We start from the raw sequence: 57,671 nt of genomic DNA on the forward strand, positions 1-57,671 counted from the left end.
ACAAGTACGTATAGTAAGGAATGAAGTAGCTTTCTCATGGGATGAACTTGTTGATTGAGAATTTGCGAACAATACCTAATACAATCAGGTTACTCCATACATGCTGGCGCAGGTTATTGACCTTTGCCTGCTGGTAATCGCCAAGATAGCCGATGCGGAGCGTGGTATGGCGGAGCGTGAAGTCGAGCGTCAGCAGCTGTCGGAGTGATGGAGCGGATGCTGGTGTTGTAACGACAAGGTTATGGTCGTAGTTCCCTCGGGTGAATATCTCGTAGTAACTCTGTCCGTAGTTTGGTGAGAACATCAGTCCGAGGAGTGGCAATTGCACTTCGTAACGCAGCTGGAAAGGATGGTTGTGAAGACGGAAACGGTAGGCAGCAACGGCATTCGGGGCGATGTTCAGTTGTCCGTAAGCCTGTGCAGGGTTGTTGGAATTGCGCATGTTATAGAGGAAACCGAACCGTGCATCAACTCCTCCGCCAGCCTTGAGGAGCAGTTCTCCCTGTCCGACATTCCATTTTCCAAGGGCATATTGCCAGTTATACTGGAAGTTGTAAAAGCCACCGAGCTCATTGTTATTGTCCTTTCGGTTATGAACAGAGAGCAGTTGGGCATGATGGACCAGCTCACGTGACAGCTTACTTCCGTTTTCACGTACGGAATGAGAGGTGTAACGAAGTTCCGTTCCACTGTATTCTTCGGGTGTAAGGTAGGTGTCGAGCGCATTCACAGCACCGATGCCGAGCATCTGTGTATTGGTGATTACCTTGTTGTTGCGCAGGGTGTCCTGTGCAACAACAGGCGTCGGTGCCAAGAAAAGGGTAATCGCTGAGAGCGAAACATAGGTAAGTAAGGATTTCTTTAGGTTCATAGGCGTATTTGGGAAGTGACCATAAAAGCGCAAGTCAAATCGTTGTTTGTGCCAATCAGCAGGGGATGTGCGGTTCAAGTATCTGTAACCAGTTCCTTGAAATGGGAACGTAAAGGGTGTACGTCCCCATTTTCAATTAGCCGGTTGTTGGATTTCTTAATCGTTGTTGAAGAGGTTTAGCTGTCCTGTTATCTCATCAATGACCTGCTGCTGTGACTTTCCTGCATCCGGGTCGAGATTCTCTTCCTTTGCAGCAGCTGCAGACTTCTCCTGCTGTGATTCGTCATCACTGTTCTCTTCATCCGCTTTCTTCTCCTCTGGGAAGCGTGTCGGCTCCAGTTCTTCAATCTTGTCAACCGTCCATGTTGTCAGTCGTTTGCCCTTTGCCTTAAATCCCTTCACGCCGACAAACTGCTCAGCATCAATCTCCTCAGTGCCACGTGACGCATCTGGACCACCGTATGTCAGCTGTATGCGAGGGAAGGTAACATCCGTCAGAAGTACCATCTGCGACTCTGGATTGTCTCCGATGAAGTTCTGATGACGCTTGCTTGCTTCCATCTGGAAACGTTTCAAGTAAGGATAACCTTGGTTGTCAGCATCGAAGATGACAGCTGTCCATGGCTTGTCAGCATCAAACTTCTCTATGCGCAGGATGTTGTCCTCATAATGATTGGATGCATCAAAGTTGGTGATATAGAACTCTCCGTTCTTAAGTATCACAAGGATGCTGTCCTGGTCAGAGAACTCTCCAAGGTAGCGACCGTGGTCTTCGTAGTTGATACGGTTGACATCCGGGTCGAACCACACCTTACGTCCACCCAATGTGGAATGTCCGTGGCTCTTCAATGAGATTCGGTGAATACTCTCCTTGGTCAGCAGATTACCCTTTGCAGCACGTCCCTTGATGAGGATGCTGGCAAAGTCACGTTCCATAAAGATATTCTGTTTCTTCTTGTCGGGGTTCGGGTCAAGTGTAATCTTTATCAACTCCGCCTCACCGTTTGGGTTAGCAGTGAAGTAATTGATTCTTGAGCCCGCCGTGCCGAGGGTTACGTCGTATTCTTTGTCACGTGTGATAGAAGTCACGTTGAAGCGTTTAATATAGTAAGGACCTGTCTTTCCGTCACGATAAACCACGTTATAAATCGTACGCTTGTCGTTCTTCTTGAACACCTGTACGTGCAGTACGCCCTTGCCCACAAACACCTTGTCGGCAATTCGGATGACCTTGTACTTTCCGTCACGGTAGAAGATAATCACATCATCGAGGTCAGAACAGTTCTGAACGAACTCTGCCTTCTTGAGACCCGTACCGATGAATCCCTCCTGACGGTCGATATACAGCTTCTCGTTGGCATCAACCACCTTGGCAGCCACAATCGTGTCAAAGCTCTTGATCTCTGTACGGCGTGGATGGTCGCTTCCGTATTTCTCTTTAAGGTGTGTGAACCATTCGATGGTGACACGAACCATCTCGCTGAGGTCCTTGTCGATCTCGGCAATCTCAGCCTTTATCTTCTGGATAAGTTCATCAGCCTTGTCCTTGTTGAACTTCAGGATGCGCTGCATCTTGATTTCCAAAAGTCGGATGATGTCGTCACGTGTCACCTCACGGATAAAGGTCTTCTTGTAAGGTTCAAGTTTAGAGTCGACGAAAACAACAACCTCATCAATATCCTTAGCCGTCTCGAATTTGCGCTCCTTATAGATGCGGTCCTCGATGAAGATACGTTCAAGGGAGTTATAGAACAGCTGTTCCTCCAGTTCATGCTTGCGAATCTCCAGCTCTAACTTCAATAATGCCTTCGTATGTTCGGCAGAATTGCGCAATACATCTGACACTGTGAGGAACTCCGGCTTGTTATCTCGGATGACACAGCAGTTCGGTGAAATGTTTATTTCGCAGTCAGTGAAAGCGTAGAGGGCGTCAATAGTCTTGTCGCTTGACGTGCCCGGTGCAAGATGAAGTTGAATCTCCACCTCTGAAGCGGTCATGTCCTCCACCTTTCGAATCTTCAGCTTTCCTTTCTCTACCGCCTTGGTGATAGACTCCTGGAGTGTGTTGGCAGTCTTGGTGAAGGGAACCTCACGGATGACGAGGGTCTTGTTGTCGAGCTTCTCAACCTTTGCACGCACCTTCAGAACGCCTCCACGCTGACCGTCGTTATATTTTGATGCGTCAATGCTGCCGCCTGTCGGGAAGTCAGGGTATAGATGGAACTCCTCGTCACGCAGATAGCTGATAGCCGCATCGCAGATGTCGTTGAGGTTATGAGGAAGAATCTTGGATGACAAGCCTACGGCGATACCCTCAGCACCCTGTGCCAGAAGCAGTGGGAACTTTACGGGAAGCGTAATCGGCTCTTTGTTTCTGCCGTCGTAGGAAAGCTGCCATTCTGTGGTTTTGGGATTGAAAACCGTCTCCAAGGCAAACTTCGACAGGCGCGCCTCGATGTATCGTGGTGCGGCTGCACGGTCGCCGGTAAGGATGTTTCCCCAGTTACCCTGCGTGTCAATGAGCAGGTCTTTCTGTCCCAGCTGCACCAGTGCATCGCCGATAGAGGCGTCACCATGCGGATGGAACTGCATCGTATGACCCACGATGTTCGCAACCTTGTTGTATCGTCCGTCGTCCATTCGTTTCATGGAATGGAGGATGCGACGTTGCACGGGCTTCAGTCCGTCCTCAATATGCGGTACGGCACGTTCAAGGATTACGTAGCTGGCGTAATCCAGGAACCAGTTTTTGTACATACCAGAGAGGTGATGCACGGCAGAGGCATCAAACCTGTCGGCAGGTTTGTAATCTGAATGGGAGTTCTGTTCCTGAGTTTCTTTCTCTGAAACAGACCCGTCCAAGTCTTTTATCTCGTCATCCATATAATTCTTGTTTTATCACTTAAAGAAGTGAACTTCATAAGACTGCAAATGTACGAAAAAAAATGTAAACAGGCAAATTATAGTTTATTCAAGTGTAGGATTTGGTTATCTGCCTGCAGTCTGCTATTTTTTAACTTACCCCATAGCACTTTTAAAATCCAAGGTGGTCGTTAGAGATTGAACATCTTTTAATTTATTCCAATGTATTTACTTCTCAGTGTCATTGGTGTTCAGCCTTAGCACGAGTGGTGCTTGCCAACAGCACTACTCGTGCTGGGCATCAACACATTCGTAAAAAAGGGTGGAAAAGTTGATGATTGTCAGCATAATAATATTATAGTACGACGTTGTTTGCGAGAGAACATAACGTCAGGCAAATCAAAAGTCAGGCTTGTGAATAATCGTTTTAGGCGAAAGTTTCGCAGTAATCCTGTTTTTATTCGGCTAAAAAAGCGTAACTTTGCGACAAAAATCAAGGTATAAATAGATAATTATGGCACAAGAGGATGTTTTCAAGAAGATTGTGAGTCACTGCAAAGAGTATGGTTTCGTCTTCCCAAGTAGTGATATTTATGATGGTCTGGCAGCTGTTTATGACTACGGTCAGAACGGTGTTGAGCTGAAAAACAACATCAAACAGTACTGGTGGCAGTCAATGGTATTGCTGCATAACAATATTGTCGGTATCGACGCATCTATCTTTATGCACCCGACGGTATGGAAAGCCAGCGGCCACGTTGATGCTTTCAATGACCCATTGATTGACAACCGTGACTCAAAGAAGCGTTATCGTGCAGACAATCTCATAGAGGACCAGATTGGCAAATACGAGGAGAAGATTGAGAAGGAAGTAGCCAAGGCTGCCAAGAAGTTCGGTGACGCCTTCGATGAGACTAAGTTCCGTGAAACCAACCCACGTGTTCTTGAGAATCAGAAGAAGCGTGACGACCTCCATGCACGCTATACAGAGGCTATGCAGGGACCTGACTTGGAGGCTTTGAAACAGATTATCCTTGACGAGGGAATCGTTGACCCAATCAGCGGTACAACCAACTGGACTGACGTTCGTCAGTTCAATCTTATGTTCTCTACCGAGATGGGTGCTTCAGCTGAGGCTGCAAGCAAGATTTATCTCCGCCCGGAGACAGCGCAGGGTATCTTCGTAAACTTCCTCAATGTTCAGAAGACTGGTCGTATGAAGTTGCCATTTGGTATCTGTCAGATTGGTAAGGCTTTCCGCAATGAGATAGTAGCTCGCCAGTTCGTCTTCCGTATGCGTGAGTTTGAACAGATGGAGATGCAGTTCTTCTGTCAGCCCGGAACCGAGATGAAGTGGTTTGAATACTGGAAGAAGCATCGTCTGGCTTGGCACGAGGGGCTTGGAATGGGCGACGAGAACTATCGTTACCACGACCACGAGAAGCTGGCTCACTATGCCAATGCAGCAACCGACATCGAGTTCCACATGCCGTTCGGTTTCAAGGAGGTAGAGGGCATTCACTCTCGTACCGACTTCGACCTCTCTCAGCATGAGAAGTTCTCTGGCCGTCAGGTGAAGTACTTTGATCCTGAGCGCAACGAGAACTATACTCCATACGTTGTGGAGACATCTATCGGTGTTGACCGTATGTTCCTCTCTGTTATGTGCCACAGCTATACGGAGGAGGCATTGGAGAATGGTTCAAGCCGTGTCGTTCTGAAGTTGCCGGAGCCGTTGGCACCAGTCAAGTGTGCGGTTCTTCCTTTGGTTAACAAGGATGGTCTGCCAGAGAAGGCACAGGAGATTGTGAACAATCTGAAGTTCCATTTCAACACACACATGGAGGCTAAGGACTCTATCGGTAAGCGTTACCGTCGTCAGGATGCCATCGGCACTCCTTTCTGTGTGACCGTTGATGGCGATACGTTGAAGGACAACACCGTTACTCTGCGTTATCGTGACTCAATGAAGCAGGAGCGTGTGCCGGTAGAAAAGCTGCGCGAGATTATTGAGGACCGTGTGTCTATCACCGCCCTGTTGAAGAAGATTGACATTGACTAATTAAAGGAAGGGTAGCAGAACTGGTGTTTATGGTTACCTATAGCCCTCTTTCTTAGCATAGGAAGTGTAGGGCTCCTGGTGCTGCAATCCCCTCCAACCAATTAAAAAGACTATGACAAAGAAAATAAAAACCCTCATCCGCCGTGCGGCAGGTATCTTCTGTCTGGGCGGAATCATGCTCTCTGCGGGTCTCTTCACCTCGTGTTCTGAGAGTGACAGTACTGTAGAAGAATATTCTGATTGGCAGTCAAAGAATGAAAGCTATTGGAATAAGCTCTATACCACTACGCAGCAGAAGATCAAGAGTGGTGATAAATCCTGGAAGATAATCCTTAACTATACTTTCCAAAATCAGAAGCCAGCCTCTGGAACATCACTGACATATAGTCCTGAGAATTATATCATCGCACATGTCGAGCAGAGCGGAACAGGTACGACGAACCCATTGTATTCCGACTCGGTATCCGTTCATTATATGGGCCGCATGATTCCATCTGCGACTTACACGTCGGGGCTTATCTTTGATAAGTCATGGTCAAGCGAGACTTTCAATGCTTCAACGTCACGCCCTTCGCATCTTGCCTTACAAGGTGTGGTTGATGGTTTTTCTACAGCTATGCAGCAGATGCACAGGGGCGACCATTGGGTAGTCTATATTCCTTATCAGTTGGGTTATGGTAAGGCTGGTAAAGGATTGATACCAGCATACTCAACACTTATCTTTGACTTACGCTTGGTTGACTTCGCTCGCCCGGGCAAGAAGTTGAAGGATGCGTAGTTGAAGTATACGTCGTAGCTTTTCCGGAAAGGTCTGAATGACCTTTAGTCTTATATGTAGGGACACAAGTTCCCGTGTGTTCGTCTCAATAGCTGCAGCGGACAAACGGGAATGTCGTCCCTATTTTGTTTTCAATAATCCAGTCTTTCATTTTCTTCAAATCATTTAATAGTCTTCGTGCGTATATCCTTCAGTAAATCCGTTACAGAAAGTCTTCTTGCCAAGATTCGCAGTGGTGAGATGATGAGCAGGAATGAGAAGTTCAACCTCATAATCCAGCTCAGCATCCCGTCTATATTGGCACAGGTGACAACGGTTCTGATGTTTTATATTGATGCGGGAATGGTGGGTTCTCTCGGTGCTGCACCGTCGGCTGCCATCGGACTTGTCGAGCCGGCCACATGGCTCTTCTTCTCTTTAGTGAGTGCTGTAACGATGGGCTTCTCCGTCCAGGTAGCCCACTTCATTGGTGCCAACGACTTCCAGAAGGCACGTGCGGTTATGCGGCATGGTTATGCCTTCGGACTTTGCTTCTCGTTGTTCCTGCTGCTTATCACCTTTCTAATTGCTCCTCATCTTCCTTCATGGCTGGGTGGAGGGACTGACATACAGCATGATGCTACGGTTTATTTCCTAATTTTCTCCCTTATCATCCCGTTCCATCTCGTTGAGTATATGTCGGCTGCCATGCTGAAGGTGTCAGGCGATATGCGCCGTCCCAGTTTCATGGCAATATTGATGTGCGTACTGGATGTTATCTTCAACTACTTCTTTATCTTCCCTACACGCACCATATCCCTCTTGGGAATGGAGATGGCGATGCCGGGATTAGGTGCCGGGGTAGCCGGTGCAGCCCTCGGAAGTCTTCTTGCTTTCATCTGTGTGGCGGTTCCTTTGGCATATTATGCCATCTTCCGCAGTCCTATCCTGTCTTGGAAGCAGGATGTGGAACGCTTCGTCTGGCGTTGGCAGTATATCTGGAATGCAATGAAGATTGGTGCACCGATGGCACTGCAATATCTTCTGATGAATGGTGCACAGCTGGTTTCTACTATGATTGTAGCCCCTTTGGGCAATATTGCAATCGCTGCCCATTCGTTTGCTATTACGGCAGAGAGCCTTTGTTATATGCCGGGCTACGGTATCAGCGAGGCAGCCACAACGCTGGTAGGGCAGAGCGTCGGTGCTGACAGGCGTGACCTTCATCGCAGTTTTGCCTGGATGACCGTCTCTCTCGGTATGGTTGTCATGGCATTCATGGGTGTTGTCATGTATATCTTTGCCCCCGAGATGATTGGTCTGCTGTCGCCTGTTGCTGAGATCCAGCATCTTGGTACATCAGTTCTTCGCATCGAAGCCTTTGCCGAGCCGTTCTTCGCAGCAGCCATCGTTGCCTACAGTGTCTGCATCGGAGCTGGTGACACGTTGAAGCCTTCGATGATTAACTTGGGTAGCATGTGGCTCATCCGTCTCACATTGGCTTACGCCCTTGCATCCCAGTATGGTCTTTGTGGCGTGTGGTTTGCCATGGCGGTTGAGCTTTCTCTTCGTGGATTGATGTTCATTTTCTATCTTTTCAGGCGTCTTCGGAAAGGGTAGCTACTGCTGAAACATGTGTCCGAAGGGTTATGGAGAGCCCTTTGGCGAAGTTTTTTCTCCATATAGAAATCGTTTGCAGCGAATTCTTTTCATGAAAATAATTATTTCTTTTCGCGAAGAAAAATATTTCTTTTCATGAAAATAAATAATTATCCTCATGATGATAATTCAAAGCTGATACACAGCTCGTTCTGGACATGGCAATGATGCGTTCTTGGTTTCTTATATATATAATAAGGTGAAAGCCAAAGTTCAATTACAACGGTAAAACAGTTGTGGGGCGCAGGGATGTAAAAATCATGTCTTTTTATGCTCTGAAAGCTGTTTTTTGTGAATCACTTTTTAGGTGCTTATTTATCTTTTTCGGGTCATTTTATTGTATATAAAGGTAATAAAAGTGTAGAAATTGCTGTATTTTACTAAAAAAACAGATTTTTTCTATGAAATAATGTAGTCTATTCAAAAAAAATACTATCTTTGCATATCGAATTTAATTAAGTCGCTAAAATTAACAGAATTAATATTAAGTTTTTATGAAAAAAATTTTGATTGCACTTTCGATGCTCTCTATGGGTATCACAAGTACGCAGGCTCAGGTAGCTTATGAGAAGGCTAAACCATTTGACAATGTTTACCTCGGCGTTGAGGCTGGTGCTATGGGTCCTCTTAACCTTAGTCACTTCGCACCGCTTAACGCAACTGCTGGTGTGAAGGTTGGCAAGCAGTTCAGCCCTGTTTACGGCGCAAACCTCGAAGGTATCGCATTCTTTGGTGACAACCGTTGGCAGACTGGTTCTTTAGGTTTCTCTAACAGCCATACTGTTGTTCGTGGTCTTAACCTCGGTTTGAACGGTACAGTTAACTTCACAAACCTCTTCTGCGAGTACAACCCTGATCGTCGTTTTGAGGTAGGTGCTGAGGCTGGTATCGGTTACTGGATTACTTACGGTGACAAGAATCTTATCCGCACTGACAATGGTGGTGATGACACTGAGTTGACAGCTAAGACTGGTCTTACTTTCGCTTACAACCTCGGTGAGAAGAGAGCTTGGCAGATTTACGCTGAGCCAGCAGTTCTCTGGAACCTTACACATGGTCCTGGCGATGCTGTTCAGTTCGGTAAGCAGGCAGCTCAGCTCGGTCTTTTCGTAGGTGTTAACTACAAGTTCAAGACTTCTAACGGTACTCACAACTTCAAGGTTTGGAATGTTGGTGAGCTGAACGATGAGATTAACTCTCTCCGTGATCAGCTTAACGCTAAGCCAAAGGAGGTTGTTAAGGAGGTTATCAAGGAAGTTATCAAGGAAGTTCCTACAACTACAACTCAGACTGTTCGTATTGAGAACATGGTATTCGTAACCTTCCAGCAGGGTAAGTACATCCTCACAAAGGAGGCTAAGAAGGCTCTTGACGTTGTTAAGTCTGGTTGCCATGTACAGATTATCGGTACAGCTTCTCCAGAAGGACCGAAGGATCTCAACGATCGTCTCTCTCAGAACCGTGCAAACATTGTTGCTAAGTACCTTGAGGGTCGTGGCGTTATCGTTGACGAGGCTTTAGGTAAGGGTGTACAGGGTGTTACATCTAACCGTCTTGCAATTGTTTACGTAAAGTAAATTAAAGACAGAACTTGACCGGTCTTCTCTTGGCTGGTTAAAATGAAAAAGAATAAGCGGGGATGAATCTTCAAAGGTTCATCCCTGCTTCATTTTTATACATAGAATTGTGATAAGAACACATGGTAAATGTTTAAGGCATAGCAACATCGCTCTGAGAGTGACATGTTTTAGATGATTTCAGGGCGATATCCTTAGGTAATTGAGACTGAAAACAACACTGTTACTTCTTTGGTTTGGTGTATTGGCTTGATAATTCGTTGCTTTGTCTCTGGATTAAGAATCACAATTGCGAATTCGGTATTAAATAATTGAATCCCTCTCTGTTTTATTTTGCCCTTTAAGCTATTTAGCGTATCTTTGCATTGTTTTTCATGTTATCAGATAATGTCAAACGAGAAAAGATACGACCTTTTAAATAAGATACAGTCGCCTGCCGACTTGCGGAAGCTGAATTTGGACGAGTTGCCCAAACTCTGCCAGCAATTGCGGGAGGACATCATTGAGGAAGTTGCTGTTAATCCGGGACATCTTGCGTCCAGCTTAGGAGCGACCGAGATAACGGTGGCATGTCACTATGTTTTTAATACGCCGGAAGACCGTATTGTGTGGGATGTTGGTCATCAGGCTTATGGGCATAAGATTTTGACGGGTCGGCGTGAAAACTTCTGTAATAACCGCAAGCTGAACGGTCTTATGCCATTCCCTTCTCCTTTCGAGAGCGAGTATGATACGTTTACTTGTGGGCATGCCTCTAATTCTATCTCTGCTGCCTTGGGTATGGCTGTTGCTGCCAAACTGACCAAGCAGCAACGTCATGTCGTTGCCATCATTGGTGATGGTGCTATGAGTGGAGGTCTGGCTTTTGAAGGTCTTAACAATGTTTCAAGTCAGCCTAATGACCTGTTGATTATTCTGAACGACAATGATATGTCGATTGACAGGGCTGTGGGAGGTATGGAGCAGTACTTGTTGAACCTTGATACGAATGAGACTTACAACCGTTTGCGCTTCAAGGCGTCACAGTGGTTGCGTGAAAAGGGATTGCTGAATGAAGAACGTCGTAAGGGATTGCTGCGTTTTAATAATGCTTTGAAGTCGGCGTTGTCCCATCAGCAGAATATGTTTGAGGGTATGAATATCCGTTACTTCGGACCATTCGACGGTAATAATGTAGGCGAGTTGGTTCGCATACTTCGTCAGTTGAAGAATATGACGGGACCGAAACTCCTCCATCTCCACACAAAGAAAGGTAAGGGATATGAGCCTGCAGAGAAGAGTGCAACGGTCTGGCATGCACCGGGTAAGTTTGATCCGGATACTGGTGAGCGTATTGTGCAGGACTGCAGCAATGAGCCACCGAAGTTCCAGGATGTGTTTGGGAAGACATTGTTGGAACTTGCCAAGAAGAATCCTCGCATTGTTGGTGTGACACCTGCTATGCCGACAGGCTGTTCAATGAATATAATGATGGCGGATATGCCTGACCGTACCTTTGATGTTGGTATTGCGGAGGCGCATGCTGTGACCTTCTCTGCTGGTATGGCAAAGGACGGTCTGCAGCCTTTCTGCAACATTTATAGTGCTTTCTCGCAGCGTGCATACGACAGTATCATCCACGATACGGCAATACTCAATCTCCCAGTTGTCCTCTGTCTGGATCGTGCTGGGCTGGTTGGCGAAGATGGTGCGACGCATCATGGAGCTTTTGATATGGCTTTCCTGCGTCCGATTCCTAATCTTACGATAGCCTCTCCGATGGATGAGAGTGAGCTCCGACGGCTGATGTACACGGCGCAGTTACCTGATAAGGGAACTTTTGTTATCCGTTATCCGCGTGGGCGTGGTGTGTTGACCGACTGGAAATGTCCGCTAACGGAGATAGAAGTCGGTACAGGACGTCGTCTTCATGATGGATGGGATGTTGCAGTATTGAGCATCGGACCTATTGGTAATGATGTTGAAAAGGCTATCAAACTGATTGAGAGTGCAGAGTCGCCAGATATAAAAGACCATTGTCCCTCAGTTGCTCACTATGACATGCGCTTCCTGAAACCATTGGATGAGAAGATATTGGAGGAAGTTGCCAGCCGCTTCTCACGCATTATTACTATTGAGGATGGCGTGCGCAATGGTGGATTGGGTTCTGCTGTCACAGAGTGGATGAACGATCATGGATATAAACCACACATTACCCGAATGGGTATGCCTGATTACTTTGTGGAGCAAGGAACGGTACAACAGTTGCGTGAAATCTGTGGAATAGATATAGAAAGTATCAAACGACAGTTGACGGCTGCTAACTGATAGCTGATATTTTATCATCTGTCATTTACCACCCATCATCTCTCAAAAGAAAAAAGAATGAAAATCATAATATCAGGAGCATACGCTATAGGAACTTATCTGGCGAAACTCCTTTCGCGTAACAGGCAGGACATTGTACTGATGGACGAGAATCCGGAAAACCTGGAGAAGCTCAGCAGCGAATATGACTTGCTGACCATGGAATGCTCTGCAACAAACATCAAGGGACTGAAGGATGCCGGCGTAGAGCACGCTGACCTCTTCATTGCTGTTACGCCAAGCGAATCGGGAAATATCGCTGCCTGTGTCATGGCTCACCAGTTGGGTGCAAAGAAGACGGTGGCACGCGTGGATAATCCGGAGTATGTCGAGGAACATAATAAGGAACTGTTCCGCAAGATGGGTGTCAATGATATTATCTATCCCGAGATACTGGCTGCAAAGGACATCATCAACGGACTGAAGATGTCATGGGTGCGCCAGCGTTGGGATGTGCATGATGGTGCCTTGGTGATGCTGGGTATCAAGTTGCGTGAGACCTGCGAGATTCTCGACCGTCCGTTGAAGGATATCAGTGGTCCTGATGACCCTTACCACGTTGTTGCCATAAAGCATAATGACGAGACAATCATCCCTGGCGGTAATGATACCTTGCAGCTGTATGACCTCGTCTACTTCATGACTACGAAACAGTATATCCCTTATATCCGCAAGATTGTCGGCAAGGAGCATTATGTTGATGTACAGAATGTCATCTTTATGGGTGGCGGAAAGACTGCTGCCCGTGCAGTGAAGATGTTGCCGGAATACATGAATGCAAAGATTATCGAGCAGAATCCTGTCCGTTGTGAGGAACTGAACGACATCTTCAATGAAGACAGGCTGGTCATCAATGGTGACGGACGTGATATAGGTCTGTTGCAGGAGGAAGGCATCCGCCATACACAGGCCTTTGTTGCGCTGACTTCAAATGCTGAAACCAATATCCTTGCTTGCCTCACTGCCAAACGTCTGGGCGTCCGTAAGACAGTAGCCTCTGTCGAGAACTTTGACTATGTCGGTACGGCAGACGGTCTTGACATCGGTACGATTATCAATAAGAAGGCACTTGCAGCCAGTCATATCTATCAGATGATGCTTGATGCCAATGTTGAAAACGTGAAGTTCCTCATGTCGGTCAATGCTGATGTGGCAGAGTTTGTGCCAAGTCCTGATTCAAAGGTGACCCGAAAACTTGTCAAGGACCTCAACTTGCCGAAGGGAGTTACCATCGGTGGACTCGTAAGAAACGGTGAAGGTATGCTTGTTTCGGGTAATACGCAGATTGAAGCAGGCGATTCCGTGGTAATCTTCTGTTATAACGTTGATATGAAAAAGGTGGAGAAATTATTTATCTGACCATGCTGAATCTGAAACTTATCTCCAAGATTCTTGGCTCCCTGTTATGGATAGAGGGCGTGTTGATGCTCTGTTGTCTGTTTGTGTCATTGTTATATCATAGCGTTGACATCATGGCTTTTGCATGGAGCATCCTTATTACGGTGGGTGCAGGCATCGTGTTCCGTTTGCTGGGACGCAATGCCGATAACCTCTTGGGGCGTCGTGATGCTTATTTTGTGGTAACCGTTTCTTGGGTGTTTTTTACGCTGTTCGGTACGTTGCCGTTTATGCTCAGCGGCTGTATCGGCAACTTCACGGATGCGTTCTTTGAATCGATGTCGGGTTTTACTACGACGGGTGCAACGATTATCGACTATCCCGAATGGCTGCCAAAGGGACTCCTCTTCTGGCGTTCACTCACACAGTGGATTGGCGGATTGGGTATTGTATTCTTCACTATTGCCATCCTTCCTTCCATGGTGGGTGGTTCGGTAAAGGTGTTTGCAGCTGAAGCAACCGGACCTATCAAGAGTAAGCTGCATCCTCGTTTGAGTATGAGTGCCAAGTGGATATGGATAGTCTACGTGGTTCTGACCATTGCCTGTATCTTCAGTTATAAGCTCTGTGGTATGGGGTGGTTTGATGCTTTCAATTATTCCATGACGAGCACGGCGACAGGTGGTTTTGCTACCGAGAGTGGTTCTATCATGACATTCCATTCTCCTGCCGAGGAGTATGTCTGTGCACTGTTCTGTTTCCTCTCGGGTGTCAATTTCACCTTGTTATATGCGTCAGTCATAGGTATGGATATCAAGAAGCTGCTGAAGAACAGTGAGTTCCGTTTCTATGTGATAATGGTACTTTCGTTTGCCCTCTTCATAGCCTTTCAGCTTGTTTACCGCAATCATTATGATATAGAGCATGCTTTCCGAAGTGCCATCTTCCAGGTTGTTTCCTTCATTACAACGACAGGACTTTTCAGCGATGATGCTGCCAAGTGGCCTCATGTGACGTGGGTTGTCCTGGCTGCCTGTATGTTCTTTGGCGGCTGTTCAGGCTCCACAAGTGGTGGTATCAAGAGTATTCGTGGTGTGATGTTGTTGAAGGTGGTACGCAATGAGTTCCGTCAGATTCTGCATCCTAATGCAGTCTTGCCAATGAAGGTTGACGGTGTGAATATCCCACAGTCGAAGCGTGTGACCCTCTTGGGATTCATCGGGCTCTACCTTATCTTGACGCTCTTCTGTGCCTTTACGATGATAGCTTTCGGCATTGACAACACAAATGCCATTACCATTACGCTGAGTTGTCTTGGTAATGTCGGTCCTACTTTGGGTATGGAGATTGGTCCTACGATGTCATGGGTGCAGCTGCCCGGTTTTGCCAAGTGGATTTGTTCTTTCCTTATGCTTGTAGGTCGTCTGGAACTCTTCACGGTTCTGGTGCTGTTCACGCCTGCTTTCTGGAAAGAGAATTAAAGAACTTTCAAGTTCACAACTTAAAATCCCTGATTATAATCCCCCTGTTTACGGTTGTTTCAGCAGCAGGAGACTTGTCGGCTTATCCACTTTTTATTCGTCAGTTCCCATCAGCTGCGAATTATTTACATGAAAAGAAATATTTTTTATCATGAAGAAAAATATTTCTTTTCATGAAGAAAAATGTTTTTTATCGTGATGATAAATCGGGGTAGTTGCAGTTTAGTATCTTTTTGATTGTCTCCTTCGGTCGAATAGCGTGTCATGTTCTTTCGATAATAAAGCTAAAACAGCCCGCTTGAAAGGCAAAAAACTTTTAAAGGTAATCCTCTGTGCCAGCCGTGAAACTTTCTTATCAGTCTTTTAACAGTTATTGTGTTGGAAATAAACAGGGAATGTGTAATTTTGTGCCCGATAAACTTAGATATAATAAACCAAAACTTTCTACAATGAAAAAGAATCATTTATTACTTTTAGTCGTTGCGCTTATGATGACTTTCTCATTTACTTCTTGTCTGAATGATGATTTTGACGGGAAGGCAAAGCAAAACCGACCCACACAGGCAGAGTTGAAGGCTGCCAGCAAAACCATTCAAGGAACTTATCAAGGAAAGCTGTTTACCTACACTTTTAATTCAACGAACAATACTATTCAGAAGAAAGATTCAGTAATCACCAGCTGGGAAATCACGGATGACACTACGCTTGTGGTGAAGAGGTTTCCAAGTAAACTGTTGGCAAACAACGTTACAAATGCTGACTTGAAGCAGGCTATAGAGGCTTTGCCTGACCAGGAAGTTAAGTGTGCGGTAAGCATCTTTAATGTGAACCCGATTCTTTTCTATATTGCACCCTATCGGCTGGATTTGGGTAAGCTGACTTATGGCGGGAAGACGCACGATGTCTCTGTCGGCTTCATCTTCAATCCGAACAATACGTATGGTGGATATGACAACGCCAAGAAAATTACAGGTTTCCGCCTTATTGAGTCAGTTGTGCTGATTGACGGAACTACAGACAAGTCATTATATAGAGGTTTTGAAATCTTCGACTTTAGGTCAGAGCCTAAGAAATAAGTCTTTCAGGGATAAGCTGATGCTTGAAGTCTGGGAATATCTGTTCTGATGTTCCCAGACTTTATGATTATTTGTTTGAGAACCTGAGTGTCTCATAATGATAAAATAATGGAGTCTGCTTGACTTCAATGTCCAACTAACTCAAATCCGACATGTTTTCTGTTGAGGCTTGATGATTATAGTCTGTAGCTTTTCGGAATGTGTCTGATGTTTTCCACACCCCTTGTGTTCTATATGAAAGTGATAACTTGTCTTGCAATGGCACTGATGGTGTCAGAAGCCTGCCATGCAACAGTAAATGATGAAGAAATACTGTCGGATTCTGTCTTATACACTGTAGAAAGCAACAATGTTGTTGCAGGGAAAACAGACAGCATACAGACGGATGTTTCCACCTTATCTATAATAAAGAGGGACGAAAACAGCATAAATGAAGTAAACGATGCGGAAAGAAGACTGCCTGCACATAACCTGAAGACCGATATGAGTTGGGCAAGTCTTTCTTGGTTTGCTGCAGGACTGGCTTTGAGAAGCGAGCGGAAACAGATAAAGAATATACGACAGAAATTCCAGTATAACTTTCATAATACAGTGGACGACTACCTGCAATATTCTCCCCTTCTGCTGACAACGGGACTGAAGATGGCAGGCATTGAGGGACGCAGCAAATGGGGACGATACGCCGTCAGCGCAACTGCATCTTATGCGGTTATGGCACTGTTAGTGAACAGCATAAAGTATTCTGCGCGTGAGCAGCGTCCCGACGGCTCAACATGTAATTCCTTTCCTTCCGGACATACAGCAACGGCGTTTGCAGCTGCGACGATATTGCACAAGGAATATGGGCTGACACGCAGTCCGTGGTACAGCATCGGTGGATACCTCCTTGCAACAGCTACGGGCTGTATGCGTGTCCTGAACAACAGACATTGGGTTAGTGACACCTTTGCCGGTGCAGGAGTCGGTATCTTGTCCACGGAACTGGGCTACACGCTTGCCGACCTTCTTTTCAGGCAGAAGGGTCTGCTCCGCCCTGACCGCATCGATGCTCCGCTCTTCAGTGATCAGCCGTCTTTCTTCAGTGTGCAGATGGGCTTGGGACTTGGGGAACAGAAGCTCGACCTGATGAAAGGAAATGATATACTGCAGGATGACTATGAAGAGTACAGGGTCAGGACTTTGAAATTGTCCCGTGCCATATCCATCGGAAGCGAGGGTGCCTATTTCTTCAATCGCAATATTGGTGTTGGTGGACGGCTGCGGGTCGTGTCGCGTAATGTCAAGAACTGGTCTGATTTTACACAATGTTCTATATGTAACTTGGCAAAAATATTGCCGGACCTTGAGGGTTTCATTGATGACTATTCGCTTACCGTAGAATCCAATCACATGGCGGAGTTCTCCGTCAGTGGCGGACTTTATTTTAACTTCCCGCTCTCTCGCCGCTTGTCGATTGGTTCAAAACTTCTTGTTGGCAGAAGCTATCTGCAAGGGATAAAGATTACTGCCAATGTCAGCGGACACCAGCGCGACTTGGATTTCTCTGTCGAACAGAATAACGGAGGGCAGGAGTATGTATGTGAGGTGTTGGGAAATAAGCAGGATAATGGCAAGCCATACTCTACATCGTGGGACTTTTTGAATGTCTCGGGTAATCGTGCCATAACTGTCGGCACGGGACTTTCACTCAACTTCGCCTATAAGTCGCTTATGGCGTGGCGTTTCTTCCTGGATTACGACTTCTGTCACCGAACCTACTCCACGCATTATTACCCTTCTGCCTTCCTGAAGGCAGCAGCACGCAATGTCAGTTTTGGGGGTTCTCCTGTTTCACGTCCTGATGAGTACGTGTCACCTTACGTTACTTCCCGGAAGCGTAATATATCACAGTTTGTCTTGGGGGCTGCCTTCTCAATCACATTCTGACTCTTGAAGCCCGTTTAGAAAGAACTTATTTCCCTGTTCTGCCATTCTGTCAGTCTGTTTCTGTTGGCACATCATTTGTCTAATAATTGGCGAACAACGCTGTCAGCAGCAGACGATATGGTCTGATGAACCTGCGATAGACTGCGTTAATAATAGAACAAGAAATAATAATAAAAAAGACATACAATTATGGGAAAGATTATTGGAATTGACTTAGGAACAACAAACTCTTGTGTTTCTGTATTTGAAGGCAATGAGCCAGTGGTAATCGCTAACAGCGAGGGTAAGCGCACTACACCTTCTATCGTGGGCTTCGTTGAGGGCGGCGAGCGTAAGGTGGGTGATCCTGCTAAACGTCAGGCTATCACAAACCCAGAGAAGACCGTTTACTCTATTAAGCGTTTCATGGGTGAAACTTACGCACAGTGTCAGAAAGAGGCTGAGCGTGTTCCATTTAAGGTTGTTAACGAGGGTGGTTATCCACGTGTACAGATTGACGACCGTAAATATACTCCACAGGAGATTTCTGCAATGGTATTGCAGAAGATGAAGAAGACCGCTGAGGACTATCTTGGTCAGGAGGTGACAGATGCAGTTATCACCGTACCAGCATACTTCTCTGACTCACAGCGTCAGGCAACTAAGGAGGCTGGTCAGATTGCTGGTCTTAACGTACAGCGTATCGTGAATGAGCCTACTGCCGCAGCGCTTGCTTATGGTGTTGACAAGGCTAATAAGGATATGAAGATTGCCGTATTCGACCTTGGTGGTGGTACATTCGATATCTCTATCCTTGAGTTCGGTGGTGGTGTGTTCGAGGTTCTTTCTACGAATGGTGATACTCACCTTGGTGGTGACGACTTCGATCAGGTAATTATCGATTGGCTCGCTGACGGCTTTAAGTCTGAGGAGGGTATCGACTTGAGAAAGGATCCAATGGCAATGCAGCGTTTGAAGGAAGCTGCTGAGAAGGCTAAGATTGAGTTGTCAAGCTCTTCTTCTACAGAGATTAACTTGCCATATATCACTGCTGAGGGTGGTGTACCAAAGCACTTGGTAAAGACCTTGACCCGTTCACAGTTTGAGCAGTTGGCACACAACCTCATCCAGGCTTGTCTCGTTCCTTGTCAGAATGCTATCCGTGATGCTAAGTTGCAGACATCAGATATTGATGAGGTTATCCTCGTAGGTGGTTCAAGCCGTATCCCTGCTGTGCAGACATTGGTAAAGAACTACTTTGGTAAGGAGCCTTCAAAGGGTGTTAATCCTGATGAGGTGGTTGCTGTCGGTGCAGCTATTCAGGGTGCTATCCTCAACAAGGAAAGTGGTGTGGGTGACATCGTATTGCTCGACGTAACTCCATTGACCCTCGGTATTGAGACAATGGGTGGCGTGATGACTAAGCTCATCGATGCTAACTCTACTATCCCTTGCAAGAAGAGTGAGGTGTTCTCTACCGCAGCTGATAACCAGACAGAGGTTACTATCCACGTTCTGCAGGGTGAGCGTCCAATGGCAGCACAGAACAAGTCAATCGGTCAGTTCAACCTGACAGGTATTGCTCCAGCTCGTCGTGGTGTGCCACAGATTGAGGTAACATTCGACATCGATGCTAACGGTATCCTCAACGTATCAGCTAAGGACAAGGCAACAGGTAAGGAGCAGAGCATCCGCATCGAGGCTTCAAGCGGTTTGAGCGAGGAGGAAATCAATCGTATGAAGGCTGAAGCTGAGCAGAACGCCGAGAACGACAAGAAGGAGCGTGAGAAGATTGACAAGCTGAATCAGGCTGACTCAATGATCTTCACCACCGAAAACTTCTTGAAGGACAATGGTGACAAGGTTCCAGCCGACCAGAAGTCAGGTATCGAGTCAGCTCTCCAGCAGCTCCGTGATGTTCATAAGTCAGCTGACGTTGCAGCAATCGACACAGCTATCAACAACCTCAACACTGTTATGCAGGCAGCATCACAGCAGATGTATAGCCAAGCAGGTGCACAGGCAGGTCCTCAGCCAGGCGCAGATGCTGGTCAGCAGGAGCAGCCAAAGCAGGATGACACCATCCAGGATGCAGACTTTGAGGAAGTGAAGTAAATAATAATAACTAATATAATCGCAGTAATCCAGCAATGGGTTGCTGCGATTTTCTAATCTAAATATATTACTATGACGAATTGTGTCTACATATTTGGAAATGGTCTCGACTTGCGAATGGGTATGCCTACAAGTTATCCCGATTTTCTTAAATACTATGAAGGTATAAAAACATCTGATTACACTGTTGCTTCTATCAAACAAAGTTTTTTGTCAAAAGTAAAAATAGAGAAAGGTCAAGAATGGAAAGACTTAGAAATAGCCTTGGGATTATTTACAAAAGATGTTTTTGATGTGGAATCATTTAAGGATTTCTACAGAGATATTAGTTCTGCCTTAAAAGAATATCTAACATTGGCTGAAGAAAATTTACCAAATTTATCGCCCGATGATGAGATTAAATTTTGGGAAGATTTGATGTTCCCAGAAGATTATCTTCATGTTAAATCTAGAAAGAAAGTGTTTGATATTTACTCTAATAAGGATAAAGTAACGGCTAATATAATTAATTTTAACTATACAAATACATTGGAACACCTTTTGAGTAGTAAGAAAGATGCTTTTAATGGCTATGGCGACTCTTCCAGATCTAGTCATTTTTGGGTCAGAGATATAAAGCATGTACATGGGAAATTGAATGAGTCGGATTTACTATTTGGGGTAAATGACTTAAGCCAGATAGAAAACGAGGATTTTTGCATGGATGAGAATTTTCAGGATTTAATAATCAAGCCTAAAGGCAATGAGGAGTTAGGTACAGGAGTAGATACAGAGTGTGCTTCCTTAATTAGTGAGGCAGATATTTTTTATATTTATGGCACATCCTTAGGTCCTACTGATAAATTATGGTGGGATTGTATTTTACGCAGATTTATGAATTCCAATGCAATCCTCTTATATTTTCATTATACTTCTCAAAAAGTAAAAACAGATTTACTTGAAAGAGACTATATAGGTATAGAGCGAGATTTACGTAAACTTGTAATGGAACGAATTGGCATTGAAGGAGACATAAAATCTTTCCGTAATCGTATATTCGTTGCACGTAATGCAGATATCTTTCCTATTTATCCAAAGAGAGTGATAATAGTTTAAATGTTTATTAGCTGAATCTAATCCTTTTCTTATGACTCTTGAAGAATACAACCAATTAGAAATTGATTACGAACACTGTGCTGGCACTCACTGCGAGAAAGCCAGCCAGTGTTTGCGCCATACAGCCTACACGATGTTTGAGTCGGGTGGGCGGGAACGGTATATGATGTTGAACCCGAAAGTGATAACGGGTGCACAGCCATGTCCGTACTATGAGCAGAAGCGCAAGAAACGTTTTGCGTGGGGCATCTCTCGCATTTACGATAATGTGCGGATGGCAGACTTGAAGCGTGTCCGTCACGAAGTAATGATGTGCTTTGGCTCTGAAGTTTACTACAAGGTCAAACAGCAACGCCGTGCCATAACTGAATAAGAGCAGAAGATGGTTCGTCTTTCCTTTACTGAAATGGCTTATGACGGTAGTGCCATCGAGTTCGATCGCTATGAAGAACAATACGCTGCTGTGATGCGGCTGGCAAGATACAGTTAGATATCTGCACACATTTGCTTGACATTCTCTGATAGTTCTTTGGTAGGTTCTTATAGAAAGGTATATAACTTATGATATTGGACACGTTAGTCCAGTGAGTTGGATAGGCGTGTCCAATAAGTTGGATTAGTCAGTCCAATTGATTGGATTAGCTTGTCCAATTCTTTAAATAAACTTATTTAATGTCGTTGGTTCACAAGAAATCATTTAGTGATATGAATAGACAGAAGATTGCAAACATAATAGACAGGAAGTCACGTTCTGACTGGATGTGTACGGCTTATGACTGGTTCATGGTTCTGACCATTCTCGTAAGCCTTCTTCCGCTGATGTTTATGGGTACGTACAAAGTGTTTTGGTTTACGGAAATGGCTTCAACGCTCGTGTTCATCATTGATTACCTGCTTCGCTGGGGTACGGCTGATTTGAGAAGCAACAATCGTAAGATAGCGTTTCTTTTCTATCCGTTTTCTTTTATGGCAATCATTGACCTGCTGTCCATACTGCCTGCCGTAACGCTGCTTAATCCTGCATTCAAGCTCTTCCGTTTCACACGCCTGTTGAGGCTGACAAGAGTCTTGAAGATGTTTGGAATATCAAGCAAGGTGCGTTTGTTTATGTCCATACTCTACAAGGAGCGTCAGGTCTTGTCTTCTGTCTTGGTCTTGGCTTTGCTCTATATCTTTGTGACGGCACTCATACTGTTCAATGTCGAACCCCACATAAACCCATATACAGGTCAGCCTACCTTCCGTTCTTTCTTTGATGCCTTGTATTGGGCAACCGTGACACTTACCACGGTAGGTTATGGGGATATGTGCCCTGTCACCGATGTCGGTCGTTTCGTTAGTATGCTTTCGTCTCTGTTCGGTATAGCCGTTATCGCTTTGCCCTCTGGTGTCATTACCGCCCGATATCTTGATGAACTGCGTAAGGAGAAGGACTGACACGTTTTCTGCTGGGTACAGCTTACGTTTTATATATTACAACGAGTTTGAAAACTGTTTGCTGTCATTTTTAACATTTGCGGTATTTCGTTGATTTATAAAGTGTTATAAGTCGTAAGTGGGTGATAGGAGTGACAGCAAAATAAAAATAATTCGTGAAAAACTTGACAAGGGGTACCTCTGTGTTGTATCTTTGCAGGCAGATATTAGGAAGAGCAACGGCACGCAAGGCGTGAATTTCTACAAACTGACGGCATCTTCCTTTTTGTTTTATTCTTAAATCATTCTATTTATGTTTACAGATTTTTCTAACATGCCCAATGACTGGGCAGTGTGCTTTATGCACGATTGTATTCTCAAAGAGCAGTGCCTACGCTATTATGTGGGTAAGACACTCTCTGTTAGCCGACATTCGGCATTGACTGTTCTTCCCTCTGCTCGTTCTGGCAATAGCTGTAAGGAGTTTCACGCTATGAAGAAAGAACGACTGGCGTGGGGATTCTCGCATCTTTTTGATGATGTGAAGCATAGTGACTACCGCTCTTTGCGCCGTGCTATGGAGGACCATTTCGGAAGTCGTTTTGTCTACTATCGTTACCATCGGGGGATTAACAAGCTGAGCGAGGAAGAGCAGCAATGGGTTAACGACTTTTTCCAGCGTTATGGTTATGCTACTCCACGTGTTTATGATAATTACCAAACGGGCTGGGAGTATTAGGGACTAAGGAGTCAAGGAGTGAAAGGGAGTGATAGGAGTTAAGACATTAGCTTGTTTTGGTAGAGACAGAGAAGGTAACTTTAGCGTCACGAAGTTGAATTAGTAAGCTGTTATAGAGGTCTTATTTCTTTGGTGTTAACGCTCCGCACGAATGGTGCTTGCTACTAACACACTTGGTGTTGGTAGACAGGATCATAAAAGACATAGTAACAGTTTAACTCTTCTTTGGCTCATCAGACAGAATGACAAAAGGTCAGATATTAGAAAGACATAATAACAGTTTAACCTTTTTACTCTTTATCCTTTCTCACAAACAACTTGTCAACTTGTAAATTTTAAAACCATCATCTATGAAATATAAGAATCTTAAAAATATCAAAGTAGAAAATCAACGTAACCGTCAAACGGACAAACTTAAACATGATATTACCCGTCGTCTGCTCGACTATCTTGAGCGGAAGTATGAAATGCGGTATAACACCGCCTTGGGCTGTACGGAAATCCGTAAGACAGGAAGTAACGAACCTTTTGTACCAGCGGATGAACGTATGCGCAATACTATCGCCATCAAGGCACGACTCGATGGTATTGATGTGTGGGACAAGGACATCCGACGATACACAGAGTCGGACTTTGTCAAGATTTTTAATCCTGTGGACGACTTCCTCAATAGTCTGCGAGGGAGATGGGACGGAAAGGACCATATCAATGCTTTGGCAGACTGTGTACCCAATGACAATGCACGGTGGGCAGACTGGTTTCACACGTGGTTTCTTGCGATGGTGGCGCAATGGATGGGCTTGGATAATGCACATGGCAACAGTGTTGCACCGCTACTCATCTCACGACAGGGCTATCGGAAGTCTACCTTCTGTAAACGCTTGCTGCCCGAAGCGTTACAGTGGGGCTATAATGATAATCTTGTCATCAGTGAGAAACAGAATACGCTGCGGGCAATGACACAGTCGTTACTGATTAATATTGATGAGTTTAATACGCTGTCTGCCAAGACGCAGGACGGTTTTTTGAAGAATGTCATGCAGCTTGCAAGTGTGAAACTCCGTCAGCCTTACCGCCAACAGCAAGTCATGTTGCCACGTGTAGCCTCTTTCATCGCCACAGCAAATGTCTCGGATGTCTTTAGCGATCCCAGTGGCTGTCGCCGTTTTATTGCAGTTACGCTGACTGGTCCAATCCGTCTGCCTGACCGCATAGACTATGAGCAGCTTTATGCACAGGCAGTTGCCGAACTTGAGGCTGGTAGGCGATACTGGTTTGATGAGGCTGACACCCAAGAGATTATGGCAAACAACGTGCAATATCAGCAGCGCACCCCTGCTGAGGCTCTCTTCTTCGAGTGCTTTTCTATCCCTAAGGACCTGACCAAGGGTGCCTATATGACAGCCGCCTCCATCTTCAGTCTTCTCCGCCAGCGATACGGCAGTCAGCTACACCTGACGAGCCTCTCCCATTTCGGCCGTGTCCTTGCCAACATCCCGAATCTCCACAGCAAGCATTCTTCGCACGGCACAGAGTATTTGGTAGCGATACGTAGCAGTATAGATCAGTCCGTCAATCCTAAATTAAAACGTTAGTCGCTCTCTGAATAAACTTTCAAAGTTGCTGTCACTGCTGTCACATTGCGATACGTTATAAGTCGTTTATAATCTGCTGGTTGCGTGAAGTGTTAAAAGTGACAGCAACTAAAAACAAAACTATGTTTGCTTTATTGATGTTCAAGAATGAAGTGTATTCTTAATAAAAATGACCTTGTCTTTTTCTTTATATAGATTTTTTTGCTACCTTTGTAAGATACTATCTAATAGGCGTAGTGACTAAGAACCTGTTTATGGAAGAACATAAAGAGCACAGTAAGAAATCGATTCGATTTTAATTCATAAATAGTATGATAACCGACTTTGAAGAATATATCCGACAGAGCGAGCCGCATAAACGAGAGAAAGGTTATGCGTGGCAGACGGCTATTGGTTTGCAGGCTGTTGATGGCTTGAAGACTTCTGATTATTTGCGTGAAACTGCTCGCCAGCATATTGAGGGTGACATCACGATTGAGGAGGTGAAGCTGCTCGTCAATAGCTATTATGAGTCAAAGACTGCTCGTAAGGGGGTCGGGAATAGGACGGAAGAGGCTGATAAAGTTTCGGCTCGTATTACCGAATTGCTATCTGAACAGAGCTTTACGTTCTCGCCATTGGAATATATTTCAATTCATCGTCGTTTGTTTGAAGGCATCTATGAGCATGCAGGAAAGATAAGAGATTATAACATTACGAAAAAGGAATGGGTGTTGAATGGAGAAACGGTACTATATGCTGGTGCTGATAGTTTCCGTGAAACGCTGGATTACGACTTTGCCCGTGAAAAAGAATACGATTATAAGCATCATGATATAGCAGAAGCTGTGAGCCATATCTCAAAATTTGTTTCTGACCTTTGGCAAATTCATCCGTTCGGGGAGGGCAATACCCGTACAACGGCAGTTTTTATCATTAAGTATCTGCGTACATTTGGTTTCGACATCAGCAACGAAACCTTTGCTAACTATTCGTGGTATTTTCGTAACGCACTGGTTCGAGCCAACTATAACAATATGCCTAAAGGCATCTTTGCTACGATGCAATACCTTGAAGCATTCTTTCGCAATTTGATATTAGGTGAGCAGAATGAACTAAAGAACAGACTTCTACATATAGAAGCACCAAAGCATTTGGTTCAAAGTGCCAGTCTGGAAGTTCCAAAGAGCCATAATGACACTTTGGATTGCACTTTGGAAGAAGTAGCACTTATAAAGTTTGTCAAGGAGAAACCACAAGCAACGCAAAAGGAAATTGCTGTGCATATAGGTAAGTCTGAGCGAACCGTAAAACGTATGACAACGCGTTTGTCAGAACGTGGCATTATTGAACGCAAAAATGGTAAGCGCAATGGCTATTGGGAGATTAAAAACAAAGAACTAAACAACTAAAATCCAATTTATTTATGAAACGCTATTCACTTAAAATAAAAGAAATAGAATTACAGCTACATGATGGTAATTATAATCGTCGTGTACAGTATAACGAAAAAGATTTTGATATTCTTGTTATCAGCTTTAAGGAAAAAGCTGACCTTATAAGAAAATTTGCAATCTCTGCAAATTGTTTACCAAATAGTGATTCCATTCATTTGATATTTGATCCCAATACTCACAAGGTAAGTTTCTCACCACAAGAAATAAATACTAGCATTATTAATGATGTTGAAAAATTGCTTTGTCCTGATAAAACATGAGCATTTATGGCAGAAGATAAAGAACAATATAAGAAATCGATTCGCTTCTTCAACGACCGTGAAGTGAGGGCGGTATGGGACGAGGAACACAGTAAGTGGTGGTTCTCTGTGCTGGACATCATTGCTGCGATTAACGAGCAAGATGATTACCAAAAGACGAGAAACTATTGGAAGTATCTCAAAACCAAACTAAGAAAAGAAAATAGTCAGTTGGTTAGTACTACTAACCAACTGAAGCTAAAAGCCTCTGACGGGAAGTCTTATAAGACAGATACGTTTGATGCAGAGGGTGTAACCCTTTTGGCAAAGCATATCAACAATACCAAGGCTACGAACTTTCTTGACTGGTTCCTCTATAGTGATAACACTATTGACGGACAGAGCAAGAAAAAGGCTTATCAGCTTTTTGAAAGTGGTATCTTAAAGACTGTAGATCCTGGTACAATCAAATGTTTACAACAAATACACGCTTATCTCTTTGGAGGATTGTACGACTTTGCAGGACAAATCCGTACCAAGAATATTTCAAAAGGTGGTTTTACCTTTGCTAATTGTATGCACTTTCCTGCAACGTTGCAAACAATAGAACGAATGTCAGAAACTACCTTTGATGAGATTATGGGCAAGTACGTGGAAATGAAAATTCGTGCCAATGAGCACCATGTGAACTCGTTTACAAATAGGCGAGTGCAGCCGAATTTATGCAACGTTGCCCATCCTTTTATGGAGGGTAATGGTCGCAGCACTCGTATTTGGCTCGACCTTATGCTAAAACGTTCTCTCAAACGATGTGTAGATTGGAGCCAAATAAACAAAAACGACTATTTGGCAGCTATGCGTGAGAGCGTGTCAGACAATACACACATCAAGGCATTAGTAAAGCCCGCATTAACCGCTAAGATTGATGACCGAGAAATGTTTATGAAATGTATAGATTATTCATATTGTTACGAACAAAATGATTAAATTCTATATCAATGATTATCCTTTCATATTACTAGAAACATACAAACTTTTTGGAGTAAAAATTCTTTATCAAGTATGTAAAACTATTTTAGATTATAAATATTGATATTCCCATTATGATAAAAAGTATAAAATTAAAGAAAGAAAAATCATGCTATAAAGGCGAAACTATATTGGACACAAACAATAAGAATGTAGTTCTTATATACGGTCTAAATGGAACTGGTAAAAGTACTATTGCTTCCTATTTACATTCGTTTCCAGAATGTTCTAATTTTAGTGATTGCTCTATAAATCCTAATTTAGATATGCAGATAGAGGAAATTCTTGTATACAATAAGCAATTTATTGAAGAAACTTTTTACACTGAGAACAATATTAAAGGTATCTTTACCTTATCCAAAGAAAATAAAGAGGCTAAAACTAAGATTGATTCTGCAAATAAATTTTTAGAACAACTATATAAACAGCAAAAGGAAGCTGAAGAGAAAAGAAAAAAAGAAGACGAACAATGGAACAAAAAAGTAGAAGGGTTTCAAAATAAAATCTGGGAAATCAAAAGACAATATTCTGGAGGAGATAGAGTTCTACAATATTGTCTTCAAGGGGTCCAAAGTAGCAAAGAGAATCTATTTAATCATCTATTGAATATGAAAAAGCCTACGATAGAACCGACAAAGACCATTGAAGAACTAAAGAATGAAGTAAACAATTTAAATAAACAAGATGCTGTAGAAATTCCAAGAATTCCTTTAATGGTTTTCAATGGTGAACCAATAGAGAAATATACAATATTTGGAGAAGTTATTACAGGAAATAAGGGAAGCAAAGTATCTGAGTTAATTGATAACTTAGCTAATGCAGATTGGGTGAAAGATGGATTATCATATTTAAATTTAAATACAAATCAATGCCCCTTTTGCCAACAAGGAATAACAAGTAAGATTATAGAAGACCTAAAGGGTTACTTTGATAAAACATACAATGACATATTACAAAATCTAACAAATTTAAAAGATAAGTATAAGGAAGAGGTTGAAAACACTCAGAAGATTGATACTTTTGATAACATTTCTATCCTCAATCGTTTTAAGAAAGACTATGAAATTACATTTAATAAATTTATGAATGTGATTAGAAATAACCTTTTGAGGATGGAAGAAAAATGTAAATCTCCTGGAACAAAAGTTGTAATTGAATCTCATCAAGAACTATTAGACAGGCTAAATGAGATCATATCTAATGCAAATAAGATTATAGAAGAATATAATACAAAATTACAGAATAAGCAACAAGAGATAGACCATATCAAGGATACTTTCTGGGAGATACAAAGATTCAAATATGACCAGACTGTTTCTTTGTACACCACCACTTTGAATTCTCATAAACAAGCGATTAATGAAATCGAACATGAGTATAAAGAATATACTACTCAAATACAGGAGCAAAAGGGAATAATTACTTCTGAGCAGAAAAATGTAATCAATATTGATGAAGCAATAGAGAATATAAATGCTCTTTTGCTAGACTTAGGAATTACCGATTTTAAGATTATCAAACACGAAGAAGAAGGATTATATCGCATAACGAGAGGAGATCAAACAGAAGAGGAGATTTTTAAATCCCTAAGTGAAGGAGAAAAAATGATAATAAGCTTTCTTTATTTTACCGAACAATGTAAAGGTCGTAAATTAGCTAATGACGCTATAAAAAAACGGATTATTGTAATAGATGATCCTGTTTCTAGTCTTTCTCATATCCATGTCTTTAATGTAGGAAGACTTATTAAAGAAAGATTTTATCCAACTTTTCAAAGGAACAATGATGGGGGATTAGATATTAAAAACCGTTGCGAACAGGTGTTTATATTAACACATAGCCTTTACTTCTTCTATGAAATGACGGAAATGAATAGAGAGAAGAGACATGCTTCCCAAACTTTAATAAGGTTATATAAAGATCGTCAAGGAAGCCATATAAAATCGATGAGCTACGAAGAAATTCAAAGTGACTATCAGGCATATTGGTCTATCATCAAGAATAGAGATTCTGCACCTGCTCTTATTGCAAATTGCATGAGAAATATTATTGAGTATTTTTTTAATTTCGTTGAGAAGAGAGATCTAAATAATACATTCAATTCAGAAAAATTAAAAGATATTAGATTTCAAGCTTTTAATCGATATATAAATAGAGAATCTCATTCTCTTGGACAGAATATATATGACTTTAAAGAATTTAATTATGATAATTTTCTAGAAGCATTTAGGCTATTATTTGAAATAGAAGGATATGAAACGCATTATAAGAAAATGATGAAATAAAAAGTTAAGAAGTAACATTTAAGATGGTTTCTAATCGATATTACTTAAATTGAGGAATCTTATTTGTATCGTGTAAATATAAGTTATTGATAATCAATAGCAAATACTTTTGAGGAAGAAAACGATACTTACATATAACCAAACCCGCAGCAACTGGATGGTTGCTGCGGGTTGTTTTTGGAAGATGATAAGCTTAAAACCTTACATCACAACGTCAACTCAACGATATAATCAATATCGGTGGGGACGGTGTCGAGGTTGAGGGTGATGCCGTTGCCAGTCTTTGTGAAGTTGACACGCTTGTTGGTGCCAAAGACAGTGGCAGACTTGATTTTGTGGTTGCCAGTAGGGATGAAGAGGCTGGAGTCCATACAGTTTAGGATGTGGATGTAGAGTTTGTCACCTTGCTGTGTACTCACTCCCCATTCGTGTGGAGCAACGATGCCACCACGAGTGCCGTAGATGGTTTCACCATATTTGTTCAGCCATTCACCGATAGCCTGAAGACGGTTGAGGGCAAGTTCGGGAAGAGCTCCACCTGGCTCTGGACCGATGTTGAGGAGGAGGTTGGCATTCTTACCGGCAGCACGAACAAGCATTTGGATCAGTTCCTTTGGTGACTTGTAGAGGGTATCGGTGATGTTGTAACCCCAATGCTCGTTGATAGTCTGGCATGACTCCAATGGCAGACGGCTGATGCTCTGACCAGACAGACCAGCCTTGTTCTCACCCGGCAGGTCACGTTCAAAGATTTGAATATCCTCACCAGCGAAAGGAGTCTGGTGATGGTTGTTACCGATGAGACACTGTGGCTGCAGTTTGTGAATCAATGCATACTGCTCCTCTAACTGCCAGTCGAAAGGCTTGGCGTCACTGTCATGATCCCACCAGCCATCAAACCAGATTGCACCCACCTTTCCATAGTTTGTGAGGAGTTCTGTCAACTGTGTGTTCATGAACTTGTAATAGCTTGGCCAGTCTGCCTTTTCTTTTGGACGACCCGTTCCTGTTCCCGTTCTACCCACAGGATAGTCCTCCCGTCCCCAGTCGAGGTGTGAATAATAAAGATGCAGCTTTATGTCGTGTCGCTTGCAGGCATCTGCTAATTCTTTGATAATATCACGTTTGAAAGGTGAACCATCAACAGAGTTATAAGTACTGGTAGCAGTCTTGTAAAGCGAGAAACCGTCGTGGTGACGTGTGGTAATGGTGATATACTTTGCACCAGCAGCTTTGATAGCTTTCACCCAAGCATTCGCATCAAACTCTGAAGGATAGAAGGTCTTAGCCAACTTAGGATATTCCTTGTAGTTTATATCCCTGTTGGTCATAATCCATTCGGTTGTACCCATCATCGAGTAGAGTCCCCAATGCAGGAAGATACCGAACTTTTCGTCTTGGAACTGTTTGCGCGCCTTGAGATTCTCTGCCGTTGGCTGGTAAGTCTCTTGTGCCATGCCGACGTAACTCGCCAGTAGTGTTGCGATAAAAAGTAGAGTCTTCTTCATGTATGAATTTTGTTTAGATTTCTGTGCAAAGATAATGAAAGTTCAGCAGATTACGTCCTCTTTTCTTTAATATTCATGCAGCGTGGTGGCTACGTGTGTTCCTATATCCTGAAGATATAAGAAAGGTTAGTCAATCGGCTGTTGTAGCTTCGGTTTCAGGAACTCACCTACGTCCTCTTTCAGTCTTTTGAAAGGTTCAGAGTTGACGTAGCCCACATTACGGCGGAGCATGGGGACAATCGCCTCCGTACTATGGCTATAGCTTGACAGTTCGTTCCGGCGTTGTGTGTCGTGCACAGCATTGCGGTTAATCTCGTCTTCCCGTTCACGAACCAGTCGGTCGCAGACCCGCTTCATGACAGGTACGATGATGTTGTCAAAGAGATGATGACCTTGAATATACAGATAGGTGGTTGAAGGCGTAACGCCCAATGCACGCAGGTCATCCTTCAGTTTCAGATAACTTTCCTTTGCATTCGGGTTCTCCCGTTGCAGCTGTCGCACACGCATCTGCACCTTATGGCGCAATCGGTAAAGACTTTCCACCGCCCCCCGTAAGGAAAAATTGCCAATTTCAACGACCCGATTGAAGTCGGAGATGGTAAACTTGCGATGGATTCTATGCCGATAATGCCAGATACTCCAGATGAAGAGCGGATATATGCTTTCGCTGTATTGTTTGAGGAATTCCTCGAAGTTGAAGATGGAATGGTCGTTGAGCGTCACAGCCACTGTCACGTCGTGCAGACTTGGTGCATAACACTGGAGGTTCTCAATGGCATAAGCGTATGTGTGGAAGACGTATGGATTTTCGTTTACTTCAGCCGACAGTGGGGTTGTGTTCCGGAGAAGATAGTCATAGTCAGCATCCACACAGGCAATCATATTCTCACCCATGTTCTGCGAAACGAGGTTCATCAAGACCGACCTTTTCCCTTTTGTGAGGTTCAGTCTCGACGGCAGCATCACTTCAAAATAATGTTCTTCATTCTCAAATCCGCTCAGAACGGTACGCCAGAAGAAGATGTCATCATACGCCTCCACGTATGCGATAATCTTTCTCCGTGCACCTTTACCATTCAGTCGGTTTGCAGCATCAATATATGCTGATGACAGATTGTCCCTCAGTCTTCTTCCCATCGTTCCCTCCTTTTGGCTGTCAGTTGTCGGTTATGTCCGTTACTTCTGTCACACGGTCAATCCATCCGTTCATAATGACCGCCGGACTGTGTGTGGTGAGGATAATCTGAATATTTGGGTTCAGATCCAGGATGAGGTCGATGAGCCGTTTCTGCCATTCTACGTGCAGGCTTACTTCCGGCTCGTCCATGAATAGGACATAATTCTCATTGTCCTCCACGAGTACGGTCAGCAGGATGACCAGAATCTGTTTTTCTCCGCTTGACAGCTGATAAGGAGCGAGGACTTCACCTAATGAAGAGAATTTTATCTCGTTCTCAGAGCGGATAATCTTCTTACCAGTTTCGGTAAAGAGGTCATCCAGTATGTCTTGAAAACGTTTCTTGGGTTGTGATATCTGCTGTGCTTTCTCGGCAGCATCTGCTTCACCACTTTGTAAGGTCTCGATAATGCGGTTGCCGATGTTCACCTGATAGTCAAGATATTTACGCTGAAGCTGAAAGAGCTGCCAGTCAAGTTCCGTAACAAGGTTGATGTTAATCTTGCTGATACTGTCTGAGTTCATCAGTGGTCGGTCGAACGACCGGATGATGTCATAGCGTATCCAGCGTGCATCTTCAGGACTTACCTTCAATCGGACACCCTTCAGTGAATGGCTGGGGAACTCACCTCCTTGCGACAGACTACGCACCACCTTATTAAGAATAGTACTCTTGCCGACACCATTAATGCCACTCAGGATATTCACCTGACGGTCTAATGTCCATCGGATATGTTTCTTTCCGCTCCAAAGCGAGTCAATCTCAATCTCTTCTATGTAATCTGCGTATTTCTGCATAATCGTAGATTTTATGACAATAGTAATGCAAATATAATGTTTTTTGTGTGAATGGCAATAGGAAAGCCTTATTTTAATATAAATACCATGTTTGTGGTATGCTAAATAACATAAAGAGTGTATTTCACATGTCGGTAAATGTCCGTATCTTTGCATCTGTAAACAAAGAATTCTCAAGAAACAAAACTCCAAAGAATATGGCAAAGATAGTAAACAAACTCACAGAACTTATAGGCAATACGCCACTGTTAGCACTTAATAAATTCTCTGCAGAGAATGGAGTTGATACACCTGTTCTCGCAAAGATAGAATATTTCAACCCCGGTGGCAGTGTGAAGGATCGTATAGCATTGGCTATGATAGAGGATGCAGAGGCTAAGGGACTCTTAAAGCCCGGAGCTACTATTATTGAGCCAACCAGCGGAAATACAGGCGTTGGCTTGGCATTGGTATCAGCAGTAAAGGGGTATAAGCTCATTCTCACTATGCCCGAGACAATGAGCGTGGAGCGTCGCAACCTTGTGAAAGCATACGGTGCTACGGTGAAGCTGACCGGTGGCAAGGACGGTATGCAGGGTGCAATCAAGGCCGCGGAGGAACTGCGTGATACCATTCCGGGCAGTGTCATCCTTCAGCAGTTCGAGAACCAGGCTAATCCTGAACGCCATTATCTCACAACAGGGCAGGAAATATGGCGTGATACTGACGGCAAGGTGGATGTGTTTGTTGCAGGAGTGGGTACTGGTGGGACGGTGAGTGGTATTGGTCGCTATCTGAAGGAACAGAATCCCGACATAAGAATCATTGCTGTTGAGCCAAGTTCTTCACCTGTCTTGAGTGGCGGGCAGAGCGGTGCGCATAAGATACAGGGGATTGGAGCAGGTTTTGTACCAACTACTTATAATAGAGCGTATGTTGACGAAGTGTTCCTGGTTGATGATGATGAGGCTATCCTTGCAAGTCGCCAACTAGCACAACAGGAAGGTTTGCTTGTCGGCATCTCTTCGGGTGCTGCTGCCTTTGCCGCTGCCGAGATTGCCAAACGTCCGGAGAATAAAGGCAAGACAGTTGTAACGCTTCTGCCTGATACGGGTGAACGTTATCTTTCAACAGTGCTCTATGCCTTTGACGAGTATCCTCTTTAGTATTTTCCAAATTCTAAAATACTTTCCCAACAGACTGCTTTTGTCTTTAAGACAAGGCAGTCTGTTTTTGTTTGTAGGAAGAAAGACAGCTTTTATATACATCAATAAATGTTGTTCGTTGTTGTGAAAAATGTTTACATAAATTAGAATAGTTTTCCTATAGAAATAGGAAAATAACACTTCCTTTTTGACTTTGTAACTATCAGTTTATCAGTTGGTTGTAGAACTTTGCAAGAAAAGGTGCTTAATTGGACTTCAAAAGGGCGTTAGTTAGACCTCAAAAGGGTGTCTTTTGCAAGTCAAAAGGGCGTTAATTCAAGCGCAAAAGAGTTTTTATTAAAAACGGGTTAAGGAAAAATTATTACATTTATGGCTAAATTCGTTCCCAACTTCTTTCCTTTTGGAGAGGCTGGGGACGAGGTGTCTTTCTATTTTTGTAGTAGGAATGTTTGCTTCTTTGATGGGTTGTTTTTCTTCGTTCTGCAGTCTCGGTTGTACACCGTGTTGCTCATAGTACTATGTCAAAATGTTTCTATCCGATGTATAAGCAATCCACGTAAGATTTTGAAATGATGATTTCCAAATCTTACGTGGTCATTAATCAGGAGAGGATAAAACCTTTGGAAAGAAGGGAGGTGTCTTGCACAGAATCCTTTTCCTTATGTAGTATTTTCTTTATTTCAAAGTCATGCTTATCTTGTCAGACTAAGTCTAAGACTCACACCGAAGTCATGCGTGGTTGTTGGGTAGCTGCCTGACGAGAGGAGCGGTGTGTTAATCTGCAAGTCGTAATACAGGCTTGCTGTAACCAAACGGCTCAAGGTGTAGTCGCTCATGAAAGAGAACTTGAAGGCGGTGTTGCCACTTGAAGCTGCAGAAGTGAGCGAAGCAATGTCACGTGTGAGCGATGCCTGCTGACGATAGCTCATGTCAAGGCGTAGGTTGAGGTCACGGTTCAGTCCGTTGCTCTGTCGGGATGAATTGCTGTCCTGCTGTGAGCTATCTGTTGTCTTTTTCTTTTTGTTCTTGACAGTACGGCGTGTACCGCTGTTGAAGAGGTTGAAGTCGTTGATTCTGTAACCGATGCCCACAACCCAGTCTTTTGATGAAGCCTCATTCAGCTGTACACTCGTCATGGAGAGTGAGAGAACACGTGTCTGACGATACTCCAGTCGTGCAGTGAGGTTGTTCTGCAGCGTGAGGTCGATACCAAGAAGCGGCGAGAATGCCTCGTTGATGCTCACCTGCGAGATGTTATACATCGAACTTGGGATTGGGTTGCCCGTTGTTGCATCAGCAATGAAGCCGAGTCCGTTCATGTATTCCTGCCATGTGCTGTAACTCTGATAAGCACCGATGGCAAAGATGCTGCGATAAGCATGATTGATATTGACGCTCTTGAAGAACTGTTCGAAGAACGGCAGACGAGAGAGACCACTGTAACGGATAGACCAGTTGGGCAGCAGACTGCGCAGCGCAGGGAAGATGTTGAGCCCGTTGCCACTCATGCTGGTGTAGGCATTGAGGAAAGCCGGCACCATTACGTCAGCACTGTATTTGTTGACAGCACCCACTGTAGGACTGAAATGTCCTCCGCCGAAGGATGCTGGATAGGTAGCATTGCTGTATTGAGCCTCCACACGGTTGCGATAGCCGTCGAGTGACTGTACGAAACGGTTGAATGTAGCACTGTGATAGCCGTTGTTTGCATTGCCCTGACTCTCGAAGGCTGTGCCCAGTGAAAGGGTTGTAATGGTGAAGGAACCGCTCTGTGTCGTCGGGTTGCCAGCATACATATACTGGATGCTTCGTGAGGTTGTCTGCATACGACTGGCAGTAAGGTCAATCTTGAAGTCCTTGAAAGGCTCCAGTGTCATGCGGATTTGCAAATCCTCTGTCTGGTTTGTCGTTGCTGGTGTAGCCACGCTGTCGTTCATAAGCAGCCAGTTGTTCTCACGTGCCTTGCTGATGTAATCGTCATCAATGAAACCGAAGGCGAAGTCGAGTCCCGGCGACAGTGCCCCCATGCCACGTGTCTGTCCGAAGGCATCGCCCACGGTCGGCATGAATCCCGGCAGTGACATGGCGTGTTGGTTGCGGTAGGATACGCTTGCCGAGCGCACCATCATCAGTGCACGTGCCACACATTGTGCCGTCTTGTACCATCCCTTGTTGTCGAGTGGTTCCTTAGGTGTAACGGTCAGTTTCATGCGGATGGCAGAGTCGGTTCGGTTAAAGATTTTCAGCTGTGTGTCTCCCACCTTACGCCATTTTATCTTCATTACCTTTCCTCTTTCATCCTTGGCAGAGATGATGAGTCGCCTTGTCTTCTTACCATGTGATACGAGGACGGCTGAATCGGCATTGATGACGATTTCCTTTTCAAAGCTCTTCTGGTTCTTTGGAAGTGCCTTTTTCTTTTCTTCGTCCTTGTCTTTTTCCTTCTTCTCCTTTTCTTTCTTTTCCCTCTCAGCCTTCTTCTGTTCGGCAGTCAGTGTAGGGCGGGTAGGACGTGTGCGGTTGAAACGCTCATTGGTCTTCTTGAGGAAAGGAATATGATTGTAGAGTCGCTCAAGGTTGAAGGTGCTGTTGATGTTCAGCGAACGGTTGCTTGTAATGGTATTGCCAAGTGAAGTTCCGTCATCAAGGCTTGTTCCACGTACCCAAGTGTAGGATGCGGTATAATTTGCATCAGCATTCACCCAATTAAATACAGGCAGCAGATTGAGCGGCAATTGATAGGAGAGCGTGAAGTTCTGCTGGTAGTCGAGTGGAGTACCGAAGTGCTTGATGCTTGTCCACACCGAGTCCTTCCATGCCTGATAACGGTCGGCATAGAGGTCTTTATTGATAGGTGTGTAAGGCTCTTCAATCTCAGCGTGTGTCGCACTTTGGAAGTTCATGTGAAGATTGCGTGTCAAGTCCCAACGTAGAGCGAAGTCACGATTCCAAAGGAACTGCTCGCTGAAGGTAAGAGGCAACAGACTGTTCTCTGTTGATTCCATATCACGTTCCTGCAACTCGTGGTAGTTGCGCACCATTTCAGTGTTGAAGGTTACGTTCTGTGGTAGCCAGTTCAGTCCGAAGCGTTTGAGGATTTCAAACCATTTCGACCTACTCTTGATAAGACGCTTGAAAGGTTCCCAAGACTTATATACTGGTGTCCAGTTATAGTTCAATGCTCCACGCCAGTTGTCTTCATTCTCATAAACCGTTGTCTCACCCGATGTGTGAGAGTGGGAATGGCTATAAGAGAATGAGAAGTTGGCAGGGTCGTATGGCATAGGGTGATTCTTGGTCTGAATACCGACACGTACGTTAGACAATGAGAAATTTGTTGTCAGACGTTTCGTTATAGCAATCGACTCAATAGAATCACGCTCACGGCGGTTGGCTGTACCTTCAAGGGCATCTTTCAGTTCCATATCCGTGTCAAGTGGATTGTACTTAGGACGGTTCTCGCTCTTTGTGACACTGTAATATAAAGGTGCAGATACCTTCGCCTTGTCGGGGAAGAACTTTCCTAACTCAAGGCTTGTTGTGACGGATACATCTGTCTTTGTCTCCTGTTGTCGCTCGTTGACACCCTGTTCCAAGCCACCGAAGCCATCGGTGCTGTGGCTGGCATTGATATCCACTGTACCAAAGTCGGACAGTTGAAGATTGAGCTGGCCTCTTGCAGCCCATCCACCTTCGTTATTGAATTCCAGTAAACGTAGTTCATTCACCCAGACCTCGCCACTCTTCTGACTGCTGGAAAGGTTGCGAACACCGATGATCATCGTCTTCACTTCACCAAGTGTCGGGTTACCCATCACGGTAACCTTGTTGGCAGGACGGTCAGTGTCGTAGACAGAGAAAGCACGGTTATAGCTTGCAGTTCCTGCACCACGTGCCTGGTTGCGCTGCTTCTTCACAGAGGTGAGCAGCTTCAATGGTATGTCGAGCATGTTTTCCTCAGGCCATACGATGCGGCGGTCCTGACCCGTGTACATGTCGTAGTGCCCTGGAGCTGACAACTTCAAAGGAATTTCATACTCGTAGTAGTTGTTCTTGTAATCAGACCCCAGACGGATGAACACTGCCAACTGGTTATCCGTAAGATTGGTGGTGTTCTGTTCAAAGGCATTGGCGTGTATGAACATCTGCAGACGTTTGTACTGACGTAAGTCGAGGGTTGTGTTCTTATAGACAGCCTTTGATTCGCCTGTTCCAAGGTTATTGACAACCATTGAGAGTGCCTGCTCATTCTCCTCAACCAACTGTGGCTGGTTAGGGTCTTGTCCACGGCGAATGCCAGGAGGTAATACATAGTTGACAGGAACCTTATCATTGTTCTCTTCAAGGCTCACAGCACTTACCGACATTGTACCCGTATTGCTGGCAGAGTTGGTGAGGTTCTGCTGATACTGACGCCACTTGCCACTTACAAGGTCGAAAGTTCCGAAGCGAAGAACGATAGGCTTTTCGAAGCCAGTGAGGAACATACGCATGAAGCGGATGCTGGTAAAGTCGCTGATGTTACCCACGCGCTTCTGGAACTCCTCTAAAGGAATGCGGAACTGATACCAAGTGACAGGTTCAGAGCCACCCTTACGCAGTGAAGCTGAGGCTACACGCTTGTCAACAATGAAGTTCTGTCCCACGACAAGGTCTTGTGGACGAATACTGATATGATACTGATAGTACTTTTCGTATTCGTTCAGCGTGTAGTCCTGATTGATGTCCTCAACGTCAGGGGTTGTCTTGTACGAGGTGTCGTAACGTTCATTATTGTTGTCATTGTCTGGTGAGTTGCCCTGTGGGTTGTTGATACGTTTATATCTTTCGAGGATAGAAGCCTGCTTTGCATCCCAGTCAGAACCACGGAAGTAGTGGTAGTCATCGTTGGCAGGGTCAGCCCATATCGAGTCAAAGACAGCCTGATTGGTGTTGGCACGGGCTGCCGTAAGGAAGTTCTGATAAGAAGCAAACTGCTGTTCTTCTTCATCTGTCAGACCGTTAAAGCCGACATCCTGCTTCGCACGACTACCCTTTGAAGTTGCAAAGGCATAAGTAATCGTACTTTGTGTTGGGATTTTACCCCATTGTGTGGTCGTCCATGACTGGCTGCCGTCTACTGGCATACCACTCTCGTAGAACTTCTTACCATCTTTCAGTACATCTTCAGACACCTCACCGAGGTTGATATAGAAATCACCACCATACTGATTGGCATTCGGCATTCGGTTGGAATAGATGAATGGGTCGAGCATCCAGAACTCTATGTATTCGATATTGGCAGTCTGGAAGTCGTTGGTATCGAGCTTGCGCATCATACCTCCCCATGTGCCAGTAGGATTCGTGAGGTGTCCGTTGATGTCAAGATTCGGATTGAAGTTGTACGGTCCACGCTCAGAAGGATAGTAGGCGAGGTTCAGAATGTTCAATGTTGAGATGGAACCGCTGTAGTTTCGGTCACGGTTTGGGAACAGCTCGCTTACTGGAATCTCGCGGACATAGTGGTTAGAAAGCTGTTCGAGGTCACTCTTGATGTGTCCCGGTGTCAGCGAACTACTGCGACGAGTGAAGAGCGGGTCAATATAATACCATGCCAACAGACTTCGGTTGAAGCCGCTGCGGAGGGTTGTTTTGTCTGAATATTCAGGGAAGTCAGATGGTACACTTGAGATAATCCAAGAGGTTGGCTGACTTACGTCGATAGTTGTCTTTGCTCCTTCAAAGTCATCGAGATAGGAAGCATTGTCCTGTGTTCCCTTGCTTTGACCAGCCAACAACTGTGCAAACTCAGCAGAGAAAGTAATATAAGAAGGCTGTGTTACGTGCAGGAAAGGAATCTTATTGAGCATATTCGTAAGCCACTGACTCTCTTTCTTCCAATTGATGTTCAGTCCCCAAATGGTGTTGTTGAGCGGTTCAGAACCCATATTCACCTTTGTTGTCAATGGCTGTTCAGACAGGTGCATGAATGTACCACCAATCTGAAAATCCTTCGAGAAGTCGTACTCCCAGTTTACACCTATCATCGTCTTGCGTTCCTGTTGGTAAGCACTCTGGCTTTCCAACGATACGTTGATAGCCGTACCTGCATCAATGATGCTCTGGTTAAGGATAGTCACCTCGCCGGCACTGTAATCAACGCTATAGTCAGAACCCTCATTCAAGGTTACACCTCCCGCTGTTACTACCACCGATCCTTGTGGAACATTGTAGGCACCAAGGGAAATTACATTCGCTGCCGATCCACGATACTGACCAACAAGGACGAACTTATCCTTTTCGGCAATCTGCTTTGCGATAGTCTTTGTCGAGTCGTAGAGTTGTTCGAAGACATACTTGTCTGCAATGGCAGCCGTAACTCTTTTATCCATCAAGGCTTTGCGAAGTCCGTTACCGAAAGGCTCGGCCATCGGGAAGAATACACGTCCGTTGCTGATGGTATAGCCCTCCACGTAGTCAAAATAGCCATTGGAGTGTGGATTGTTATTGTTGTCCAATCGGTCAGCATTCAGAAGTTTGATGAGCGTCTGACTCTTTACTTGTGGCTCGGGGATATATGAAATGTATACACCTGTCGTATCACTCTGATACTTCACGTCAAGGCGGAACTTGTCACGCTCAATGTTGGAAGCAAGATAATAGACGTTCTTCATCATCAAGTCCCAGTTTCCCTGCTTAGGGTTGTTGCTGGTGTTCTTCAATGACTTGACAAAGAGAGCCTCGTTGATATTGGTACGATCACTGGCAAACTCACCCACCTGATAGGTTACGCCACCGTAGGTATATTCGTAAGCAATTGCCAATACCTGATCGGTCTGCAGTCCACTCTTCAGTGAAATATAACCCAGAGCGTTGTTGACGGTATATTCAGAACTGTTGAGCAGTCGGGCATTTGCCAACTTCTCATAGTCATTACCACCCACAAGTCCTGCACCGTCAAGGATACCTGTCACCTGGTCGATGTCACGGGCAGCAGGATAGGTCTGTGTGATGGTACTGTATTCTGTATTGGCATTGTTTGTTGGCACTGGTCCATTACCCGTTCCCCACAGGTCGGTACGGCTTATCTTCTTGTTCTCACCGAGGTCGGTCAGTGCTACGATGTTACGTGTGTTGCTGGTCGTTCCGGTCTTGTTGGTCACCCATACCTCCACACGATTGATGGTCACGCCCGTCTTGAGGTTAGGCAATGATTTCATCGCCACGTCATAGTTGTCACGGAAGTACTGTGAGAGAAAGAAGTGGTGGTTTTCTTCATAGTCAGCCGCATCAATCTCAAAGGGTGTCAGCTGTTTTCCACCACGTGAGCTTACACTCTTGTTAGAGCTCTTTTTCTGCGATAATACCGTCTGCAGCTTCAGTTTTCCGAATTGCATATCCGTACGTATACCGAAGAGAGCTGATGCTCCCTGCACGAGAGAGTTATTGGAAGGGAAGGTTACATTACCGCCTTCAACGAGCTTGATAATCTCATCCTCCTTGCCTTCATATCTCAGTTTGAAGTTCTGTGTATCGAAGTCGAAGGTGGCATCGGTGTTGTAGTTAAGGTTCATATTCACCTTGTCGCCCACTTTGCCATTCACGTTGACATTGATTTTCTCATCAAAGTCCATTGCAGTCGTCTTACGGTTGCGGATAGGCAGTGACGGGTTGTCAATGTTCTTGAGGTTTGCACCGAACTTCAGTTCTGCCGAACCCTGCGTCTTGATACGCACACCACCCGGTCCGAATATCTTTTCTGCCGGTCCCAGTGAGAAGTGCATATCCGTGAAGTCGAACTTATCCTTGCCTTTCTCCTTCAGTATCTCCTGATTCTTTGAACGGTAGTAATCGGCAAAGCTACGCTTCTCAGTCCACTTCCGATATTCCTCCGGCGTCATCATGATTGGTGCCATCACGTAGGTCTTACCAATCTTGTAGCCGATGATATAGCGGTCGAGCGAGTCGTTATACTCCACAGTCTGTCGCATATTCTCTGGGCGGATAAGGTCGGTAGAGTTCTCTCTGAGGTCGTCGTAGGTGACAGGCGTTGTGCGCTGTACTTTCCAACGAGGGTGTAGCAGTGAATCGGGGATGGTTTCCTCGTCAATCTCCACTTCGATGGGCTTCGCTTTCTTTATGGTATCTGGCGGAGCGATAGGTCTGACCAGTTTTGCAATCGGTGCAAAACCAAGTGCCGATCGTCCCCAGCTCAACAGTCCGATACTGCCGAGAAGTGTGATGATAAGGATGGATATGTAATGCTTTCTTTTCAAGAAGAAGGTTGATTAGATACCTCCCCAAGCTCCTCCGAGGGAGGGGATGTGCTGGAGTCGGTGGATAGTTATAACCGATGATAAGCCTTAACAGACAGCAAAGTGTAGTTATAGGCGGTAATCACGCCCCTCCCTTCGGGGGAAGGGAAGGAGCCGGTTGTTTTACTTAATCATCTTCAATGCCAACTTCACAACCTGCTCCACAGGAAGGTCTGGCTGTTCCGTGAGAATACTCACGACAACCTTAGCAGATGGTGCAGGAGAGAAGCCAAGCATCGTCAGTGCGCTGACTGCTTCATCCTTAATAGCAGTGTTGACAGCCGGCGTGTTAGGCTGACTGCTGACGTGCAGTTCATCTGCAATACTACTCTGCATAATCTTGTCCTTGAGGTCTACGATGATGCGCTGTGCCGTACGGAGTCCGATACCCTTCACCGTCTTCAGCATTTTCTCGTCACCGTTGGCAATGACATTGCAGAGTTCTGCTGGTGTCAGCGATGAGAGAATCATACGTGCAGTGTTCGCACCTACCCCCGAAACGGTAATCAACAGCCGATAGAGCGAGCGTTCCTGCTTGTTGGCAAAGCCATAGAGCGTATAGTTATCGTCACGTCCACCCGTCATAATCGCCTCGTGCACATAGAGTTTCACTTGTGTCTTACCCTGTATGGCACTATAAGTGTTGAGCGAAATGTTCAGCGCATACCCCACACCGTGTGCTTCGACAACAGCCAATGCAGGTGTCAGGTCAGCCAGTTCGCCCCTGATGTATTCTATCATAATCTAATAAAAATAATCCTTGCCGTGGCAAGGCGTTTTGTATATACAAGATTAATAACGTAACAGAATCCGAGATTATTGTATTATAAGGTATAAAAAACAGCCTCACCCCCAACCCCTCTCCAAAAGGAGAGGGGAGTAAAATGTACTATATGTTTGTTGATTGCTTGCGAGGGAGGTGTTTGCCAAGGTGCTTAATATATTTGTAATAAACTAAGAATAAAGTGAATTGTACGAATGTAAAAGACAAGAAGGTGTTAAATACGTAAATAGCAGGGAACAAACCTGTTAACTCGTAAATTTGCCCATTTGTAAGCTGATTACAAGGGGTATCTTAGTGTTTACTCCCCTCTCCTTTCGGAGAGGGGTTGGGGGTGAGGCTGCTACATAATTATGTTAAAATACTCCCCCAATCGATACTTTCTTTAAAGAAAACGTTACTTTTGCAGCAGATAACGAGTACTAAACGATATAAAGTTAAAGTTATATGAAGAAGATTAGAGCAGCTGTTGTGGGCTATGGTAACATTGGTGTTTACAGTGTTCATGCACTTGAAGCAGCAAAGGATTTTGAGATTGCAGGTATCGTTCGCCGTCAGGGTGACAAGGATAAACCATTGGAACTGACCCCATACGAGGTTGTTGATGATATAACAAAGCTGAAGGATGTTGATGTGGCTATCCTCTCTGCACCTACTCGCAGCTGCCCAGAGTATGCTGAGAAGATTACAGCCTTGGGTATCAATACCGTAGACTCTTTCGATATTCACGGTTCAATTCTTGACTATCGCACCAAGCAGATGGAGAACAACAAGCGCACAAACACCGTCAGTGTCATTGCTGCCGGTTGGGACCCGGGTTCAGACTCTGTGGTACGTATCCTGTTGGAGAGCCTTGCACCAGAGGGACTTTCTTATACCAACTTCGGTCCGGGTCGCTCCATGGGTCACTCTGTTGTGGCACGCAGCAAGAAAGGCGTTAAGGAAGCATTGTCAATGACGATTCCTCTCGGTGAGGGAATCCACCGCCGTATGGTTTATGTTGAACTGGAAGAGGGTGCAAACCTTGAGGAAGTAACCAAGGAGCTCAAGGCTGACGATTACTTTGCACATGACGAGCTTCACGTGTTTGCCGTACCAAGCGTAGCTGCCTTGAATGATGTCGGTCATGGTGTCCACATGACGCGTAAGGGTGTGAGCGGTAAGACGCATAACCAGCGTTTCTCTTTCGACATGAGTATCAATAACCCTGCCCTCACCGCACAGGTACTTGTCAACGTGGCACGTGCCAGCATGCGCCTTGCTCCGGGCTGCTACACAATGCCTGAGATTCCAGTCATTGATATGCTGCCGGGTAGTCGCGAGGATATTATTGCGACTTTGGTTTAAGGCTATTTGGCTTATTAGCCTTATTAGCCCAATTAGGCTAATAACCTTCCCCTTAATAATGGCAACCACCCGCTGGTTGCCATTATCTTTTTGTGTAATATATTGATGTGCAAAGGCTTTTTTTTGTACTTTTGCAGTTAATATGAGAACTTTCCAGCATAAAGTAACGATAAACGACATGGGTGCCATTACGATTTTCGGTCTTGGTGCCTTCTTCTGTCTGTGGAATCGTACCAACAGTCTGATGGTGATTCTCGGCTGTCTGCTTATCATTGTGACTATCAGAGCCGTAGACCGTGCCATCCATACAAGCTATGTGTTGACTGATGACAGTGCTCTGCAGATAAAGACAGGACGGATAGGACTGACGAAACACATCCTTCTCAGTGAGGTGAAATCGGTTGAGAAGCGTCCGTTTGCTTTTCATCTGGGACACTATGCACTGATAGAGATGATGAACGGCAGCGTTGTCAGCGTACAACCCGATAATGTAGACAGTTTCCTGTCAGCACTGAAGAAACGAATAGAAAAGAAAGATAACGAGGTATGAGATTAAAATACTTATCGGCACTGGTCTTAGGTGTCGTATTGAGTCTGCCTGTACAGGCACAGGTTTATTTAGACAGTACGGAAGTTGCGGACGTTCTGAACCCGAAAGGCATTACTGTTGTTCGGCAAAGGGTAGCCAATGTGCCCAATGTGGTCAGCGAGGAAGAGGAAGACACAGATAGTATTATTCCTGCTTTCACCACTGACAGCCGTCTTAGCTGGAAGGAGAATGTCACTGCCCGACTGGATGGAATCCTTCGGAGCTCACTTCTGGAGACGGTGCAGACAAGTGTAATGGTGTGGGACTTGACGGATGACGTGCCGGTTTATCAGTTCCGTGAGCGTCTTCACCTGCGTCCTGCGTCTACGATGAAGTGCCTCACTGCCATCGCTGCCTTGGATAAACTCGGTGCTGACTATGACTTCAAGACACGCATCTACTATACGGGTGAGATAGATGATTCCACACAGGTGCTGCGTGGCGACCTCTATTGCGTGGGCGGTATGGACCCGATGTTCTCCTCTTCGGATATGACTGAGATTGCCCGTGCTGTCCGTGACCAGGGTATCAAGACGATAGAAGGGAATATCTATGCCGACCTCTCCTTCAAGGATCGTGACCGACTGGGCGAGGGCTGGTGCTGGGATGACAAGAATCCTACGCTCTCCCCCTTGCTTGTTGATGGCAAGGACGATTTCACCTATCGTTTCTCTCGTAGGTTAGAGGAAATGGGTGTGTTGGTCAATGGCTTTACTGACGAACGTCAGATGCCAGCTGATGCACGCTTGCTTACAACGCGGACACATTCTATCCGACAGGTGCTCCACCGTATGATGAAAGTGAGCGACAATCTTTATGCCGAGTCTATGTTCTATCAGTTGGCTGCCAGTGGTGGCATACGGTGGGCAGGTGCAAAGGCTGGACGCCAGTATGAGAATGCGCTCTTCAACCGTATCGGACTGGATTCCCGCAACTATTATGTTGCTGACGGTTCTGGTTTGTCCTTATACAACTATGTGAGTGCCGAGCTTGAAGCCAAGCTGTTGCGTTATGCCTATCAGCATTCAGACATCTATGATGCCTACCTTGAGGCGCAGCCGATAGCCGGGGTGGATGGAACTCTGAAGAGCAGGATGCGTGGAACGGCTGCAGTCGGCAATGTCCGGGCGAAGACGGGTACGGTGAAGGGTGTCAGTTCGCTGGCTGGTTACCTCACTGCTTCCAACGGACATCGTCTCTGTTTCGCTATTATTAACAATGGAGGACTCACCAACGGACCGATGCGCAATCTGCAGAACAAGATCTGCGTGGCGTTGTGCCAGTAGTTAATGGGGGCTTATTAGCCCAATTAGCCCAATTAGCCTAATTAGCCCAATAAGCCTGATAGCCCTAACAAAACAAAACTTATGTTACCAAAGATAACCAATAACCTTCTCAATGATGTCCTCGAAGAGATAAGAATATTTGTTGAGGACATCATCGAATCGATAGGTGTACACGGCAGTGCCGTGCCCCTGCTGCGCCATGTCCTGTTGGCTGTAGTGGCAGTCCTGCTGGCTTTCATCGCCGAACGCATCTGCAAGTATGTGTTTGTACCTCTCATACTGCGTCTGGTGAAGCGTACGCAGGCGAAGTGGGATGAGATAATCTTTGACCAGCGGGTGCTGCGCACAGCCTGCCACATCGTCCCCGCCTTGGTAATATGGCTGCTGATGCCCCTTGTCTTCTATCAGTTTCCGATTGTGCAGGAGGTGTTGACACGGCTGACTGCCGTCTATCTCACTGTGGTAACGACACGTCTGGTAGTCGGCATCATTGACCGTCTGCGTTATCTCAACACAAAACCCGGCAACTCAATGAGCCTTTATCTCAAGTCATTCTGTGGTGTTCTGAAAATTCTTGCCATCTTCATTGCCGTGATAGTAGTGGTCGGAATCCTCATCAATCGCAGTCCGGTGACACTGCTGGCAGGGCTCGGAGCCACGTCGGCTATCCTTATGCTGGTGTTCAAGGACACCATTGACGGCCTTGTTGCAGGTGTCCGACTGACCAGTAACGAGATGATACATATCGGCGACCGTATCACAATGCCGGGTGGTTTCGTGGATGGTACGGTCATTGACATCACCCTGACGACCGTAAAGGTGCGCCAGTCCGACAATACCATCACCACCGTACCGCCCCTGACGCTGGTCAGCGGAATGTTCCAGAACTGGAAGGGAGTGCAGGATGTAGAGGGGCAGAGGGTCAAGAAGATGATTTACTTTGATGTGCGCAGCATCCGTGTGGCGGACGATGAACTCAAACAACGGCTTGTTGAAAAGGGACTTGCAAAGACTGAAGACCTGCAAGGGGAGGTTGTCACCACAGCACTGTTCCGTCATTACATGGAGCATTACCTTGCCAAGCGTGAGGATGTCAACGAGAAGATGCCGCTTCTTGTCCGCCAGCTTGAGGCAACACAGGCAGGTGTACCTATAGAGCTTTATTTCTTCCTGCGTGAGAAAGACTGGATTCCTTATGAGCACGCAATGGCTGACATCCTTGAACACGTCTATGCCTATGCCAATGAGTTCGGACTGAAAGTCTATGCGCAGAATCCTACGCAATAAAAGGCATGGTGTTGTTGCCCAGCACACGTGGTGTGGAGGGCAAGCACGCATGGTGCGCATGCTTAGCACCACGTAAAAAGTAGCTGTAACCGACCCAGCCTGGTGTTGGAGAGAGTGGTATCGGACTGCAATGTCTGTCTTTACAGCTTGATGCAGCTCGCCATGCCTTCGTTACAAAGACTAACAGCCGCCCTGATGTTCAAACGAAATCTGTTAAAAGGTTCTGATGAACCGTTTGGAAAATAATTCGTACTTTTGTAGTCGCCTTGTTCCGATGAGGACGGGCAATACCTATAATCCGTAAACTGATAACGATGATAACCGGTGAAATAAAAAACAAGATAGACCAGATATGGGACACTTTCCACGTCTCTGGTATCACCAATCCTATTACTGTTTTAGAGCAGATGACTTATATCTTCTTTATGAAGATGCTTGACGACAAGCAGCTACAGGAGGAAGATACGGCACGTGACTTCGAAACTTCGATAAAGAACCCTACCTTCCTTGTAGGGCAGAACTGGTTTAATCCTGTCACCAAACAGAACGTGCCCTACGACAGTATGCGCTGGTCAGTGTTCCGCCATACTGGTCCTGAAAACATGCTCCAGATGGTGCGTCAGAACGTCTTTGAGTTCATCAAGACCATCGGAACAGGCGAGGAGAGTGCCTACAGCAGGTATATGCAGTCGGCTACCTTCCTCATCTCGGATGCACGCACACTGACGAAGGTGGTCGACGGGGTCGATGCCCTCGACATGAACAACCGTGATGCGATGGGCGATGTCTATGAGTATATCCTTGGTAAGATGGCTGCATCGGGCACTAACGGACAGTTCCGCACGCCCCGCCACATCATCCGTATGATTGTCGATATGATGCAGCCGACACCTGCCGACTACATCTGCGACCCTGCGATGGGTAGTGCTGGCTTCCTGGTGGAGGCGGTGAAGTATATCAAGGAGCACCACGAAAGGGCGTTCTATACGGCGGAATCAGTGAAGCATATCAAGAGCTCGCTCATCAATGGCAACGATACCGACCCTACGATGCTGCGTATCGGTGCAATGAACATCTTTTATAAGGACTTTCTTAACCCGAATCGCGTATAAAGAGAGCTTTTAAGGGACAAATATATAAATGAATAATGAAACAGACAATTTATTTTTTACTTGTAACTTTTCTTATCCTTTATGGTGGAAAAGCAACGGCACAAACTGAAGTCTTTGAATATGACGAGAAGTGGGTTGACGAACTTCTATCTGGCGGAAGCTTGCGCCCATTTGAGCACGTGCGTAGAGTGGACAAACAGAATGGTGCTCTGGTATGTCTGGAATATGCCGATCCAGGACTCACCCGTTTCACGGGAAGAGGACTATATGTGTGGCCTTCCGGAGAAATGTTTATGGGAACTTTCAAGACTGATAAATTCAGCAACTTGATAATACGTGTGGATGACAAATATGTGGGTATAGATGAAGACGACCGTGAATGTGTTTTTGCCTATCAAAAGGGAATCCTTGTTACACCTTCAGGAAAACATCTTATGCAGATAGGACAATACCATAATACCATTCCTGAAGGAGATTTTGTCGTTATCGACAATGATGGTAAGAGCTATTCCTACAAATATAAGTGGAAATGGCCCAAAGGTATTCTTGGCTATCTTCATGTACAACCGCGAAGTTCATCTGCTAAGCCCATTAAATTCTCTGGTGAACGTGTGAAGCAAACTCTTGATATATTCTACAAGACTGCAGGCTATGCAAAAAATCTACCATCAAACACACAGATATTATACAGCACAAAAAGATTTGAAAATGGACACCCATACTTCACACCACAAACCATAGACAGCCTTTTCTGCGAAAAAGCCAACCGACTGATTTTTTACGGAAGTCTTTATAAGATCAATCAAGATGGAAGCATTCAAAGCCAAGGAGATAGGTATCTGAAAGGGAAAGACATTCTCAAAAGTTATTTCTTTAACAATATGAAAAAGAACAGTATGGAATATCACCTCATATCAAGTATTGAAAAAACTGACAGAGAAAAGGCCTTGACGGGAACAGCAGAAGACCTGATAGACTATTATGCGGCTTATGGCGGATATACTGTCACCTATGGAAAAAGTTCTTTTTTCTATGGGCAGGAATTCAAAGACCAAGAAATTCTTCCTAAAGAAGTAAAACGGAGACTATATGATGTGCTTACTCTTTCCTCAGATTCTCTACCACCATTGCATTGGGGGAAATGGGGAGATGATTTCAAGAGTCAGATCTATTCGGCAGCAGCCAAGAACTTTACAAACTTGATGGAGAAAAACTCTGAAGCTACTGAAGACATAGTTTGGAGCATAGAAGATGAAAGAGCTTTTGAAGAAAAGAATTATTCCGATTTTTTCTGTATGCTTTCAACTGGAGGAGATTTTCTCAGAGCCTATTCCAGAGGTGCTGTCCCACAAGATAAGATAGATTATAAAGCAAAATATTTCATAGAAAAGTTAGGTGGGAATCCCTTGATATCCTCCAAATACTTAAATTATGATCCAGACCGAGGACATCAAGCAAAATATACACTGATAGGCTCACGTATTAAAGACGTTGTAGAATTTAAAAATACAGTGAATGCTTTGTCACTATACGTGAAGGCAATAGATTTAGCTTACAGCCTTTTCAAAAAAGATTTCCATGTACGGATAGACGGAGGATGGAGTCGGCAGGGGTTGAAAAGATTGCTCGAAAATGAAAAGCAAGCATTAAAAGTTGCCACCCAATGGTAAATCTGATGTAATTTCAAAGTAAAGGATAAGCCATTGCAAAAAAGGTGAGAAAACTGATGTGCTGTTTGGGCTTACTGTCTGCTTACTCCATAGGAACGAGGTCCTTGATATACTTGCAGAGAATGCCGATAACCTTGATATTCTCGCCGCCTTGTGGAATAATGAGGTCGACATAACGCTTCGTCGGCTCGATAAATTGCTCGTGCATGGGGTTCAATACTTCCAAATAACGGTCTACAACCATGGAAACCTTTCGTCCACGGCCTATCGTGTCGCGTTGAATGTTGCGTATCAATCGCTCATCAGGGTCGCAGTCGACGAGTATTTTCAAGTCCATCAGGTCGCGCAGCTTCTTGTTGAGCAGCGTCATAATACCCTCGATGATGATGACGGGCTTCGGTTCCACTCGGATGATTTCGGGCAACCGGTTGCACTTGAGATAGCTGTAGGTGGGTTGTTCGATAGCATGCCCCTCGCGTAGTTCGTGAACTTGCTTATGCAACAGCTTCCAGTCGAAAGCGTCGGGATGGTCGAAATTAATCTGATGTCGTTCTTCGTCGGTCGTACATCATCGACGAAGCCCATCGGAGTGTCTTCGGCAGATATGGCGCAATCTTCAGTTATTTCGACTCACTGCTCATCGGACTGACAGCTACACCGCGCGACGAGATAGACCGTAACACTTACGACCTCCTGCAGTTGGACAACGGTGTGCCGAACTACAGTTATGACCTTGATGAGGCTGTCAGGGATGGCTATCTCTGTCCCTATAAAACACTGCAGTATCACTCCAAGATTATGGAACGTGGTGCCAAATGGGACGACCTGTCGGAAAAGGAGCGTGAGGAACTTGAAAGACCGTGGAGCTATGAGAAGGGATTGGCAGGCATAGACCCGGACGAAGACTATCACCGTGACATCATTCCACAGGAAATCTTCAAGTATCTGTTCAATACCGATACCATCGACAAGGTGCTGATGGAGCTGATGGAAAAGGGACTGAAGGTGAAGAGTGGGGAGGAAATAGGCAAGACCATCATCTTTGCCATGAACCACCATCATGCTGAACTGATAGTGGAACGCTTCCGCATACTCTATCCTGAGAAGGGTGACGGCTATTGCCAGCTGATTGACAACTACGTTAGCTATGCCAAGTCGCTGATACTCGAATTTGAAGACCCTGCAAAAAATCCGCAGGTAGCTGTCAGTGTCGATATGCTCGATACGGGTATTGACGTGCCGTCGGTGCTGAACCTCGTCTTCTTCAAGTGTGTGAAGTCGAAGATCAAGTTCATGCAGATGATAGGACGTGGCACACGTCTCTGCCCCAAGATCTTCGGTACTGAAGACAAGAAGGAGTTTTATATCTTCGACTGGTGCGGTAACTTTGAGTATTTCTCGGTAAACAGTGACGGTGCAACACCTGTCAATGTGAAGTCGCTGACCGAACGGCTCTTTGCACTGCGGCTCGACATAGCCTTTGCACTGCAGTCGGCAGAACACCAGGAACAGGAAGAAAACCGCCGCCTGCACGACGGCCTGAAGAACATCCTGCATGGACAGGTGGACAGTCTGAGCATGGCACGCATTGATGTCAGGGCACATCTGAAGACCATCGAACCCTATCGTGACCGTGAGGCATGGGTTTGTCTGAGTGAGCTGGACGTTGCCGAACTGAAGGGTATAGCCCATCTGCTGCCCCGACCGAAGGAGAACGAGGCTGCAAAGAAGTTTGATGTATTGATGCTTTATCTGCAGTTGGAGATGGTGGACAGTACGGTGAAGGCTGACAACAGCCGTGCGAGTGTGATTAAAATAGCCAATCTGTTAGAGAAGAAAGCCACCATCCCTGCCGTAAGGGAGCGGATGGAGACCATCAGGGAGGTGCAGACGGCAGACTTCTGGGAGCACTGCACGCTGGATAGTCTTGAGCGGGTGCGACTGGAACTGCGTGAGTTGGTACACGTGTTGGCAGAGAGTAGGGACGAACGAAAGTTTGTCATCAATATCGAAGATGCAATAAGTTTGGATGCGGTTGCTGCACCTGTTACGCTGCAAGCCACCTATGAGGAGCGTGTGATAGACTATCTGGCAAAGCATACGGACAGTGAAGTGCTGCGGAAGATACAGAACTTTGAACAGCTGACAGCTGATGATGTCAACGAGCTGCAACGCATCTTCTGGGAGGAACTGGGCACACGTTCGGAGTATGACAAGGCTACGAGCGGCAGGCGATATAACAATAACGTGGCTGCGTTTATCCGTGTCATTCAGGGTGTTGACCGTAAGAAAGCACTGGCAATGTATGCCCGTTTCATCAAGGACAGCGACCTGACAGGTGAGCAGGAACAGTATCTGAAGGAAATACTGAACTATCTCAGTGAGAATGGTGACCTGCTGATGAGCGACTTCATGGAGTTTCCGCTGAACCGTAACAAATGGCGTGATGTGTTCGGCGAGCACTTTGTGGGGCTGAAGAACTTTGTGAATGAATTGCACAACGTCATCAGTTAGCAGTCTTCTTGAGATTTAATCCGCTGGGATTTTTGTGTTTTACAAAATAAAATATTATATTTGCAATATAATTCTTCTGGATTGACTAACTTTTAAATAGAAGCAGTATGAAACATTGGAAAGTAATCGGTCGCCTGGCAGCTTTCTGCCTGTTCGTGTCAGTGACAGCCTGCTCAACGGAGAACGCTGTTGTAGGGAGTATAGGAGTAAGTGATGTGAAATCGTCAGGATGCAAGGCTTCTGCCTCCATGCTGGACTCTCGTCCTGAGTATTACAACAGTTTTGCAGGAATGCAGTCTGTGCTACGTCTTTCCCTCGGTGCGGATAATATCGTCAATGCACGCTTTGCAGACTTTAAGGACAACTGTGCTATAGACCTGTTCCATGTTGATGTAAGCAGCAGTGACGGGAAGATAGTCCTCGTTCTTTATCCCGATAAGGATATGCTGACGGACTGTATCTGTCAGTATGACGTCGACTTCAAGATGCAGAATATCGTTCCCGGAAGCTATCAGTTGGAAGTATATCATACTACTGCCGACAAGCAGGTCAGCAAGGGCAATTTGGTTTATAGCGGCACCGTAAGTCTGGAGAAAGGGAAAGAGGTCGTGCTGACAATGAGTCGGTAGGAGTGAGGTGTGGAAAGTATGGTAGTGTTATCCTTTTATTTAAGGGCTTCTTCCATACTTTCTATCCATGCTTTGAATCTGGGACATTTCTCCAGCAGTTCAGCCATCCCCACAGTATTAATGATATCTATCCCATGTAACACTTTATTATAACCGGGGATAAGTTTTTTCAATCGCACAGAAGGGGCAGTGTCTGGGTGGTTGTTAATGTCTTCGGGATTAGGATGTTGTTGGATGACATTCATTAATCCGTTATAATCCATTTCGCTTCTTTCAAACAGGGAATCTATCCCACTGATGGAAGCAAACACCAAAGCCTCAAATTCATGAAGCTGGATATAGGGAATGAAGTTATCGAACAGCTGTTTTTGAGAGTCTTCTAAGTCTTTCTTTATTCTTGTTTCAAGTAGATTTGCTTGTTCCTGATGTGTTTGCGTAGCTTTCAAGTCATTGAAGCCGGGAAAGTCTGAAGGCAGGCGATAGAAATCTATCATCATTGATACTACTACATCCTTTTCGTATATTGTATTGAGAATGTCCTTTTTGATGTAAGAGTATTTGGAAACTCCTCCATTAGAGTGTTTTGTCTTGAAGCATTGTATGGTATTGTATAGTCCTTTGGAACAGAAAAAAGGACAAAGTATATTATTAACAAAACTTTCTTCAGTTTCGCCTTCTACTATTATTACCAGTCTTTTCATAGTAATGTTGGTTGTCCGTTAATTACACTTTTTGTCCATAATTCTCCTAAAGAATAATCGTCTAACCAGCTTTGCAATGTGTCGCTGTTCAGTCTTTTGAAAGTAGATTGTTTGTCCTTGCGGTCTACAGTGATAATATCGTCAGCATCAAAGTTGTTGATAAGGTTTACTGACTGTGTGGATATTATAACCTGACAGTCTCTGGAGGCAACAGATTTTATCATGCCAGCCAGCTTGACGATAGCTGTTGGGTGTAGACCCAGTTCTGGTTCGTCAATGATAATAACCTTGGGCAAGACAGGTTGTTGCAGGAGTGTAGCAAGAGCGATGAATCGAATGCTGCCATCAGATAAATCATTGGCATCGAAATACTTCTCGTTATTCTCCATATCATTCCACTGTAAGTTGATTTGGCTTTCATCAAGTAGAGATGCTGCCAAAGCAAAATTGCCAAAGTAAGGCATGACAGAGCGGATAGTCAGTTCTATTCGTTTCAGAGTCTTGGGATATTTCTCTTGCAGCATATAGAGAAAGGCGGGAAGATTACTTCCGTCTGTCTTGAGAAAGCGGTTGTCGTTGATATTTGCATTGCTTCTCAACGGTGCACCTTTACTTGTGTCATGGAAGTGAAAAATCTTGTAACTTTGAAGGTATTCTCTCAGCCACTTGTCTCTATAGGTAGTTGAGTCTTTAATATAGCTTTCATCTATATTAGACATACTGTAACGGCTTGATTGGTAGTAGCTGCTTTCTTTGCCAATGAACAGACTTCCGTTGTCCCGTGCCTGAAGAGTTACTCCATAAGCATTGTCGCCAAATTTCAAATAGCCTTTCAGTTCTTTGGTTTGCTTTCGGCCATAATGGAATAGTCTTTCTGCACTGTTCTGCATCGTATAGTTGTGCAATCGTTGCTCATAGATGATGTTTATCAGTCTGAAGAAAGAAATGAAGTTAGTTTTGCCAACACCATTTGAACCAATCAATATATTGATCGGTCTTAACTCCAAATCAGCGTGATGGATAGACTTGTATCCATCTATGATAACTTTGTTTAACATTATAAAAATCTCATTATAGAAGTATTGGACAATCCCGCTGCAAATATACGATAAATTTATTATCTTCACAACTATTTCTTTCTGATAGAGTGCTAAATGCTATTTCATAGTGATTGATTAAATATATTGGTAGGTTAACTCTGCTCTTGAGGTAACTTAATGAATAAAGTCAAGCAACAGTGTTTTGCACTGTAGCTTGACTTTAGTTTGTCAGGAAATGGCAGTAAATCTTGTTACTGTGTCTGCATAATCCCGTCTTTGTTCACGCTTGTTACGCCTTTTACCTTCTTGAAGTCGGCAATGGCTTTGTCAACATCGTGCTTCTCATCAACCTTGACAGCTACTCCGCTGAACTCCTTGTATTTGTAGAGAAGGGTACAGCCCTGCTTCTTGATGGCTTTTATCAGGGGCTTGTTGCCCGTCTTCTTGTCGTAGAAGATAATCAATGTGTGGGTGGTCGGGCTGTTTTGTTCTGTTCGGTTTGTGCTTGAACCACTGTCGCCTTCACTGTCACTGTTCATAATCTGCTCCTTTATCGGGCATTGTGCGGATGCTGTTGTTGACTGGACGAACAATAAGCCCATCAGCAACATACTTGCTCTAAAATATTTCTTCATCTTGTTTTCTCCTTTTAATAACAGTGACAAAGATAGTTATAAATAGGCAGATAACTACTAATATTTATAATTATTTCAGTTTTGCTTCTCCTTATTTATTGTGCTACCTTTGCGGTGTTTTAAGGCTATTAGCTTCAAGATAGGTCGATAATTGCTATTAATCCGTTTTATTCAAGGCTATTCTGCAATGAAAAAAGCAACCAAGCGTTATGCTCGGTTGCTTTTGTATGGTGTTAACCTTAATAAAAAAGATTATGCTTCTGCGACCTTTTCTTCCACAGCCTTGAATTGCTCAAGGTCTTCAGCGTTGAAGGCTTTGATGTAAGCAGTGTGACCGATAACTTCTTCCTCAGCCATACGAACGAAGACGTGGGCAGATTTCTTGAAGAGGTCTGGTGCCTTAGCAGCATCTTCGATGAGGAGGAGAGAACCGATGATGTCGGCAGTCATATTGTAAAGACGACGTGCGAGGAAGTCGTGAACATCCTGATTGTCGCTTGCGTTCACCTTCTCAACAGCCTCTTCATAGAGCTGGACGAGTTTAGTAACACGCTCACGCAGACCCTTCATGCAGTCGCAAGCAAGTTCAGCTTCGAGCATTTCCTTCATGATAGAAAGGTAAGTGCCGTTAGTGATGTAGCGCACGGCAGCAACAACCTGCAGCTGAGTTGTACCCTCGTAGATAGAGAAGATACGTGCATCACGATACAGACGCTGACACTTGTACTCCATGATGAAGCCAGAACCACCGTGGATAGAGATAGAATCGTAGGCTGTCTGGTTAGCATACTCAGAGTTGATACCCTTTGCCAATGGTGTGAAGGCATCAGCAAGGCGAGTGTACTTCTTCATCTCCTGACGCTCTTCAGCGGTGAGTTTCTGGTCACGTGCAATATCTTCCAGAGCCTTGTAGATGTCAACATAGCGAGCAGTCTGATACAAGAGAGAACGACCAGCATCGAGTTTTGCTTTCATACGAGAGAGCATATCGTAGACAGCTGAGAAGTTGACAATCTTCTTTCCGAACTGTGCACGATCCTTAGCGTAAGCCAATCCCTCGTTGTAAGCCTCCTGCTCAAGACCGACAGACTGTGCTGCGATGCCGAGGCGAGCACCGTTCATTAATGCCATTACGTACTTGATAAGACCCATGCGAACGTTACCACAGAGTTCTGCCTTCGCATTCTTGTAAACAAGCTCGCAGGTAGGAGAGCCATGGATACCAAGTTTATGCTCAATATGACGTACGTCAACACCGCCGTTACGCTTGTC

Annotated in this window: 39 protein-coding genes and 2 pseudogenes (2 of these 41 cut by a window edge); 28 read left to right on the forward strand and 13 right to left on the reverse strand. The window is 44.9% G+C overall.

What is annotated here, in order from left to right; translation table 11 throughout:
* From ADJ77_RS00590 to ADJ77_RS00600, 3 genes are all read right to left on the reverse strand, one after another.
* A protein-coding gene (locus ADJ77_RS00590; RefSeq protein WP_025077994.1) for a S41 family peptidase crosses the window boundary here: on the reverse strand, nt 1–38 show its 5' portion. Its footprint begins 1,021 nt before the window's first position; only the first 38 of its 1,059 coding nucleotides appear in the window; the start codon lies at nt 36–38; the stop codon falls past the left edge of the window.
* Entirely contained in the window at nt 35–871 is an 837-nt protein-coding gene (locus tag ADJ77_RS00595; protein ID WP_025077995.1) for a DUF3316 domain-containing protein, read from the reverse strand. The genes ADJ77_RS00590 and ADJ77_RS00595 overlap by 4 nt, the downstream gene beginning before the upstream one ends.
* Nucleotides 872–1,027: 156 nt before the next feature.
* A complete protein-coding gene (locus tag ADJ77_RS00600; RefSeq protein WP_050695915.1) occupies nt 1,028–3,754 on the reverse strand; it encodes a DNA gyrase/topoisomerase IV subunit A in 2,727 nt (908 codons plus the stop codon).
* A 493-nt stretch (nt 3,755–4,247) separates the two neighbouring features.
* Between ADJ77_RS00600 and ADJ77_RS00605 the strand changes: the two genes are divergently transcribed.
* The 19 genes and pseudogenes from ADJ77_RS00605 (at nt 4,248) to ADJ77_RS00695 (ending at nt 29,883) form a co-directional block, all read left to right on the forward strand.
* Nucleotides 4,248–5,795, forward strand: coding sequence for a glycine--tRNA ligase (locus ADJ77_RS00605; protein ID WP_025077996.1), 1,548 nt, complete (start codon nt 4,248–4,250; stop codon nt 5,793–5,795).
* 112 nt (nt 5,796–5,907) lie between these two features.
* Nucleotides 5,908–6,573, forward strand: coding sequence for an FKBP-type peptidyl-prolyl cis-trans isomerase (locus ADJ77_RS00610; RefSeq protein WP_025077997.1), 666 nt, complete (start codon nt 5,908–5,910; stop codon nt 6,571–6,573).
* 177 nt (nt 6,574–6,750) lie between these two features.
* Nucleotides 6,751–8,172: an MATE family efflux transporter gene (locus ADJ77_RS00615; RefSeq protein WP_244148544.1), complete on the forward strand. Its 1,422-nt coding sequence runs from the start codon at nt 6,751–6,753 to the stop codon at nt 8,170–8,172.
* A gap of 533 nt (nt 8,173–8,705) precedes the next feature.
* On the forward strand, nt 8,706–9,788 hold the full coding sequence (locus ADJ77_RS00620) for an OmpA family protein (protein ID WP_050695916.1): 1,083 nt from the start codon (nt 8,706–8,708) through the stop codon (nt 9,786–9,788).
* A gap of 387 nt (nt 9,789–10,175) precedes the next feature.
* The gene (dxs, locus tag ADJ77_RS00625; protein ID WP_025077998.1) at nt 10,176–12,095 is read left to right on the forward strand and encodes a 1-deoxy-D-xylulose-5-phosphate synthase; all 1,920 of its coding nucleotides are present in this window, start codon (nt 10,176–10,178) and stop codon (nt 12,093–12,095) included.
* A 57-nt stretch (nt 12,096–12,152) separates the two neighbouring features.
* On the forward strand, nt 12,153–13,493 hold the full coding sequence (trkA, locus tag ADJ77_RS00630; RefSeq protein ID WP_025077999.1) for a Trk system potassium transporter TrkA: 1,341 nt from the start codon (nt 12,153–12,155) through the stop codon (nt 13,491–13,493).
* Nucleotides 13,494–13,495: 2 nt separating this feature from the next.
* On the forward strand, nt 13,496–14,953 hold the full coding sequence (locus ADJ77_RS00635; RefSeq protein WP_025078000.1) for a TrkH family potassium uptake protein: 1,458 nt from the start codon (nt 13,496–13,498) through the stop codon (nt 14,951–14,953).
* Between the two features lie 449 nt (nt 14,954–15,402).
* The gene (locus tag ADJ77_RS00640) at nt 15,403–16,029 is read left to right on the forward strand and encodes a DUF4840 domain-containing protein (RefSeq protein WP_025078001.1); all 627 of its coding nucleotides are present in this window, start codon (nt 15,403–15,405) and stop codon (nt 16,027–16,029) included.
* A 234-nt stretch (nt 16,030–16,263) separates the two neighbouring features.
* Nucleotides 16,264–17,955 (forward strand): phosphatase PAP2 family protein, encoded by a 1,692-nt coding sequence (locus ADJ77_RS00645; protein WP_244148545.1) that lies wholly within the window; start codon nt 16,264–16,266, stop codon nt 17,953–17,955.
* A 189-nt stretch (nt 17,956–18,144) separates the two neighbouring features.
* Nucleotides 18,145–20,049, forward strand: a complete 1,905-nt coding sequence (gene dnaK, locus ADJ77_RS00650; RefSeq protein ID WP_050695917.1) for a molecular chaperone DnaK — start codon at nt 18,145–18,147, stop codon at nt 20,047–20,049.
* A 123-nt stretch (nt 20,050–20,172) separates the two neighbouring features.
* On the forward strand, nt 20,173–21,144 hold the full coding sequence (locus ADJ77_RS00655) for an AbiH family protein (RefSeq protein ID WP_159103744.1): 972 nt from the start codon (nt 20,173–20,175) through the stop codon (nt 21,142–21,144).
* 31 nt (nt 21,145–21,175) lie between these two features.
* A pseudogene (locus ADJ77_RS00660) lies at nt 21,176–21,634 on the forward strand (DUF6078 family protein).
* A gap of 215 nt (nt 21,635–21,849) precedes the next feature.
* Nucleotides 21,850–22,581, forward strand: a complete 732-nt coding sequence (locus tag ADJ77_RS00665; protein ID WP_025078003.1) for an ion transporter — start codon at nt 21,850–21,852, stop codon at nt 22,579–22,581.
* A 292-nt stretch (nt 22,582–22,873) separates the two neighbouring features.
* Nucleotides 22,874–23,299: a DUF6078 family protein gene (locus tag ADJ77_RS00670; protein WP_025078004.1), complete on the forward strand. Its 426-nt coding sequence runs from the start codon at nt 22,874–22,876 to the stop codon at nt 23,297–23,299.
* A 350-nt stretch (nt 23,300–23,649) separates the two neighbouring features.
* Nucleotides 23,650–24,894, forward strand: coding sequence for a VapE domain-containing protein (locus tag ADJ77_RS00675; RefSeq protein ID WP_025078005.1), 1,245 nt, complete (start codon nt 23,650–23,652; stop codon nt 24,892–24,894).
* 311 nt (nt 24,895–25,205) lie between these two features.
* Nucleotides 25,206–26,285, forward strand: a complete 1,080-nt coding sequence (locus tag ADJ77_RS00680; protein ID WP_042740873.1) for a Fic family protein — start codon at nt 25,206–25,208, stop codon at nt 26,283–26,285.
* Nucleotides 26,286–26,299: 14 nt separating this feature from the next.
* Nucleotides 26,300–26,590, forward strand: a complete 291-nt coding sequence (locus ADJ77_RS00685; protein ID WP_025078007.1) for a hypothetical protein — start codon at nt 26,300–26,302, stop codon at nt 26,588–26,590.
* Nucleotides 26,591–26,596: 6 nt separating this feature from the next.
* A complete protein-coding gene (locus ADJ77_RS00690) occupies nt 26,597–27,556 on the forward strand; it encodes a Fic/DOC family protein (RefSeq protein WP_050695918.1) in 960 nt (319 codons plus the stop codon).
* Between the two features lie 116 nt (nt 27,557–27,672).
* Complete coding sequence (locus ADJ77_RS00695) at nt 27,673–29,883, forward strand: AAA family ATPase (RefSeq protein WP_025078008.1); 2,211 nt, start codon at nt 27,673–27,675, stop codon at nt 29,881–29,883.
* A 206-nt stretch (nt 29,884–30,089) separates the two neighbouring features.
* On the opposite strand, the gene ADJ77_RS00700 is transcribed toward ADJ77_RS00695, so the two are convergent.
* The 3 genes from ADJ77_RS00700 to ADJ77_RS00710 form a co-directional block, all read right to left on the reverse strand.
* Complete coding sequence (locus ADJ77_RS00700; protein ID WP_025078009.1) at nt 30,090–31,391, reverse strand: alpha-L-fucosidase; 1,302 nt, start codon at nt 31,389–31,391, stop codon at nt 30,090–30,092.
* A gap of 126 nt (nt 31,392–31,517) precedes the next feature.
* Nucleotides 31,518–32,531 carry a DUF4435 domain-containing protein gene (locus tag ADJ77_RS00705; protein WP_025078010.1) on the reverse strand — a complete coding sequence of 338 codons (1,014 nt, stop codon included), beginning with the start codon at nt 32,529–32,531 and terminating at the stop codon, nt 31,518–31,520.
* Nucleotides 32,532–32,550: 19 nt separating this feature from the next.
* Nucleotides 32,551–33,369, reverse strand: a complete 819-nt coding sequence (locus tag ADJ77_RS00710; protein ID WP_025078011.1) for an AAA family ATPase — start codon at nt 33,367–33,369, stop codon at nt 32,551–32,553.
* A 197-nt stretch (nt 33,370–33,566) separates the two neighbouring features.
* Here ADJ77_RS00710 and cysK point away from each other — a divergent pair, with 197 nt between their 5' ends.
* Nucleotides 33,567–34,514 (forward strand): cysteine synthase A, encoded by a 948-nt coding sequence (cysK, locus tag ADJ77_RS00715; RefSeq protein WP_025078012.1) that lies wholly within the window; start codon nt 33,567–33,569, stop codon nt 34,512–34,514.
* 692 nt (nt 34,515–35,206) lie between these two features.
* On the opposite strand, the gene sov is transcribed toward cysK, so the two are convergent.
* Together sov and ruvA are read right to left on the reverse strand one after the other, a co-directional pair.
* A complete protein-coding gene (gene sov, locus ADJ77_RS00720) occupies nt 35,207–42,769 on the reverse strand; it encodes a T9SS outer membrane translocon Sov/SprA (protein ID WP_050695919.1) in 7,563 nt (2,520 codons plus the stop codon).
* Nucleotides 42,770–42,931: 162 nt separating this feature from the next.
* Nucleotides 42,932–43,549 carry a Holliday junction branch migration protein RuvA gene (gene ruvA, locus ADJ77_RS00725; protein WP_025078013.1) on the reverse strand — a complete coding sequence of 206 codons (618 nt, stop codon included), beginning with the start codon at nt 43,547–43,549 and terminating at the stop codon, nt 42,932–42,934.
* Nucleotides 43,550–44,036: 487 nt separating this feature from the next.
* Between ruvA and ADJ77_RS00730 the strand changes: the two genes are divergently transcribed.
* From ADJ77_RS00730 to ADJ77_RS00755, 6 genes are all read left to right on the forward strand, one after another.
* On the forward strand, nt 44,037–44,936 hold the full coding sequence (locus tag ADJ77_RS00730; RefSeq protein WP_025078014.1) for a diaminopimelate dehydrogenase: 900 nt from the start codon (nt 44,037–44,039) through the stop codon (nt 44,934–44,936).
* Nucleotides 44,937–45,078: 142 nt separating this feature from the next.
* Complete coding sequence (locus ADJ77_RS00735; protein WP_025078015.1) at nt 45,079–45,486, forward strand: PH domain-containing protein; 408 nt, start codon at nt 45,079–45,081, stop codon at nt 45,484–45,486.
* Nucleotides 45,483–46,811 (forward strand): D-alanyl-D-alanine carboxypeptidase/D-alanyl-D-alanine endopeptidase, encoded by a 1,329-nt coding sequence (gene dacB / locus ADJ77_RS00740; protein ID WP_050695920.1) that lies wholly within the window; start codon nt 45,483–45,485, stop codon nt 46,809–46,811. Before ADJ77_RS00735 ends, dacB begins: the two co-directional genes overlap by 4 nt.
* A gap of 81 nt (nt 46,812–46,892) precedes the next feature.
* Entirely contained in the window at nt 46,893–48,098 is a 1,206-nt protein-coding gene (locus ADJ77_RS00745) for a mechanosensitive ion channel family protein (protein ID WP_025078016.1), read from the forward strand.
* Nucleotides 48,099–48,412: 314 nt separating this feature from the next.
* Complete coding sequence (locus tag ADJ77_RS00750) at nt 48,413–49,210, forward strand: class I SAM-dependent DNA methyltransferase (RefSeq protein ID WP_042740877.1); 798 nt, start codon at nt 48,413–48,415, stop codon at nt 49,208–49,210.
* Between the two features lie 35 nt (nt 49,211–49,245).
* On the forward strand, nt 49,246–50,880 hold the full coding sequence (locus ADJ77_RS00755; protein ID WP_050695921.1) for a hypothetical protein: 1,635 nt from the start codon (nt 49,246–49,248) through the stop codon (nt 50,878–50,880).
* An 82-nt stretch (nt 50,881–50,962) separates the two neighbouring features.
* Here the strand turns inward: ADJ77_RS00755 and udk are convergent.
* Nucleotides 50,963–51,442, reverse strand: a pseudogene (gene udk / locus ADJ77_RS00760) (uridine kinase); the annotation flags it as partial.
* A gap of 8 nt (nt 51,443–51,450) precedes the next feature.
* On the opposite strand from udk, the gene ADJ77_RS00765 reads away from it, so the two are divergent.
* Together ADJ77_RS00765 and ADJ77_RS00770 are read left to right on the forward strand one after the other, a co-directional pair.
* A complete protein-coding gene (locus ADJ77_RS00765) occupies nt 51,451–53,394 on the forward strand; it encodes a type I restriction-modification enzyme R subunit C-terminal domain-containing protein (RefSeq protein ID WP_394330591.1) in 1,944 nt (647 codons plus the stop codon).
* Nucleotides 53,395–53,501: 107 nt separating this feature from the next.
* A complete protein-coding gene (locus ADJ77_RS00770) occupies nt 53,502–54,023 on the forward strand; it encodes a hypothetical protein (RefSeq protein ID WP_025078021.1) in 522 nt (173 codons plus the stop codon).
* Between the two features lie 35 nt (nt 54,024–54,058).
* Here the strand turns inward: ADJ77_RS00770 and ADJ77_RS00775 are convergent, their stop codons facing one another.
* The 4 genes from ADJ77_RS00775 to ADJ77_RS00790 form a co-directional block, all read right to left on the reverse strand.
* On the reverse strand, nt 54,059–54,724 hold the full coding sequence (locus ADJ77_RS00775; RefSeq protein WP_025078022.1) for a DUF4276 family protein: 666 nt from the start codon (nt 54,722–54,724) through the stop codon (nt 54,059–54,061).
* The gene (locus ADJ77_RS00780) at nt 54,721–55,782 is read right to left on the reverse strand and encodes an AAA family ATPase (RefSeq protein ID WP_025078023.1); all 1,062 of its coding nucleotides are present in this window, start codon (nt 55,780–55,782) and stop codon (nt 54,721–54,723) included. The genes ADJ77_RS00775 and ADJ77_RS00780 overlap by 4 nt, the downstream gene beginning before the upstream one ends.
* 233 nt (nt 55,783–56,015) lie before the next feature.
* Complete coding sequence (locus ADJ77_RS00785; protein ID WP_050695923.1) at nt 56,016–56,399, reverse strand: hypothetical protein; 384 nt, start codon at nt 56,397–56,399, stop codon at nt 56,016–56,018.
* Between the two features lie 252 nt (nt 56,400–56,651).
* Nucleotides 56,652–57,671, reverse strand: partial view of an acyl-CoA dehydrogenase family protein gene (locus ADJ77_RS00790; RefSeq protein WP_025078024.1) — the 3' portion only. The gene runs 714 nt beyond the window's last position; the window shows 1,020 of its 1,734 coding nt (coding positions 715–1,734); its start codon lies off the right edge, out of view; the stop codon is at nt 56,652–56,654.

Origin of the sequence: Prevotella fusca JCM 17724 (assembly GCF_001262015.1) — a bacterium.
GTDB classification, from domain to species: Bacteria; Bacteroidota; Bacteroidia; order Bacteroidales; family Bacteroidaceae; genus Prevotella; species Prevotella fusca.

What these genes read in the sequence shown, in the direction of transcription:
- ADJ77_RS00595 (WP_025077995.1), bottom strand. Translation starts at nt 871, where the DNA reads ATGAACCTAAAGAAATCCTTACTTACCTATGTTTCGCTCTCAGCGATT.
- ADJ77_RS00600 (WP_050695915.1), bottom strand. Translation starts at nt 3,754, where the DNA reads ATGGATGACGAGATAAAAGACTTGGACGGGTCTGTTTCAGAGAAAGAA.
- ADJ77_RS00605 (WP_025077996.1), top strand. Translation starts at nt 4,248, where the DNA reads ATGGCACAAGAGGATGTTTTCAAGAAGATTGTGAGTCACTGCAAAGAG.
- ADJ77_RS00610 (WP_025077997.1), top strand. Translation starts at nt 5,908, where the DNA reads ATGACAAAGAAAATAAAAACCCTCATCCGCCGTGCGGCAGGTATCTTC.
- ADJ77_RS00620 (WP_050695916.1), top strand. Translation starts at nt 8,706, where the DNA reads ATGAAAAAAATTTTGATTGCACTTTCGATGCTCTCTATGGGTATCACA.
- dxs (WP_025077998.1), top strand. Translation starts at nt 10,176, where the DNA reads ATGTCAAACGAGAAAAGATACGACCTTTTAAATAAGATACAGTCGCCT.
- trkA (WP_025077999.1), top strand. Translation starts at nt 12,153, where the DNA reads ATGAAAATCATAATATCAGGAGCATACGCTATAGGAACTTATCTGGCG.
- ADJ77_RS00635 (WP_025078000.1), top strand. Translation starts at nt 13,496, where the DNA reads ATGCTGAATCTGAAACTTATCTCCAAGATTCTTGGCTCCCTGTTATGG.
- ADJ77_RS00640 (WP_025078001.1), top strand. Translation starts at nt 15,403, where the DNA reads ATGAAAAAGAATCATTTATTACTTTTAGTCGTTGCGCTTATGATGACT.
- ADJ77_RS00645 (WP_244148545.1), top strand. Translation starts at nt 16,264, where the DNA reads ATGAAAGTGATAACTTGTCTTGCAATGGCACTGATGGTGTCAGAAGCC.
- dnaK (WP_050695917.1), top strand. Translation starts at nt 18,145, where the DNA reads ATGGGAAAGATTATTGGAATTGACTTAGGAACAACAAACTCTTGTGTT.
- ADJ77_RS00655 (WP_159103744.1), top strand. Translation starts at nt 20,173, where the DNA reads ATGCCTACAAGTTATCCCGATTTTCTTAAATACTATGAAGGTATAAAA.
- ADJ77_RS00665 (WP_025078003.1), top strand. Translation starts at nt 21,850, where the DNA reads ATGAATAGACAGAAGATTGCAAACATAATAGACAGGAAGTCACGTTCT.
- ADJ77_RS00670 (WP_025078004.1), top strand. Translation starts at nt 22,874, where the DNA reads ATGTTTACAGATTTTTCTAACATGCCCAATGACTGGGCAGTGTGCTTT.
- ADJ77_RS00675 (WP_025078005.1), top strand. Translation starts at nt 23,650, where the DNA reads ATGAAATATAAGAATCTTAAAAATATCAAAGTAGAAAATCAACGTAAC.
- ADJ77_RS00680 (WP_042740873.1), top strand. Translation starts at nt 25,206, where the DNA reads ATGATAACCGACTTTGAAGAATATATCCGACAGAGCGAGCCGCATAAA.
- ADJ77_RS00685 (WP_025078007.1), top strand. Translation starts at nt 26,300, where the DNA reads ATGAAACGCTATTCACTTAAAATAAAAGAAATAGAATTACAGCTACAT.
- ADJ77_RS00690 (WP_050695918.1), top strand. Translation starts at nt 26,597, where the DNA reads ATGGCAGAAGATAAAGAACAATATAAGAAATCGATTCGCTTCTTCAAC.
- ADJ77_RS00695 (WP_025078008.1), top strand. Translation starts at nt 27,673, where the DNA reads ATGATAAAAAGTATAAAATTAAAGAAAGAAAAATCATGCTATAAAGGC.
- ADJ77_RS00700 (WP_025078009.1), bottom strand. Translation starts at nt 31,391, where the DNA reads ATGAAGAAGACTCTACTTTTTATCGCAACACTACTGGCGAGTTACGTC.
- ADJ77_RS00705 (WP_025078010.1), bottom strand. Translation starts at nt 32,531, where the DNA reads ATGGGAAGAAGACTGAGGGACAATCTGTCATCAGCATATATTGATGCT.
- ADJ77_RS00710 (WP_025078011.1), bottom strand. Translation starts at nt 33,369, where the DNA reads ATGCAGAAATACGCAGATTACATAGAAGAGATTGAGATTGACTCGCTT.
- cysK (WP_025078012.1), top strand. Translation starts at nt 33,567, where the DNA reads ATGGCAAAGATAGTAAACAAACTCACAGAACTTATAGGCAATACGCCA.
- ruvA (WP_025078013.1), bottom strand. Translation starts at nt 43,549, where the DNA reads ATGATAGAATACATCAGGGGCGAACTGGCTGACCTGACACCTGCATTG.
- ADJ77_RS00730 (WP_025078014.1), top strand. Translation starts at nt 44,037, where the DNA reads ATGAAGAAGATTAGAGCAGCTGTTGTGGGCTATGGTAACATTGGTGTT.
- ADJ77_RS00735 (WP_025078015.1), top strand. Translation starts at nt 45,079, where the DNA reads ATGAGAACTTTCCAGCATAAAGTAACGATAAACGACATGGGTGCCATT.
- dacB (WP_050695920.1), top strand. Translation starts at nt 45,483, where the DNA reads ATGAGATTAAAATACTTATCGGCACTGGTCTTAGGTGTCGTATTGAGT.
- ADJ77_RS00745 (WP_025078016.1), top strand. Translation starts at nt 46,893, where the DNA reads ATGTTACCAAAGATAACCAATAACCTTCTCAATGATGTCCTCGAAGAG.
- ADJ77_RS00750 (WP_042740877.1), top strand. Translation starts at nt 48,413, where the DNA reads ATGATAACCGGTGAAATAAAAAACAAGATAGACCAGATATGGGACACT.
- ADJ77_RS00755 (WP_050695921.1), top strand. Translation starts at nt 49,246, where the DNA reads ATGAAACAGACAATTTATTTTTTACTTGTAACTTTTCTTATCCTTTAT.
- ADJ77_RS00770 (WP_025078021.1), top strand. Translation starts at nt 53,502, where the DNA reads ATGAAACATTGGAAAGTAATCGGTCGCCTGGCAGCTTTCTGCCTGTTC.
- ADJ77_RS00775 (WP_025078022.1), bottom strand. Translation starts at nt 54,724, where the DNA reads ATGAAAAGACTGGTAATAATAGTAGAAGGCGAAACTGAAGAAAGTTTT.
- ADJ77_RS00780 (WP_025078023.1), bottom strand. Translation starts at nt 55,782, where the DNA reads ATGTTAAACAAAGTTATCATAGATGGATACAAGTCTATCCATCACGCT.
- ADJ77_RS00785 (WP_050695923.1), bottom strand. Translation starts at nt 56,399, where the DNA reads ATGAAGAAATATTTTAGAGCAAGTATGTTGCTGATGGGCTTATTGTTC.